Source organism: Pseudomonas sp. R19M, assembly GCF_050312585.1.
In the GTDB taxonomy this organism is placed as follows: domain Bacteria; phylum Pseudomonadota; class Gammaproteobacteria; order Pseudomonadales; family Pseudomonadaceae; genus Aquipseudomonas; species Aquipseudomonas palleroniana.
Genome location: NZ_JBNPJV010000107.1, coordinates 171,370 through 229,040, shown reverse-complemented (window position 1 = coordinate 229,040; position 57,671 = coordinate 171,370). Strand labels below are relative to the sequence as shown.

The following is a 57,671-nucleotide window of genomic DNA, read 5'->3' as shown; positions in this document are numbered from 1 at the left end:
GAGTCGTTACTGGTGCCGGTCTTGCCCGCCAGCGTCAGGTTGGACGGCAACACGCTATAGACCGAGCGCCCCGTACCTTCACGCATTACGCGCTGCATGGCGTTCTGAATCAGGTAGATGGAGCCCGCGTCGAAACGCTGCTGGATCTGGAACGGATAACGTTTGAGCGGCTCACCGTCGGCGGTCAGTACGCTGCGAATGCCGCGCATCGGCGTATTGAACCCCCCGTTGGCGAGGGTCTGGTACATCGTGGCCACTTCCATCGGGGTCATCGCACCGGCGCCCAGCAGCATCGATGGGAACGCCGGGAACTCACGGTTGATGCCCAGGCGCCCCAAGGTTTTCAGCACGTTCGGCACGCCCACTTCAAGCCCGAGGCGCGAGGTGGAAATGTTGTAGGAATGCGCCAGGCCTTGATACAGGAACACCGTGCCGTGGGAGCGGCGATCGAAGTTCTGCGGCGTCCATACCTGGCCATCGGCACCCTTGACCGACAGCGGTTCATCCGACAGCCAACTGGTCAGGGTGTATTTGCTTGGTTTCTCCAAGGCCGTCAGGTAGACCGCAGGCTTGACCAGCGAACCGATCGGCCGCACGGCATCCAGCGCACGGTTGAAACCGGCGAAACTGGCTTGGCGACTGCCGATCATGGCCTGGACTTCACCGGTTTCCGGGTTGGTCACAACCATGGCCGCTTCCACTTCATCCGAGCCCTTGCGACCGGTCAGGCGCTTGAAGGTGTCATTGACGGACGCTTCGGCCTTCATCTGCAGAATCGGGTCGAAACTGGTGAAAATCCGCAAGCCTTCTTCGGTCAAGTCTTCGTCGCGGTAATCTTCACGCAATTGGCGTTTGACCAGGTCGATAAAGCCTGGGAAGGAACTGTCGGCAAGCTTGCCGCGAGTAGTCACACCCAGTGGCATTTTCTTCGCCGCAGCCACCTGCTCGGCGGTAGCGACGCCCTGCTGTTCCAACACATCGAGCACCAGGTTGCGGCGCTCAAGGGCGCGCTCCGGGTTACGACGCGGGTTGTAATAGGAAGGCCCTTTGACCATCCCCACCAGCAACGCGACTTGATGCAGCTTCAATTCGGACAACGGCTGGCCAAAGAAGAACTGGCTGGCCAAGCCAAACCCGTGCACAGCACGCTGACCATCCTGGCCGACGAATACTTCGTTGAGGTACGCCTCAAGGATTTCCTGCTTGCTGTAGTGCAGCTCCAGCAACATCGCCATCATGGCTTCGGTGAGTTTGCGGGTCAGGCTGCGCTCGTTGGTCAGGTAGAAGTTCTTGACCAATTGTTGCGTGAGCGTACTGCCGCCCTGAGTCATCTTGCCGCCGGACGTGTTGACCCAGATGGCACGGGCAATCGACTTGGGCGACACGCCCCAGTGGCTGTAGAAGTCGCGGTCTTCTACCGCAACCAGGGTTTCCAGCAGATACGGTGGCACCTGATCGAGCTTGATCAGGATGCGATCTTCAAGGTTTTTCGGGTAAATACCGCCGATCAACAGCGGTTCCAGGCGGACTACAGGCAGTTTCGAGCCATTGAGCGACGAAAGCTCGGCCACATAATCGCCGGAGAAGCGCACGCGCACCGGCTGGGCTTTTTCCAGGCCCTCATAGAACTGGAAGCCACGGGTATTCAAGTCGACGGTATTGCCACTGACGGCAGCCGCACCCGGGCCATTGCTTACGGGTTCGCGACGATAGCCCAGCGCATCGAGCTCAGTGAGGAAGTCATCCTTGCTCAGCTTCTGGCCGGTGAACAACTCCAGCGGGCGAGCGTATACCTTGGCCGGGATGGTCCAGCGCTTGCCGGAGAACTTCTCCTGAACCACAGCGTCGAGGTACACCGCGAAGCCGGCAAGCACCACAAGGCCTACCAGGCTGAGCTTGAGCGCCCAGCCCAACCAGGGACGCAGGCCGCGGGAAGGAGGTTTTTTACGGGAACGGGGAGATCGGGTTCGAGTCATGGCGGCGGATTATACGCACTTTATTGATGATCAACATGAGCCGGACAGCGGTTTGCACGACCGGCTGTAGCCGCCATAATGCCTGCCATGATTTCTCCCAGACTTTGAAGGATCGCCCGTGAGCCAGTCCCTGATCGCTGCCCTGCAAAACCCGGCTTTATACCCTCACCCGGTTGAAGCGTTTCAAGTCATCGAGACCCATATTTCCTGGGTGATACTGACCGGCGCTTATGCTTATAAGCTGAAGAAACCGATGAACTTCGGTTTTCTGGATTTCACCAACCTGGCTGATCGCGGCCACTTCTGTCGTGAAGAACTGCGCCTCAACCAGCGTCTGACCAAAGATTTGTATCTTGAAGTGTTGCCTATCACCGGTACCGCTGACGCCCCGCAAATCGGCGGCGACGGCCCGGTGATCGAATACGCGCTGAAAATGCGCCAATTCCCGCAAAGCCAGATGCTCAGCACGTTGCAGGCGAACGGCGAGCTGACCAGCGCGCACATCGATGAAATGGCCCGGCAAATCGCGCACTTCCACCTCAACGCGCCGAAAGTACCGCAAGACCACCCTGCCGGCACCCCGGATGAGGTAATGGCACCGGTACGCCAAAACTTCGAACAGATCCGCCCGTTCCTCAGTGACAAGGCCGACCTGGTTCAACTGCAAGCGCTGCAAGCCTGGGCCGAAAGCAGCTTCGAACGCCTCAAACCATTGCTGGCACAACGCAAGCTTGATGGCTTCACCCGCGAATGCCACGGTGACATCCACCTGGGCAACGCCACCTTGATCGATGGCAACGTGGTGATCTTCGACTGCATCGAATTCAATGAACCGTTCCGCTTCACCGATGTGTACGCCGACACCGGCTTCCTGGCCATGGACCTGGAAGACCGCGGCCTCAAATCCCTGGCCCGACGTTTTATCAGCCAGTATCTGGAATTGACCGGCGATTATCAGGGCCTTGAAGTCCTGAACTTCTACAAAGCCTACCGGGCCCTGGTACGCGCCAAGGTTGCGCTGTTCAGCATGCCGAGCGAAGCCGACCCGGTGCAACGCGCTACCACCCTGCGCCAGTACCGTAACTACGCCAACCTGGCGGAAAGCTACAGCACTATTCCGTCGCGCTTCCTGGCAATTACCCATGGCGTTTCGGCCGTCGGCAAAAGCCACGTCGCCATGCGTCTTGTTGAAGCCCTGGGTGCCGTGCGCCTGCGTTCGGACGTCGAGCGCAAGCGCCTGTTTGGTGAGCAGCAGATTGAAAACACGCCGCAGGCCGGAATCTATAGCCAGGACGCCAGTGCTGCGACTTACGCGCGCCTGAACGAAATCGCCAACACTATATTGCGCGCGGGCTTCCCGGTGGTGCTCGATGCCACTTTCCTGAAGCGAGAACAGCGTGACGCAGCCGCCAAGATAGCCGAAGCCACGGGCGCGCCTTTCCTGATTCTGGACTGCAATGCACCACAGGCCGTTATCGCCAACTGGTTGGCGCAACGTCAGGCAGATAAAAACGACCCGTCTGACGCAACACTCAGCGTTATTGAAGAACAGCAAGCCCACCGCGAACCGCTGACTGCCGAAGAACTGCTCCTGAGCAAACGCGTAGAAACCAATGAGAGCGGAACGCTCGACGCACTCGTGGCGCACATTCGCCAGCGCCTGCCCGGCCTGTAAGAAATATTTCTTGGTCGTGTCACCGACCTACGGTGCACGGCCAAGCAATAGTGGCACTATAATGGCAATATAAATCTAATCGGAGTCGCCATCATGAGTCAGCCCAAGCTTCTTGATACTCCGCTCTTCGCTCTCCTGCATAAAGACGATATCCGCGGCTTTAACCAGGAGCGCCCCAAAGAGGGTGTCATCAACCTGCGCGGTGGCGACTTCCGAGGGCTGGACCTGCGCGACCTGAACGCCACCGACGTGGACTTCACCGATGCCTACTTCCGCTCGGCCGACCTGCGCGGCCTGGATCTACGCGACTGCTCGCTGGAAGGTGCCAGCCTGGCGCATGCGCAGATCTCCGGCACCTACTTTCCAGCCGAATTGACCGCTGATGAAATCCTGATGTCCGTCAACTTCGGCACCCGGCTGCGCTACCGCACCAAGTAACAGCGCCTGCCCCCCTCCCCCCCCCGGCACGCCCTCAAGCGCGCCGGTAGTCCTCGCCTGCTTGTGGCTGAAGCGTGTTCGTCACTCTTATAGCTTTTCAGCCGTTTCTGCCCAATGAACTACGCTTTTCCTACTGAGCGCTACACTCCTTTCAGGCTTGCCTGGTCACGATACCCACCGCACCATTCGGCCGTCGCAAGGAGGCTTGATGAACGATGAGCTGCAACACCTGAAAAACCTCGGCAAGACCTCCGCGCAATGGCTGCATGCAGTGGGTATCCACAGTGCGTCGGATTTGCGCCGCCTGGGAGCGGTTGATGCCTACCGCGCCGTGCGGACTCGTGGCTTCCGGGCCTCGAAAGTACTGCTGTATGCAATCGAAGGTGCATTGATGGATGTGCACTGGAACGACATCCCCGCGGAGCGCAAGGAAGCGTTGAACCGTCAGTTGGATGCGATTTCAGCGCGCCAGAAAAATTAGATCGGCCACAAACCCCAAGGTTTACAAGCGTTCCAAACAGCTGTTTGAGAAAATTCGATAGGCAGCCAAAACAACTGTTGACTCACAAATGAGAATCGTTATGATTATCACAACTGGTCGCGAGATCAGCCGATAACTGAAAGACCCTTGGTTCGGACTCTCAGATTATCTCCTCATCAGGCTAATCACGGTTATTTGACCCGGCTCTTGCCGGGTCTTTTTTTGCCTGATAAAAGCCGCCTGTGAGAAGCTGCTTTCAGCGCGCAATTATCAACGGATGCCCAAGCTCCGGATGCGGCTGAACCAGCACATCCAAGCCAAACACAGCCTTGAGCAATTCCGGCCGCAACACGTTTGATGGCGTGTCCAAGGCCTGTGGGCAGCCGTTTTCCAGCAACAGGATACGATCGCAGTAGCGAGCCGCCAGGTTCAGATCGTGCAGAATCACCAATACGGCCGCCCCTCGATCGGCAAAGCGGCGGATGGCCTGCAGCGTCGTGTGTTGATGCAGAGGGTCCAGCATCGATGTCGGCTCATCCAGCAGCAAGGTTTGACCCGCTTCGCCCGGCCATAACTGCGCCAGCACTCGTGCCAGGTGCACACGTTGACGCTCGCCGCCGGACAACGCCAAATAGCTGCGACCACTCAAATGCCCGACGTCCGCCGCGTGCAAGGCTGCGGCGATGATTTCATCATCGCGCACCCGTCCGGTCTGATGGGGCAAGCGCCCCATGCCGACGACCTCTTCGACACGGAAAGCGAAGTCCAGGCTCGACGTCTGCGGTAACACTGCCAAACGCTGCGCACGCTGTGGGCCACTCCAATGCGTCAACGCCTGCTCAGCCAGCCAGACGCTGCCTTGGTCCGGATGCAGCTCCCCGCACAACGCACCGAGCAAGGTACTTTTACCGGCGCCGTTGGGCCCCAGCACACCGAGCACTTCACCCGGCAAAAGATCCAGCGTGATATCCGTCAGCACCACCTTGCGCCCGCGCCGAATCTGCAACCCTTCCACACGTAGCATCAGGCGCGCCCCCGCAACAACAGATATAAAAAGAACGGTGCGCCAATGAACGCGGTCACGATGCCGATCGGCAGCTCTGCAGGTGCCAGGGCCAGGCGCGCCACCAAGTCCGCAAACAGCAGCAAACTTGCGCCTGCCAGTACCGAGGCCGGCAACAACACCCGATGGTCCGGGCCCGCCAGCAACCGCACCAGATGCGGCACTACCAGGCCGACAAAACCAATCATCCCCGCCGCCGCTACCGCAGAGCCCACACCCAGCGCGGTGCAGAACACCAATTCGCGCTTGAGCCTTTCAACATCAACCCCAAGGTGACTGGCCTCTGACTCACCCAGCAATAATGCATTCAATGCTTTCGCCCGGCGCGGCAACCACAGCGCGACACCGACACTCACCAACAGCACCGGCCACAACCGTGAATAGCTCGCGCCATTGAGACTGCCCAAGTTCCAGAACGTCAAGGTGCGCAAGGTGGCGTCATCCGCCAGGTAGGTAAACAGCCCCACTGTCGCAGTGGCCAAGGCAGTCAACGCGATACCTGCCAACAGCATTGTTGCGACGTTTGTTTGACCGTTGCGCCGCCCCAGGCGGTAGACAATAGCGGTCACTCCCAAACCACCAAGAAACGCAAAAAGCGACAGTAAATAAGGTCCGAGAGCCTCGGGCAACGAGCCGAAAAAAGCACTCCCGACAATCGCGATCGCCGCGCCCAGTGCAGCGCCACTGGAGACTCCGACCAAGCCAGGATCGGCCAGCGGATTACGAAACAGCCCTTGCATGGCGACACCCGACAGCGCCAACACGCCGCCCACGGCGAGACCAAGAAGCGTACGCGGCAAACGAATTTGCCCGAGGATCAATTCAGCCTGTTCCAGACCTTGCCCATCGATGGGCAAGCCGAGCAGACGCAATGCCGCCCTCAACGTATCCATCAAAGGCAAGCTGACCGGCCCAAGCGCCAAAGACAACCAGAACGCCACTACACACAGCAAACCAAGAAGGATAAATAAAGCACGGGGCTTGACTAATACAGTCATGGAGCTGGTTCGGCCTGGGCAGGATAGAATCCTGCGGATAGCAACATCAGACTATGCGGCAAACGCGGCCCCAAACCGCCCACCAACAATGTCGGATCCAGTTCGATCACTCGTCCATGCATGGCCGCCGGGGTCGATCTCAGGATTGGATTCTCTTTGAATAATGCTGCTTGCGCCTCCTCACCGGTCAATGCGCGGTCGGCAAACACCAAGACGTCAGGGCTCAATCCTGCCAAGGACTCCACCGAAAATGGCTTGTAGCCGGTATGCGTAGCCAAATTGTTGCCACCGGCATGCTGCAATATCCAATCGGCCGCTGTATGTTTGCCCGCGATAAGCAGTTTACCGCCCGAATGTCCGAGCAGCAGCAGCACCCCAGGTGCACTCACTGCGGTTTGCGCCTTGGCCACCCAGGATTTCTGACGATCCAACTGCTGTTGGAAATCTGCAAACAGCAACGTAGCCTTGGCTTCGCTGCCTAACAAGTTGCCCAAGCGCTTCAAATTGGCCTGCAAAGCCAGGAGATCCGGCTCGGCGGAAAACAACTCCACCCTCACACCAGCACCACGCAGTTGCGCCAATACGGGCGGCGGCCCCATCTCCTCGGTACCGACGAGGATCTGCGGGCGCAGGCTGAGAATGCCTTCAGCCGACAGCTGCCGCTGGTACCCGATACTCGGCAACGCCTTGAGCGACTCCGGATGCTGGCTGGTGGTGTCGACACCCACTAATTTGGATTCAGCCCCCAGAGCTACGACCCACTCGGACAATGCGCCGCCCACGCTCACCAAGCGTAGAGGCACTTGCCCAGCCTGCGCCAAAGGGTTGAGCAGCAATCCCACGACAAGTGCAATAGCGCTGGCGCTTAGGCGCATAACAGGGTTTCCTTAATGGCAGTGCGGATGATTCGCTCGACAACGTGGCAATTGAGTCATACCCGTCACGGTGAAACGTAGAATGACTAACGCCAACGCATACATTTGATAATTGTTTGCATTTAAGGTCAAGCGGCACGCTTAGGGGCGAGCAGCTTTAAGGCAAAGGCCGAGCGGTCGTACCAGAGGATAACTATGAGGTTCGTTTGCCCATCCGATGTGCTCGCGCAAAACGCCAGCCTCGGCTTCGATATAGATGGCCAAAAGCTGTTTGGGGTGCGCCGGGAGGGTACCGCCTACTTTTACGTCAATCGCTGCCCACATCGCCGCGTGCCACTGGAATGGAAGCCCGACCATTTTCTAGACCAAAGTACCAGTTTAATCCAGTGTGCCACCCACGGTGCGCTGTTCCTGATAGAAACCGGAGAATGTGTCTCCGGCCCTTGTGTTGGTCAAAGTCTAATCGTCCTGCCCAGCAGGGAGGACGAAAAGGGCTTATGGGTGCAGATATAACTTGATCGGATAAGCTTAAACAAACTACTCAACCAGGCTGATAATTTATTTTATTTCACTGAAGTACTCTGCCAACATTTCAATTTTCTCGTCATCAATATCTTTCATGATTCGGTTCATCACCGTACCGGACAAGACCTTTTGCTTGTAACCTTGCATCGTAGTACGAAGAAACTCTTTCGAGCGCCCTTGCAATGGGGGAATATTACCAGCCACCCCGCCTCGCCCTTCAAACCCATGACAGTTAACGCAACCATTACTCGTCATGACACCGGCGAAATTTTCATCTGCCACTATTGTATTGGCACAAAGAAAAAACGGCAAAATCATTAATCTGCTGTTGAATATCAATCTATTACATCCTTGTACAGTGATTAAACTATCAAGACCTCACCAAGCAAACGTCATACCTGCCTGAACAACCCCCTATATCAATCGCACAAAACAAAAACCAGAAAATCGAGCCGATTATAAAACCAAAACACGAACTGCAGTCTAAACAACAGCGCACGACCAAAACAAGACGCTCCATATAAACAATGTTTAATTTATCGTGCCAAATCTCATAACGTCAAGGGCAGCAACCACCACAGAAGCGTCGGCCAGAAGTGTATCAATAGCGAATTATACGCATTGATAGTCACCGCAAATGATCACCAGATCTATACACACAAAATGAATTTGCACAGATACACATTCTGAAACACCTTAAAACTTGCCGACCATAAACGCGTTAGCTTTAACTAGCGACCAGCCTAAAAATTTTGCAATGATTAAGACAAAGCAATTTAATTAGGCCGCACATCACCATCGAATAATGCAAGAACGCGGAAAGGGAATTTCATGAAACGACGCATGACGCTGTCTTTAATATCAATCGCACTCAGCCTCGGTGCCACTCAAACCATCGCCGAAAATAGTCTGGAAAACTTAGCGCCTCAAAAAGCTGTGGTCATAGTGTTCACTCCCCCTACAGGCATGGAAAAAGAATTCCTTGAATCTTTTACAAAAGAGCAAGCCGCGAATTTTTCAGCGCACGGCAGTCGCGACAAGAAAACGACTGAGTCCATCAACCTCATTCCGACAAAATTAGGTGAGCCGTTAATTCATATCACAATCCTCAAAGATAAAGCGACCTACGAAAAAACCTACCAAGCATTTGGCCCAAAAGAAAACAGGGGCGCTTATGTGGGCAAGCATTCGGAAAAATACGGCGACCTGAACATCCCTAAAGTATACTTGCAAAACTCGCAATCTTACTTTGCAGATGTCGTCAGATAAGCTCCTCTTCTTTTCCCCATATAAAGATTCGCTGCCTTGTTCAATCAAGAATGCTTAAACCGGCCTTTAACCCGATTAGCGTTATGTAAGCTTGGCCTAGACAAGCACGCACTATGTAGAATGCGCGAATTCGGAAAATACAATGATAGATGATCGACGAACCCTTCTTAAATGGCTGATCACAGGTGCCGGAATAGCTGCATTGGATGCGGTGGCAGGCCCCTCGACAAAGATTGCACATACAAAAACTTTTAACGTTGTCGTAGTAGGTGGTGGGTTTGCAGGTGCCACATTCGCTCGCACGTTAAAACGACTAATGCCCAATACTGCAATAACGTTGATTGAGGAGTATCCGGAATACTTCTCGGGCCCCCTCAGCGCAGAGTACCTAGTAGGAAAACGTAGTGAAGAGACATTAACGTTTGACTATACAAAACTTATATCCGAAGGAATAAACGTCGTACATGAGCGCGCGCTGACAATTGATTCCGCTAAACGAGTAGTAGAAACAGAGCAGTCCACCTACCGGTACGACAGATGCATCGTCGCTGCTGGTATCAGCTTTGATTTTGAATATATAAAAGGTTATAGCAAAGCGCTCGCCGATGTCTTTCCACATGCATGGAAAGGCAAAGAACAGTTGAGTAACCTAAAGAACCAACTGGATGAAATGCCAAACGGCGGCACGGTTCTGATGTCTTCCCCTAACACAGAGTACAGGTGCCCGCCGGGCCCGTATGAACGGGTGAGTCAGATTGCGGAATACCTGAAAGCGCACAAACCAAACTCGAAAATTATCTTCCTTGACTCCAAAGAGAGATTTCCCAAGCAAGCACAGTTCGAATTGGCCTGGAAGCAGTTATATGGATATGGCACCGCGAAAAGTATTATTACTTGGATTGGCGCACAACAAGGTGGAACGGTTACAGAACTGAGGGCGGACACTCGAGAGCTTGTTTGCCAAGCCGGCATATTCAAAGGAGACGTCATCAATATTATTCCCAGACAAAAAGCCGATCTTTTCACTGATGCAAACGGCCTGACTGGCGATAACGGCTGGTGCCCGGTAAATACGCAGACATTTGAATCATTGAAGATCCCGAACGTTCACGTCATTGGTGATGCCGCAGATGCTCACAGCTTGCCAAAATCGGCATTTGCGGCCACGTGTCAAGCACGGGTCTGTGCCCTGGCGGTGTACTCGCTATTCAATAAGTTGCCTCCTATGACACCAGAATACATGAATGTTTGCTTCAGCCTCTGCGCCACTCATTACGCCATTTCGGTGACAGTAAGCTATCGCCAAAATCCACAAACAAATAAAATCGATGTCATCTCGACAAATATCACACCACTCGACGCCCCGAAAACTCAATACATAAGTGAAGTACAGTCGGCCTATGCAATGTTTAACAGCATGGTAATCGGCGCCTTTGGCTAATTCATGAAGTGTGAAGTGACGATAAATGGATTTTCAAAAATACGGATATTAATTCATGGTCTCTATCAAGGAAACAGACTTTTTAGCGACCCTAACAAGTATGGGAATCGCTTACACACTTGCAGTAACGGGCTCAACAGCCAGAGGGGAGGTACGCAAGAATACATCTCGGTACGACTACGTATCGGACATTGATGTACTTTGCCTCGTAGCCCCTAAAGATATACAGCAAACCCTGCTCTGCAAATGCCTCTGCGAGCAAGGAAGCTCGCTCATATTAATGAGCAGTGAAGCTCTAAAATCCCCCTCGAACGCGGTTCTTTGCATGGAGCCTGATTGGCTTGGGAAAAATGGTCTTTTTTTAAGCAGACCTGACTTTGCCGGATTCCGCACAGCTGAGTTCCTGGCCTACCAGACGCAGCCTTTGGCGTATTATAAAGCCCAATTGAATAATTCAAAAACACAGATCGAGCGTAGACTTTATAGCAAAATTTGCATTACCTGCTTAAAACTACTTTATCTTTCTGAAAACTTAGAAAAACGCAGTTTCGTATTCGAACATGAACTTAAACTTTACAACTTCCCCAAAATAAATGCCACGCTTGTGAAGAACATTATCAACAGAGAACTTCCAGACGATCTGTTGCAGTCTGCCGCACAGCACTTAGAAAACCTAGTTTCACAGTGCTCGCTCATTACTGAAAGTGCAGTTTCCCTTGACTCAACGGCTCTCTACTTCTCAGATAAAAATCAGAATGCCGACAAAATAATCGAAGCCGTGTTCGTCGAAAACAACAAGCTGAGCAGAGCAGAAAGCTTATTTTTAAAGGCCAATTGAATGATAGATATAATAGCGACCCTTGGCCCTGTCGGAACCGACTCACACATCCAAGCTGCGCGCGTTGGATCTACTGTCTCACTTCACTCTACCTTTCATGCTGCAATTGAGCATGCGAAAAAATTTAGAACTGGATTATTGGTACCTGCGGGTTTTAGAGAAGACCGTGACGGAAAACAATTTTCATGGGTGGACTTTCACTTTGAGTATTTAGATTCTTTTGAACTCCAAAGTGTATGGTTTGAAAAAACATTACCCATGGGGTTACTGCACAAATCTTATGATTCGATTGCACTCCATCCTTCGACGTGCTCACTGATAACCGACCTGGACGCCTACAAGGAAATCAAATACACCCGATCAAAAGTTGATGCTTACCAACGTTACAGCCAAGGAGAGGTTGCCTCGGTGTTGGCAAGCACTTCGATGTTTAATCAAATATTTGATCAACCTTATATTAAATCCCGGTTCAATCCAACAATGGTCTGGTGTCTTTACAGAACGCTGACTTGTTTGACGTGAGCACTGTTTAACAGGCAGCCAACTCTCTGCATACTCGAGGACGGTGCAATCCCTGCGAAAACTTCAGCTCCGGACACAATTAAAAGGAAAGGCAGTGAGGCGTACTAAAAACCAAATCATCATACTTCTATGCTTTGTTATATCGCTCACAGAACGATTCACACAGGCATCGATACCGCTCATTGTAAACCATTTGAGTCTGTCGGAATTTGAAATGTCTTTATTTTTAAGCGCCATGTCCGCCTCTACTGTTTTTGTAGGTTTGGCCATAGCACCATCAATTGACAACTATGACCAAAGACGTTTTCTCTGCCTGATAGGCTTATTTACGATAGTTGCATCTTTATCATTTTTTCTATTCAATCAAAACCAAGCACTTTTGTGGGGCTGCCTTCTGACATTCAATATCGGCGCCATACTGCGTATAATAAATTTTCGCCGACTTTCAGCCATAAACCACGAAGTAGATAAATCCAAACTTTCCCAAGCCCACACTCGCATGCAGCTATCGATAACTTTAGCGATGGCTCTGGCGCCCATACTCCTCGCAGTAACGGCTACTGACAACTATTTGCACCTCGCTTTTGGCCTACTTGTAAGTTCCATAATTTTAAGCAGTTGCACGTCATCGATCCCGCCCCGCCCCAAAGACTTAACATCAATAAAGTCAGACCGCATCGCTTCTCAAATGCTTACATCAGCCCATCATTTTATATTTATAGGCATGTTATTGTCCGGCCTTTTTCTCAGCACCTTGCTCAAATACTGTCAAAGCATATCGGCAAACCCAATACAACTTTACTCAAACATTTTACTCTCACAAGTTATAGGCCTAATTATTGCCAATAGTATTTTCGAGCGTTTCTTCGCCGGCCAATTCAACCGATATGGCCTTTTAATAATTACCATAGCTATCGCTGAACTGGCTTTTATTTACACTACGTCAGATGTCGTGATAATTGCCCTTGCCTTTGTCGTTGGCGTGTCTTTTCAAATTATGTTTCTGAGATCCCACAACCAATTTCAGCGCACAATCCCACATGGCTTGACAGCTAAAGCAAATGGTACCCGTGGACTGTACACTTTCATCGGAATCACCATCGGTTACTTCGCAGGCCCTCTACTATATAAATATGGCGGAGCCCCTTTGGTTTTCACGACATGCTGCGCCGTGGCGTTGCTTTTTTTCTGCGTACTCAATCATCTAACCCCCTCTAATTCACACGCTTGCGCCGGTGACCGCTAGGGACAGATCAATGTCAGCTCGACTAATAGCCAAGTGGAGAGATAAATAATGATAGCGCCTTGGAAGTTTCAATGTGAAAACCTCCACATTCAGTTTGAAGCGGAATTTTCTTCGAGGGTTCCAAAGCCTGCACTCGCGCAAGCGCTACAGTTCTTGCCGAATGATGCTGTAATTGGAAACACTGTACTTCTGACCATTTCCAGAATGCGGTCAACTTGCTTTACCGAAGATGATTTTATTACAAGCCATGAAGCCATTTTAAAAATCGCGATTACATTAAACTCCGTTCGCTATTACTTCCCGGTACTTGCTGTTGTCGACGCACCGCACTCCATTGCACGCGGAGCCTTACTGGGCTATTTGAAAGACATTGGCACCGTAGAAACCAAAAACAATTTTAGTCAATTTGAGTGGAAAAATACTAAAAACTTTATAAGCTTAAAGTCCACACATGACGAGATTGAAGATATCTTACTGCTTCCGCACCTCACCTTTCGAAACTATCGCACACCTGATGTAGAGGTAAAAGGCCTGTCAACACTGGATATCAGTGACTACACATGTACGCCGACTCTACGATGCACCTCGATAGCCGCTGAACTTCCCGTTCTGAAAACTCTGGGAATATCACCCATCACGACGTACAAGCTCGGCATGTTATCAGACTCATTTACGCTCAATGGGTGCACCTATGTATAATATCCTTTTTATTGGAAAAGGTTTGATTACTACGTCTTTGGCCGAACATCTCAGCAAAACCGAGTGGAAAATTGACTACTTCTCTCGGACAATGACAAGATTGAACTTAATTGATTTCTCAGAATATGACTATGTAGTTTCTTGCCTTCCCAGCGCAGAAATTGCCACAAAAGTCTGGAACAATATCTTATCAGCTGCTCTGACCAACCAGGCCTTCCAGACAATATTCATTGAACTTTCAACACTCACCTGCAGCGCCATCGCGCAAATAGGCAACTCCTTTAATGATGAGCAGTTGACTTTTATTGAAGCTCCTTTTACAGGCAGCAAAACGGGAGCATTGAAAGGTAGCCTGATCTATTTCGTGCACTCGGAAAGCGCAGACACTCAACATGACCCATTCCTCAAAGCTACTTCTTCGAAAATTTACACGTTCGACCTTATCAGCACAGCAACACAATTCAAATTATTCTATAACCTTTGGGGACTGACTACGCTTGGACTTCTTGGCCAAATGCTACACCTGATGGAGACACTGCCCCAAAGCGAATTGGCCGTAAAAATAATAACCTCACATGATGACTTCTGGATGAATTCAATCGTCCGACAAAAGCTCAACCAAAGCCTGGCACGAAACCATCAGGACATTCATTGCAAGTTAAAGTATGCAAAAAAAGATATAGAGTACGCCCTAGATGAATTTAGCGGTTATAGGTTGGATTTATCTCGATGCCTACTTTCTATTTTAGAGGCGGATCAAAGTAGGTGTTATGACGATCTAGACTTCACCGCAATGAGTGAGTTTTTCCAGTGACGGAATTACGCCCGATCACTCGCCAAGCGGAAAACACACTAGCACTAGCCAAGTATCCTGAAGCACAACCTCACTGGGTAGCGGATATGGCTTTTGCAACGCCAGACGCCATAATTTCCGCTGTCAGAAAAAGGATTGAAGAGGGACACTTCTCTTATCCTAACATCCCGTATTCCGTTTACGAGTCTATCCAGCACTGGTGCAAAAATCAGTATGATTGGAGCATACAGAAAGAATGGATAGTTATAGTTCCGAATACGATATCGGGTGTCAGGACAGCTATCAAAAGCACGTGTCCTCAGGGAACTGTCATGCTACAGTCACCCAATTACAACAAACTGCTTAATTTAAGCAAGGGTTTTCATTTAACACCTTACACAATTGAGTTGACCGATAACGGCAGGCCTTTTACCCTTAGCGATCTACGTCATATAAAACAGACCAATCCGTCTGCAATTGTTCTATGCAACCCTACTAACCCGACTGGCATTGTTTCAATTCAAGAGGAGCTTGAAAGCCTAGCGTTGAGCATTAAAGACCTTGACACAATCGTCATCTCCGATGAAGCTCACGCAGATATAATTCTGGGGCAGCGCCGCCATCTACCAGCGGGCTCGATAAAAGGATTGGAGAATAAATCCATTACCCTTTTATCCCCAAGCAAAACCTTTAACTTAGCCGGTATATCCATCGCCTACGCTGTTATCCCATGCCCAAAAATTCGCGATAAGTTTAAAGAAACCCAGACATTTTATGCCTCGGGCATAAACGCATTGGGGCTTGTGGCGCTTGAAAGTGCTTACTTCAATTGTTCAGATTGGCTCCAAGCACTTCTGCAACAGCTCAAGAGCAACCAAAAAGTCCTCCACACTACATTACGCCATACGTCCCTTAAGTATAAGCCTTCAGAAGCGACCTACCTCGCCTGGATTGATACCCGCGAGACCGACGGCCATGTTTTCGACAAGCTTCTGCAAGCAGGAATTGCAGTATCCAACGGTGAAGAGTTCGGTTCTCCCGGTTGGATCAGGTTTAATTTTGCATGCCCGCAAGATCAGCTGACAACTGCGACATGCACCTTTTTAGATTTATTCAGGAATATCAAATGAAAATTCTCATTACTGGTGGCGCCGGCTACATTGGTAGCACTATCTGCTTGGCACTCGCCGATGCCGGGCATCAGCCGGTTATTCTTGATGAGCAAGCCCTCCCTGCTAATGAAACCTATAATAAATTCTCATACTATCAAGGGGACATTGCTGACAAACATCTTTTGACACAAATCATCGGCGCCCACCCTGACCTATCCTTGGTCATTCATTGCGCTGCCAAAATTGACGTAGCAGAGTCGATTTCACACCCAAGTATTTATTATGAAAACAATTTTTCAAAGTCGATAAGCATGGTTAGCCACCTGCTTGACCTTGGCGTAAAAAAGTTAATTCTAAGCGGAACGGCAGCGCTTTATAGTGCAGACAATGCGCATAGTTTCGATGAGCATGCCCCCCCTACCCCGATGAGCCCATATGCCAGATCCAAGTACTTTCTTGAACTGGCGCTCAAAGATATCTCTAACACCAAGGACTTTCAGTTTCTCATCTTCCGATATTTCAACCCCATTGGCAGTGATCACACATTCAGAACGGGCTTCAGAGGCAGCAACAAAAGCAGCCTATTAAATTCTCTGATCCAATGCGCCACATTGAGGCAGCCGTTTCAAATCAACGGAACTGACTGGAATACCCGAGATGGCTCTACTGTTCGGGACTTTGTGGACGTCGCAGACCTCGCAGCCGCCCACGTGCTGGCCGCACTCGCCTTTGACAACAATAGCTTAGCGGTGCCATTGAATCAGTTTGAGATGCCGGTCATCAATCTGGGCTCCCAGCGGGGCGTTACGGTTCAGGAGTTTGTGTCAGCGTTCATGAGCGCCACTAAATCTGATTTGGTCGTAAACAGGGCTGAGCGCCGTCCGGGTGATATTGTTGGTGGCTATGCCTCCAGTAGGTTGGCCCGTGAACTATTGGGATGGGCACCTTCAACTTCACTTCAGACATCTATTCTTAATTCGATCCGTTGGGCGTCCACCTTATGAAAACAGGTGGGACGCCACTTCTGCAGAGCGCATCAATGCATCGCCGTCTATCGTGGTGATAATCAGGAAATCCGCAATGACCTTCAATCACCCAAAACTATTTGGACCGACCGATCAATCCGGATTTCGTCGTACGTCACTCGTACACCATACGCCAATATTTCAACGCCGGCCGCTTTGGCTTCGAGCAACGCGGCAGCATAGATTGCGTCGATTTCCTTGGCCGGCCGCACCGCATCAACCCCCGATAGACACACGCAGTACAACTGCACCGCCCGCACACCTTCACGCGCCAAGTGCGCCAGCTCACGCAAATGCTTGGCACCGCGCTGGGTCACGGCATCAGGAAAGGCCGCCACGGAAGAATCGTCAAACCCCAGCGTCACGCTTTTCACCTCCACATAAGCTGCGCCCTGGGGATATTCCAGGCGAAAGTCGATACGGCTTTTCTCCTGCCCGTAAGGCACCTCGCGCTTCAGCGCGGTAAAGCCGTTGAGCTCAGTGATTACCCCAGCACGCAACGCTTCTTCGACCAGCTGATTGGCGCGCGCCGTGTTGATGCATGCCAATCGGCCCTGAGGCGTTTCGGCGATTTCCCAAGTGCCTGGCAGCTTGCGCTTTGGGTCATCGGAACGGCTGAACCAGACCTGCCCACCCTCTAGCATGCAATTGAGCATCGAGCCGGTGTTCGGACAGTGAATAGTCAGCAACTCGCCGGCATCCGTTTCGATATCGGTGAGAAAACGCTTGTAACGGCGAATCAGCCGCCCTTGTTCCAGAGGAGGATGAAAGCGCATCAGCCTTGCCAACTCTGCAAGCCGCGAGCAATGCGCTCCACAGCCTCTTCTAGCCGTTCAAGGTTTTGCGTGTAGGCAAAACGCACATGGTGACCGGCTTGATGGCGGCCGAAATCCAGCCCCGGTGTAAAAGCGACATGTTCGGTTTCGAGGAAGTGGCGACAGAACGCGAAGGCATCACCGCCGAACGCGCTGATATCGGCATACAAATAGAAAGCGCCCTCAGGTTCTACGGCAATACCGAAGCCCAAGTCGCGCAATGCCGGCAGCAGAAAGTCCCGACGGCGACCGAACTCAGCGCGGCGCGCCTCCAGGATCTCCAGGGTTTGTGGGGTAAAGCAGGCCAGCGCCGCGTGCTGGGCCATACTTGGCGCACTGATGTAGAGGTTTTGCGCCAGTTTCTCCAGCTCCCCGACAGCGGCGGGAGGCGCTACCAGCCATCCCAGGCGCCAGCCGGTCATACCGAAATACTTCGAAAAACTATTGAGCACAAAGGCATCATCGTCGACTTCCAGTACGCTCGCAGCCTCAGTGCCGTAGGTGAGGCCGTGATAGATCTCGTCTACGACCAAGTGGCCCTTGCGCGCCTTGATTGCCCTCGACAACCCGGCCAATTCGTCACGCGTAAGAATCGTACCGGTCGGGTTGGCAGGCGAAGCCACCAGCGCGCCGACGCTGTCGTGATCCCAATACCGCTCCACCAGATCGGCATTCAATTGGTAACGCACCTCCGGACCTACCGGCACCAGCTGCGCAGCCCCCTCCACCAACCGCAGGAAATGCCGGTTACAGGGGTAGCCGGGGTCCGCCAGCAGCCAGTGCTTGCCGGGGTCCACCAACAGGCTGCTCGCCAATAACAAGGCGCCGGAGCCACCGGGCGTAATCAGAATGCGCTCAGGATCGACATCCAGCCCGTAGCGCTGCTGATAGAACCCGCTGATGGCCTCACGTAGCTCAGGCAACCCACGAGCCGCGGTATAGCGGGTCTTGCCGTTGACCAAGGCCGCCTGCCCCGCCTGGATGATCGGCTCGGCCGTGGTGAAGTCCGGCTCACCGATTTCCAGATGGATCACATCATGACCCGCCGCCTGCAGCTCATTGGCGCGCGCCAGCAACGCCATGACATGAAAAGGTTCGATGGCGCGACTGCGCGCACTATAGGGCTGAGCCATTAGCCTTCCTTAACCGTGAGGACAAAATTTGGATTCTACCGAACCCACGCCGTAAAACATGTTCTATTGCCTGCTCGGCCACTTGAACGGTGCGGGCACACACGCGCAAAACGACTAAAATCAGTATTCGAGACGATTCATACCCAGCCACGACGGGCCGCTGCTATTTACGCCCCCGTGCGATGGGCCTCGACAACCGGGAGTGGCGCACCCCGAATCTATCTGGTAAGTTCGCCCGCTTGCAGCCGCAGGGCCGGCAGGTGTCGGTGACGTTGCAATCCTGCGCAATGGATTAGAAGAGTGAGAGGCGGTCTATTCATGTCCACCCAAGCAAAGCAACAACAATCCTCAGCCCTCAGCGGCTTCACACCTTATGTCGAGACAAAAGGTGAGGAGTACATGGGTGAGCCCATGCGCAAACACTTCTCCAATATCCTGAAGAAGTGGAAGCAGGACTTGATGCAGGAAGTCGACCGTACGGTTGACCACATGAAGGACGAAGCCGCCAACTTCCCGGACCCGGCCGACCGTGCCAGCCAGGAAGAGGAATTCGCCCTCGAGCTGCGCGCCCGTGATCGCGAACGCAAGCTCATCAAGAAAATCGACAAGACCCTGCAACTGATCGAAGACGAGGAATACGGCTGGTGCGAATCCTGCGGCGTCGAGATCGGTATTCGCCGCCTGGAAGCTCGTCCTACCGCAGACCTCTGCGTAGACTGCAAGACCTTGGCTGAAATCAAGGAAAAACAGGTCGGCAAGTAATTCCTGCCGAGCTGAACGAATGGGGCGTGCGAACGCCCCATTTTGGTTTCTGGGATTTACCGAATTCCAGTAGTATCCGGCCCATGACAGCCTCTACCTATATCGGGCGCTTCGCCCCCACGCCCAGCGGCCACCTGCATTTTGGCTCGCTGGTTGCAGCCCTCGCCTCCTACCTCGATGCTCGCGCCAACCATGGCCGCTGGCTGATGCGCATGGAAGATCTCGACCCTCCGCGTGAAGAACCCGGCGCCCAGGCGGCTATTCTGCATGCCCTGGAAAGCTACGGCTTTGAATGGGATGGCGAACTGGTCCGACAAAGCGAGCGGCATGATGCCTACGCCAAAGTGCTGAATGACCTGTTCAGCCACGGCTTGGCATACGCCTGCACCTGCTCACGCAAACAGCTGGAAACCTACAACGGGATTTACCCGGGCCTGTGCCGCAATGCCGGTCACGATCAGCAGGACGCCGCCATCCGTTTGCGCGTTCCAGAGTTGGAGTACCACTTTACCGATCGTGTACAGGGCGAATTCCGACAACACCTGGGCCGCGACGTGGGCGACTTCATCATCCGGCGTCGAGACGGCCTGTATGCCTACCAATTGGCCGTGGTGCTCGACGATGCCTGGCAAGGGGTGACCGATATCGTGCGCGGGGCCGACCTGCTCGACTCCACACCGCGCCAACTGTATCTGCAAGAGTTGTTGGGGCTGCGCCAGCCGCGCTATCTGCACGTGCCGCTGATCATCCAGCCGGACGGTAACAAACTGGGCAAATCCTACCGTTCCCCACCGCTGGCACCCGACCAGGCCACGCCGTTGCTATTGAGAGCATTGCGTGCCCTTGGCCAGCAACCGGGCGACGAACTGCTCCACGCCAGCCCACGGGAGCTGCTCGATTGGGGCATTGCGCACTGGGATGCCGCAAAGATCCCGCGCACACTCACGTTGGCGGAAGCGCAATTAAGCTGAAGGCGCTTGCAGCTTGCCAGCCATCCGTTACCATCGCCGCACGTTTTCACACAGAGGCCAACATGTACATCTATCGATTGGTCCTGCTGCTGGTCGTCGGGATCTACCTGTTTTCCCCCGCCATCATGGATTGGTGGATCGACGCCACGGGCGCCTGGTACCGCCCTTATCTGCTGTGGCTGATCCTGATCGTCGTGACTTTCATCCTGCAGAGCCAAAAAGATGCCGATGAGCTTTAGCCTCACCCAGATGCTGCTGATCAGCGCCGCCTACCTGGCCGCGTTGTTCGGCGTCGCCTGGATCAGTGAGCGCGGAATGATTCCGCGGGCGATCATTCGCCATCCGCTGACCTACACCTTGTCCCTGGGCGTCTACGCCAGTGCCTGGGCGTTCTACGGCACCGTGGGCCTGGCCTATCAATACGGCTATGGCTTTCTCTCCAGCTACCTCGGGGTCTCCGGCGCATTCCTGCTGGCGCCCGTGTTGCTGTATCCGATCCTGAAAATCACCCGCACCTATCAGTTGTCGTCCCTGGCAGACCTGTTTGCCTTTCGCTTTCGCAGCACCTGGGCCGGCGCACTGACCACCGTATTCATGCTGATTGGCGTCCTGCCCTTGCTGGCCCTGCAGATCCAGGCGGTGGCCGACTCCATCAGCATCCTGACCCGCGAGCCGGTGCAGCATCGCGTTGCCCTGGCCTTCTGTGCGTTGATCACCCTGTTCACGATTTTCTTCGGCTCGCGCCATATTGCCGCCCGTGAAAAACACGAAGGCCTGGTATTCGCGATAGCCTTCGAGTCGGTCATCAAGCTGATCGCCATCGGTGGCGTCGGCCTCTACGCGCTGTATGGCGTGTTCGACGGCCCGCAACAGTTGGAGCTGTGGTTGCTGCAAAACCAGACCGCCCTCGCCGCCCTGCACACCCCCTTGCAGGAGGGCCCGTGGCGCACGCTGCTGCTGGTGTTCTTCGCCTCGGCGATCGTGATGCCGCACATGTACCACATGACCTTCACCGAGAACCTCAACCCGCGCTCACTGGTCAGCGCCAGTTGGGGCTTGCCGCTGTTCCTGTTGCTGATGAGCCTGGCGGTGCCGCTGATTCTGTGGGCCGGCTTGAAGCTGGGGGCCACCACCAACCCGGAATACTTCACCCTCGGCGTCGGTATCGCCGCGAATAACCCGGCCCTGGCGCTACTCGCCTACGTGGGCGGTTTATCGGCGGCCAGTGGCTTGATCATCGTGACCACCCTGGCCCTGTCGGGGATGGCGCTCAACCATCTGGTCCTGCCGCTCTACCAGCCGCCCGCCGAAGGCAATATCTACCGCTGGCTGAAATGGACGCGCCGCGCACTGATCGTCGCCATCATCATGGCCGGCTATGGTTTCTACCTGCTGCTGGGCGCCGGGCAAGACCTGGCCAACCTCGGGATCGTCGCGTTCGTCGCCACCTTGCAGTTCCTGCCGGGCGTGTTGTCGGTACTGTACTGGCCCACCGCCAACCGCCGTGGTTTTGTCGCCGGGCTGCTGGCCGGCATCCTGGTGTGGATCGTCACCATGTTGTTGCCGTTGGTCGGCAACCTCCAGGGTTTCTACATCCCGTTGCTGAACATGATTTACGTGCTGGATGACACCAGCTGGCACATGGCGGCGATCGCGTCCCTGGCCGCCAACGTGCTGATGTTCACCCTGATCTCGCTGTTCACCAACGCCAGCCCCGAAGAAACCAGCGCCGCTGAAGCCTGCGCGGTGGATAACGTACGTCGCCCACAACGCCGCGAGCTGCACGCCGCCTCACCCCAGGAGTTCGCCACGCAACTGGCCAAGCCACTGGGTGCCAAGGCGGCCCAGAAAGAAGTCGAACAGGCATTGCGCGATCTCTACCTGCCGTTCGACGAGCGCCGCCCCTATGCGCTGCGCCGCCTGCGTGATCGTATCGAAGCCAACCTTTCCGGCCTCATGGGGCCGAGCGTGTCCCAGGACATGGTCGAAACGTTCTTGCCCTACAAGGCCGGCGGTGAAAACTACGTCACCGAAGACATCCACTTCATTGAGAGCCGGCTGGAGGACTACCACTCACGCCTTACCGGCCTCGCCGCCGAACTCGATGCGCTACGCCGCTACCACCGCCAGACGCTGCAAGAGCTGCCGATGGGCGTGTGCTCCCTGGCCAAGGATCAAGAGATCCTGATGTGGAACAAAGCCATGGAAGAACTCACCGGCATCGCCGCCCAGCGGGTAGTAGGTTCACGCTTGAATACCCTGGGCGAGCCGTGGAAAGAACTGCTGCAAGGCTTCATCAACCTGCCCGACGAACACTTGCACAAGCAGCATCTGGCCCTCGACGGCCAGACCCGCTGGCTCAACCTGCACAAGGCGGCGATTGACGAACCCCTCGCCCCCGGCAACAGCGGCCTGGTGCTACTGGTGGAAGACCTGACCGAAACCCAGATGCTCGAAGACAAACTGGTGCACTCTGAGCGCCTGGCCAGCATCGGCCGACTGGCGGCGGGTGTCGCCCACGAAATCGGCAACCCGATCACCGGTATCGCCTGCCTGGCGCAGAACCTGCGCGAAGAACGCGAAGAAGACGGCGAGATCACCGAGATCAGCGGGCAAATCCTTGAGCAGACCAAACGTGTTTCGCGCATCGTGCAATCGCTGATGAGTTTCGCCCACTCAGGGGCTCATCAGAACCAGGATGAAGCCGTGTGCCTGGCCGAGGTGGCGCAGGATGCCATTGGGCTGCTGGCCTTGAACCGGCGCAATTTCGAAGTACAGTTTTTCAATCTGTGCGACCCGGATCACTGGGTCGACGGCGACTCCCAACGTCTGGCGCAGGTGTTGATCAACCTGCTGTCCAATGCCCGTGACGCATCACCGGCCGGCAGCGCGGTACGTGTCAAGAGCGAGGCTTTCGAGCACACGATCGACCTGATCGTGGAAGACGAAGGCAGCGGCATTCCACAGAACATCATGGACCGATTGTTCGAACCTTTCTTCACCACCAAGGATCCAGGTGAAGGTACCGGTCTGGGCCTTGCACTGGTCTATTCCATCGTTGAAGAGCATTATGGACAAATCACCATCGACAGCCCGGCTGACACCGAAAGCCAACGCGGCACCCGTATCCGGGTGACCTTGCCGCGTCATGTCGAAGCGACGTCCGCTGTGAACTGAGACCGTCGAGAGAATTGAATCAATGCCGCACATTTTGATCGTCGAAGACGAAACCATTATCCGCTCTGCCTTGCGTCGCCTGCTTGAACGTAATCAGTATCAGGTCAGCGAAGCCGGCTCGGTGCAGGAAGCCCAAGAGCGATTCAGCATCCCCACGTTCGACCTGATTGTCAGTGACCTGCGCCTGCCGGGCGCACCGGGCACCGAGCTGATCAAGCTGGGCCAGGGCACCCCGGTGCTGATCATGACCAGCTATGCCAGCCTGCGCTCGGCGGTGGACTCCATGAAGATGGGCGCGGTGGACTACATCGCCAAGCCCTTCGACCACGACGAGATGCTCCAGGCCGTGGCCCGCATCCTGCGCGACCGGCAGTCGGCCGGCAGTGCACAGGCCGAACCGCGCCCCGCCGGCAAGGCCGCCAACGGCGCGGACAAGCCTGGGGTCGACAACAGCAATGGCGAGATCGGCATCATCGGCTCGTGCCCACCGATGCAGGACCTTTACAGCAAGATCCGCAAGGTCGCGCCGACCGACTCCAATGTATTGATCCAGGGTGAATCGGGCACCGGTAAAGAACTGGTGGCCCGTGCACTGCACAACCTGTCCAAGCGCGCCAAGGCACCGATGATTTCGGTGAACTGCGCGGCGATCCCCGAGTCGCTGATCGAGTCCGAACTGTTCGGCCACGAGAAAGGCGCGTTCACTGGCGCCAGCGCCGGGCGTGCGGGCCTGGTGGAAGCGGCGGACGGCGGCACCTTGTTCCTCGACGAAATCGGCGAACTGCCCCTGGAAGCCCAGGCGCGATTGCTGCGGGTACTGCAGGAAGGCGAGATTCGTCGCGTCGGCTCGGTGCAGTCACAGAAGGTCGACGTGCGATTGATCGCCGCGACCCACCGTGACCTCAAGAGCCTGGCCAAGATCGGCCAGTTCCGGGAAGACTTGTATTACCGCCTGCACGTCATCGCCCTCAAGCTGCCGGCGCTGCGCGAGCGTGGTGCCGACGTCAACGAAATCGCCAACGCGTTCCTGCTGCGTCAAAGTGCGCGCATCAACCGCACCGACCTGAAATTCGCCGCGGACGCCGAGCAGGCGATTCGGCATTACTCGTGGCCGGGTAACGTGCGAGAGCTGGAAAACGCTGTCGAGCGTGCGGTGATCCTGTCGGAAAGCCCGGAAATTTCCGCTGAACTGCTGGGCATCGATATCGAACTCAGCGATCTGGAAGATGATGACTTCCTCGACCTGGCTCCACAGGCGGGCGGCGGTAGCAATACCAGCCATGAACCGACGGAAGATTTGTCACTGGAAGACTACTTCCAGCATTTCGTCCTGGAGCATCAGGACCACATGACCGAGACCGAACTGGCCCGCAAGCTTGGCGTGAGCCGCAAGTGCTTGTGGGAACGGCGCCAACGCCTGGGTATTCCACGGCGCAAGACCGGGGTAGCCAGCGAAAGCTGAGTGCGCGCGCCTGCGGGTAACACCCTCAGATGTGAAAAAACTGTTACCGCAGAATTTTTACGTAACAAAAGCCGGGGCTTACGGTAACGAAGCCCCGGCTTTTTTTCGTCCGAAAAAACCTCGAAAACCCACCAACCCCCCGTTTTTGCTGGGCGGTGCAAAAGTTGGCACGCACCCTGCTATATGCTTAGTACAAAAACAATAACAAGCTTTGTACAAGACAATAAAAATAAGACGAATCGACTCACGCATAACAAAAACAACACGGCGGAGGCGCAGCTAACTGATTCTTTTGGAGAGGCGTTGCATTTGGGGCTTGCCCCGCAACCAGGCCGAGAACAACAAAAAACTGCCCTAAGGCAGAGCCTGAACTGGTTGGATCGTAGATCAGCAACACAGCGACCAAAGCAATCCGTTTGCTCTTGACTCCCGATTGGGAGTGTCATGAAGGTAAAGCTTCCTGACGAGGGCGATCAATAAAAACAAGAAGCCCGCAATCAATAATAAAAATAGAGCACGCAACTACTTCTGGGGGAGCTTCGGCTCCCCTTGTAGTTTCCGGCGTTTCGCTTGAGCGCTCTGAAGATTTAAGGCTTATGGCGCAAGGCCGCAGCTTGTTCCTACACCATCCCCCGACTAAATGCTAGAATCCCCGCCCATCATGCGGTCATTCTTCGTTATGGCCGAACATTCCTTCAAACAGTGCATCCCATGCTGAAGAAGTTGTTCCAGTCATTCCGTTCTCCCTTGCGTCGTACGCAACACAAACGCAGCACGCCTGAAGTGCTCAACAGCAGCCAGCATTCGCTGCAACGCGCTCAATTCAGCCGTTATGCGGTGAATATCGTCGAACGGCTGCAGAACGCCGGCTACCAGGCTTATCTGGTGGGCGGGTGCGTACGCGACATGCTGCTCAATATCACGCCCAAGGACTTCGACGTCGCCACCAGCGCCACGCCTGAGCAAGTGCGCGCCGAGTTTCGCAATGCGCGAATCATCGGCCGACGCTTCAAGCTGGTGCACATCCACTTTGGTCGCGAGATCATCGAGGTCGCGACGTTCCGTGCCAATCACCCGCAAAACGACGAGGAGGAAGACACCAACCAGTCTTCCCGCAACGAGAGCGGGCGCATTCTGCGGGACAACGTCTATGGCACCCTGGAAGAAGACGCGCAACGTCGCGACTTCACCATCAACGCCCTGTATTACGACCCGGTCAGCGAGCGCATTCTCGATTACGCCAATGGCGTCCATGACATTCGCAATAACCTGATTCGCCTGATCGGCGATCCGGTCCAGCGCTACCAGGAAGACCCGGTCCGTATGCTGCGCGCGGTGCGCTTTGCCGCCAAGCTGAACTTCGGTATCGAGAAGCACACGGCCGCGCCGATTCGTGAACTGGCGCCAATGTTGCGCGAGATTCCTTCCGCGCGCCTGTTCGAAGAAGTGCTCAAGCTGTTCCTCTCGGGCTACGCCGCCGACACGTTCGAAATGCTGGTCGACCTGCAGTTGTTCGACCCTCTGTTCCCGGCCAGCGCCGAGGCCCTGGAATACAACCCGACCTACACCCACACGTTGATCAGCGAAGCGCTGATCAACACCGACCTGCGCATCAAGCAGAACAAGCCGGTAACCCCGGCGTTCCTGTTTGCCGCCCTGTTGTGGCCTGCCCTGCCCAAGCGTGTACTGCGCCTGCAAGAGCGCGGCATGCCGCCGATTCCTGCCATGCAGGAAGCCGCTCACGAGCTGATCGCCGAGCAGTGCCAGCGCATCGCCATCCCGAAACGCTTCACCATGCCGATCCGCGAGATCTGGGACATGCAGGAACGCCTGCCACGCCGCAGCGGCAAACGCGCCGACCTGCTGCTGGACAACCCGCGTTTCCGCGCCGGCTACGACTTCCTGTTGCTGCGCGAAAGTGCTGGGGAACAGACCGACGGTCTGGGCGAATGGTGGACTGACTATCAGGACGCCAATGACAGCCAGCGCCGCGACATGATTCGCGACCTCGGCAGCAAAGGTGACACAGAAGGCCCGAAAAAACGTCGCCGCAGCGGTGCCAAACGCAAGCGCAGCGGCGCCGATGCCGCAGGCGAATAACCGTGGAACGCATCTACATCGGCATGGGCAGCAACCTCGCTGCCCCGCAGCAGCAATTGCGCAACGCCTTGCAGGCGTTGGCGCTATTGCCCGGCACCACCCTCGCGGCCGTATCGGCGTTCTATCAAAGTGACTCCCTGCTCCCAGGCCAGCCGCGCTACACCAATGCCGTTGCGGCCCTGGACAGCAGCCTGGCGCCACTGGAGCTGCTGGATGCGCTGCAAGCCATCGAGCATGACCAGGGCCGCGAACGCCTGGAACGCTGGGGGCCGCGCACGCTGGACCTGGACATCGTGCTGTTTGGCGATCGCCTGATCGACGAGCCCCGCCTGAAAGTGCCTCACTACCAGATGCACGTTCGACCGTTCGTGCTGTACCCATTGGCCGAATTGGCCCCTGCCGATCTGCAACTGCCGGATGGCCAGCGACTCAGCGCGCTGCTTGAAGCTTGCCCGTTTGTCGGCCTGGAACGCCTGCCTGATTGAATCCAGGAGCAGGCCCACCTTGCTCGCGAAATACGTCAAAACACCGCGTTTATCCAGGCACGGCGTATTGTCGTTAACGATCTTCGCGAGCAAGCTCGCTCCTACAATCGCATCAGTAACACAGGTAACACCCCGCTCGTAACAATGCGGTAACACATCCAATTGACTTCCCGTGTCCTCCTCACGACTATAGGCGTCCCGCCGCCGCCAACCCGGCGCTGAAGGGCGCAATCCAGGCCATATAAGCACTGCTTTCAAGACAGTGCGCCTGTATAAACGAAGACTCACGCGCGTTACTCGCTGTTTCCAAGCGCCTGAACGAGGACCCTTTTCATGCCAAGCATTACCCTGACCACCTTGCAGAGCCTCAAGCTCAAGGGTGAAAAAATCACCATGCTGACCTGCTACGACGCCACCTTCGCCCACGTCAGTTGCCAGGCCGGGGTCGAGGTGCTCCTGGTGGGCGACTCCCTGGGCATGGTTCTTCAAGGGAATGACAGCACCCTGCCGGTGACCACCGAGGAACTGGCCTACCACACCGCCAGCGTCAAGCGCGGTAACGACGGCGCGTTCATCATCGCCGACCTGCCATTCATGGCTTACGCCACCCCCGAGCAGACATTCCAGAACGCCGGCAAACTCATGCAAGCTGGCGCGCACATGGTCAAGATCGAGGGCGCCGTATGGCTCGCCGACTCGATTCGCCTGCTGGCTGAACGCGGAGTTCCGGTGTGTGTGCACATGGGCCTGACGCCGCAGTCGGTGAACATCCTCGGCGGCTACAAGGTTCAAGGCCGCAATGAAGCCCAGGCACGCCAGATGCGCGCCGATGCCATTGCCCTGGAACAGGCCGGCGCCGCGATGATCGTGCTGGAGTGCGTACCGAGCGAACTCGCCGCTGAAATCACCCAAGCCGTCAAAGTGCCGGTGATCGGCATTGGTGCCGGGTCCGCGACCGATGGTCAGGTACTGGTGGTGCACGACATGCTTGGCCTGTCCATAAGCGGCCATGTGCCCAAGTTCGTAAAGAACTTCATGGACGGCCAGGACAGCATTCAGGCAGCACTGAGCGCATACGTTCGCGAAGTCAAAGCGGTCACTTTCCCAGGCGCCGAACACGGGTTCTCTGCATGAACACTGTCAAGACCGTACGTGAACTGCGGGCCGCCGTGACCCACGCGCGCAGCGCCGGCAAGCGCATCGGCTTCGTGCCGACCATGGGGAACCTGCACAGCGGCCATGCCACCCTGGTCACCAAGGCGGCTCAGCAGTCGGACTTCGTGGTCGCGAGTATCTTCGTCAACCCGCTGCAATTTGGCGCCGGCGAAGATTTGGACAAATACCCTCGCACCCTCGCCGCCGACCAGGAAAAACTGCTGCAAGCCGGCTGCAACCTGCTGTTTGCACCGACCGTCGAGGAAATGTACCCAGGCGGCATGACGGGCCAGACCCGCGTCAGCGTCCCGCAGTTGTCCGAAGGCCTGTGCGGGGCCAGCCGCCCCGGGCACTTCGAAGGCGTGGCGACGGTGGTCAGCAAGCTGTTCAACATGGTCCAGCCGGACATGGCCGTATTTGGCCAGAAGGATTACCAGCAGTTGGCGGTGATCCGTGCCATGGTCCATGACCTGAACATGCCGATCCAGATCATCGGCGAGCCCACCGTGCGTGCCGAAGACGGCCTCGCGCTGTCTTCGCGCAACGGCTACCTCACCGAGGAGCAGCGTGCCATTGCCCCGGTGCTCTATCGCAGCCTCAGCCAGATTGCCGCGTCGATCAAAGCCGGTGACAAAGACTTCGCCACGTTGCGTGCCGAACAGGTGCAGCAGATCGAAGCTGCCGGCCTGCGCGTCGACTACCTTGAAGTGCGCCAGGGCGTGCATCTGCGTCCAGCCACGGCCGAGGACCGCGATGTGGTGATTCTGGTAGCCGCCTATCTGGGCGCCACTCGCCTCATCGACAACCTGCATTTGACCCTCAACTGAACACCTTCATTTGCCCTCCTCGCTGGGCCGGTATAAAAAAGTACCGGCTACAGCGCAGACAAAGCCAAGACATATCGACACGCTAGGTTTAATGTAATCGCCCTGCGCTCTTGGTTAGCGCTGTCCGGCATCGGCCGCTTGATCAAAGACAGGACGTTCCGGACTTTGAAGTGTCCTAAAGGCAGTCCCCGTAATAAAAAGGAAACCCGCAGCGATGGCGTACTACCGCACTCCTCATGACGTTACCGCTCTGCCCGCCTGGCAAGCGCTCAATCAACATCGCCAAGCCATGCAGGATTTCAGCATGCGCGAGGCATTCAATGCCGATCCCCAGCGCTTTTCCCAATTCACCTTGAGCAGCTGCGGGCTTTTCCTCGATTACTCGAAAAACCTCATCACCCGCGAAACCCGTGACCTGCTGGTGGGCCTGGCCAACGAAGTCGGCCTCAAGGACGCGATCAACTCGCTGTTCGCCGGTGAGCCGGTCAACTCGTCCGAAGGCCGACCTGCCCTGCACACCGCCCTGCGCCGCCCGGTGGGCGACAAATTGTCGGTCAACGGCGTGAACATCATGCCGGACGTGCACAAGGTGCTGAACCAGATCACGGACCTGGTCGGCCGCATCCACGACGGCCTTTGGCGGGGTTACACCGAGAAGCCGATTACCGACGTGGTGAACATCGGCATCGGTGGCTCGTTCCTCGGCCCGGAGCTGGTCTCCGAAGCGCTGTTGTCCTACGCCCATAAAGGCGTGCGCTGCCATTACCTGGCGAACATCGACGGCAGCGAGTTCCATGAGCTGACCATGAAACTGCGCGCCGAGACCACGCTGTTCATCGTCTCGTCGAAATCCTTCAACACCCTCGAAACCCTGAAAAACGCCCAGGCCGCCCGCGCCTGGTACCTGGCCCAGGGTGGCTCGGAAGCGGAGCTGTACCGCCACTTCATCGCCGTGTCGAGCAACAACGCAGCGGCGGTAGCTTTCGGTATCCGCGAAGAAAACATCTTCCCGATGTGGGACTGGGTCGGCGGCCGTTACTCGCTGTGGTCGGCCATCGGCTTGCCAATCGCCCTGGCCATCGGCATGTCCAATTTCAAGGAACTGCTGTCCGGTGCCTACACCATGGACCAGCACTTCCAGAACGCGCCATTCGAAGCCAACATGCCGGTACTGCTGGGCTTGCTGGGTGTGTGGTACGGCAACTTCTGGGGTGCGCAGAGCCATGCGATCCTGCCGTACGACCACTATCTGCGTAACATCACCAAGCACTTGCAACAGCTGGACATGGAATCCAACGGCAAGAGCGTGCGCCAGGACGGTACACCGGTGTCCACCGATACCGGCCCGGTGATCTGGGGTGGCGTAGGCTGCAACGGTCAACACGCTTACCACCAGTTGCTGCACCAAGGGACCCAACTGATCCCGGCCGACTTCATCGTGCCGATCGTCAGCTTCAACCCGGTGTCCGACCACCATCAGTGGCTGTACGCCAACTGCCTGTCCCAGAGCCAGGCATTGATGCTGGGCAAAACCCGCAGCGAAGCCGAAGCCGAACTGCGCGACAAGGGCCTCCCGGAAGCCGAAGTACAGAAACTGGCTCCGCACAAGGTGATCCCGGGCAACCGCCCAAGCAACACCCTCGTGGTTGAACGCATCAGCCCGCGCCGCCTGGGCGCCCTGGTGGCGATGTATGAACACAAAGTGTTCGTGCAGAGCGTGATCTGGGGCATCAACGCCTTCGACCAATGGGGCGTGGAGCTGGGTAAAGAGCTGGGCAAAGGCGTCTACAACCGCCTGACCGGCACCGAAGAGACCTCCGCCGAGGACGCTTCGACCCAGGGCCTGATCAACTACTTCCGTGGTCGTCACCGCGGCTGATAGCGGTAATACAGGGCCAACGTCCGCTTGGACGTTGGCCTTGAACCCTCCCCCCACAGGGCGCATCTTTATGACTTGTCGCAAAACAAGAATAAGGAGCGCTCATGTTCGATATCAGCCAGTATCCCAACGCCGATGCCGTCCGCCGGGCTGCGCAACTCAGTCAAGAGGACTACCAGCGCCTCTATCGTCAATCCATCGAGCAACCCGATGCCTTCTGGGCTGAACAAGCCAAGGGCTTTCTCGACTGGATCACCCCCTGGCATACCGTGCACAGCGCCGATATCCGCAGCGGCGCCGCCCAATGGTTCGCCGGCGGCCAACTGAACGTCAGTTACAACTGTATCGACCGTCACCTGGCACAACGTGCCGATCGACCGGCCTTCATCTGGGAAGGCGATGATCCTGCCCATGCTTGCAGCATTACCTACCGCCAACTCCACCAGAAGGTCAGCCGCCTGGCCAACGTACTGAAAAGCCGTGGCGTGAAGAAAGGCGACCGGGTGTGCATCTACATGCCGATGATTCCCGAGGCCGCCTACGCCATGCTGGCCTGCACGCGAATCGGGGCCGTGCACTCGGTAGTGTTTGGCGGGTTCTCGCCGGATGCCCTGCGCGACCGCATTCTCGACGCCGACTGCCGCACCGTGATAACCGCCGATGAAGGCGTACGCGGCGGCAAGCCGGTCGCACTGAAGAAGAATGTCGACAAAGCCCTGGCCAGTTGCCCGAACGTCAGCACGGTGCTGGTGGTACAACGCACGGGCGCTGCCGTGAACTGGAGCGAGGGCCGTGACCTTGCGTACCAGCAAGCCCTGGATACCGCCAACGAGCACTGCCCGCCCGAGCCGATGGATGCCGAAGACCCATTGTTCATCCTCTACACCTCCGGCAGCACCGGCAAACCCAAGGGCGTCCTGCACACCACCGGAGGCTACCTGCTGCAGGCGGCGATGACCTTCAAATACGTGCTCGATTACCGCGACGGCGAAGTGTTCTGGTGCACGGCCGACGTGGGCTGGGTCACCGGGCACAGTTACATCGTGTACGGTCCGCTGGCCAACGGCGCCACCTCGCTGATGTTCGAAGGCGTGCCGAGCTACCCCGACAGTTCGCGTTTCTGGCAGGTGATCGACAAACATCAAGTCAATATCTTCTATACCGCGCCCACCGCGCTGCGCGCCCTGATGCGTGAAGGCCACGGCCCGCTGGAGCACACCTCACGCGCCAGCCTGCGCCTGCTGGGCAGCGTCGGCGAGCCGATCAACCCGGAAGCCTGGGATTGGTATTTCAACGCGGTGGGCGAGCAGCGCTGCCCGATTGTAGATACCTGGTGGCAGACAGAAACCGGCGGCATCATGCTCAGCCCACTGGTCAGCGCTCAGCGCATCAAACCCGGCTGTGCGACCCGGCCAATGTTTGGCGTACAGCCCGTGCTGCTGGACGAGCACGGCAAGGAACTCAGCGGCGCCGGCAGCGGCATTCTCGCGATCAAAGCCAGCTGGCCGGGGCAGATCCGCAGCGTCTACGGCGACCCGCAGCGCATGATCGACACCTATTTCAAACCTTACCCCGGCTACTACTTCACCGGCGACGGCGCACGCCGCGATGAAGATGGCGACTATTGGATCACTGGGCGCATCGACGACGTGATCAATGTCTCCGGGCATCGTATCGGTACCGCCGAAGTGGAAAGCGCCCTGGTGCTGCATGACCAGGTGGCCGAGGCCGCAGTGGTGGGCTACCCCCATGATGTCAAAGGCCAGGGCATCTACGCGTTCGTTACGCCGATGAATGGCGTGGAACCCAGCGACGCCTTGAAGCAACACCTGCTGGACCTGGTAAGCCAGGAAATCGGCAGCTTTGCCAAGCCGGAACTGATCCAATGGGCGCCGGCCTTGCCGAAAACCCGCTCGGGCAAGATCATGCGACGCATATTGCGCAAGATCGCCTGCAACGAACTGGACAGCCTCGGTGATACCTCGACCCTGGCCGACCCCAGCGTCGTGGACGGCCTGATCGACAAACGCCTGAACCGATAGGAAACCCCGAGTCGCCATGGAATTTATCCGCAGCCGCATCGAAACCCAACTGATGAGCCTGACCGGCCTGTCGCTGGGCCAACTGGATCTGGAAAACCCCAAGGGCGATCCGGGCCTGTTCGGGCCGAACTCGGTAAGCTGGCAAGTGCATGGCGACTTCAGCAGCATGCTCATCGGCGGCATCAGTGCATTGATGCTGCAAGCCTTGCATCCCCTGGCGCTGGCCGGCGTGTGGGACCACTCGAATTTCCGCCAGGACATGCTCGGGCGCCTGCGCCGAACCTCGCAGTTTATTTCCGGCACCACCTTCGGCTCGCGTAAAGATGCCGAATGGCTGATCGAAAAAGTCCGCACCATTCACCTGCAAGTGGTCGGGCATGCCCCGGACGGGCGGCCCTATGCGGCCAGTGACCCGGAGCTGTTGACCTGGGTGCATGTGGCTGAGGTCAGCAACTTCCTGGCCGCGCACCTGCGTTATTGCAACCCGCATCTGTCGGGGCGTGATCAGGATCGTTACTACAGCGAAATCGCCTTGGTCGCCGAACGGCTGGGCGCCAGGCATGTGCCGCGTTCACGGCAGGACGTTTCGGATTATCTGGCACGCATCCGTCCGCAGTTGCTGTGCGACGAACGCAGCCGTGAAGTGCTGCGCCTGCTGCTCAACGCTCCCGCCCCAAGCACCCTGGCCAAACCCTTCGGCAGCCTGATGATGCAAGCCGGGATCGACCTGCTACCGGACTGGGCCAGTACCCTGCTTGAACAACACCAGAGCCCGCTGCAGCGTCAGATGATCCGCGCGGGGGTCAAGCGCAGCGCGCCGCTGCTGCGTTGGGCAATGCGCAATGGTTCGGTGCAACGCGCCCATCGACGGATGGGGCTGATGTAGGCCGGCGCCTATAGCTGTTAAACTCCGCGCCCACCTTTACCCCATTGACCCAGCACGCAAGGCGCGTTCCATGTATTCCCTGAATCAGGCGCTGCGCGCCGCCCTCGATCAACGCCAAGACCTGATCCATGAGCTGCACGCCCAAGGCACTGACTGCTACCGGTTGTTCCACGGCAGCCAGGAAGGCGCCGGCGGCCTGACCATCGACCGCTATGGCCCGCAATTGCTGGTGCAGAGTTTTCACCAGCCGTTGGAAACGGCCGAGTTGCTGGACATGCATCAACTGATCAATCAGTTCATGGGGTTGGAATTGCTGCTGGTGTACAACGACCGCTCCCGGGGCAATTCACGGATCGACCGCGAAGACACGGTGTATCGCGCCGAACCTGCGGCACTGGAAGACTTGGTCGGCCATGAGTGGGGCCTCAACTACCGCGTGCGCGGGCGCCATGCCGGGCAAGACCCGCTGCTGTTCCTCGACTTGCGCAATACCCGCGGTTGGGTCAAGGACCACAGCGCCGGCAAGAGCGTGCTGAACCTGTTCGCCTACACCTGCGGCGTGGGCTTGAGCGCCGCCGCCGGTGGCGCACGCGAGGTGTGCAACCTGGACTTCGCCGAGGGCAACCTGGCAGTCGGTCGTGAAAACGGCCTGCTGAACCCGCAGCTGCCGAGCATGCAGTTCGTGCAGTCCGATTACTTCCCGGCCATCCGCCAACTGGCGGGTTTGCCGATTACCCAGCGGCGTGGGCAAAAACTGCCGAGTTATCCACGCCTTGAGCCGCGCCAATATGACCTGGTATTGCTCGACCCACCGGCCTGGGCCAAGAGCGCATTCGGCACCGTCGACCTGTTGCGCGACTATCAAAGCCTGCTCAAGCCTGCACTGCTGGCCACCGCCGACAACGGCGTGCTGATCTGCTGCAATAACCTGGCAAAAGTCAGCATGGACGATTGGCGCGAGCAGGTGCTGCGCTGCGCCGAAAAAGCCGGCCGCCCGGTACGCGACTGGCAGATCATGACACCGGGGGCGGATTTTCCCTCACAGGACCAACAGCCACCGCTGAAGACCCTGATCCTACAACTGTAGGCCTTATCCCAATAGCCCCGGTTCTTCGGAACCGAAATCCCGTGCCATACTCCAAGGCACTCTCGTTCGATATAGATGCCGCCACCCATGCCCAAAGGATTGATTCGCGCCATCGGCGCCGTGTTGACTGCTCTTGCTCTGTACAGCTTGCTGGGCTTCCTGATTTTGCCGGGCATCGCCCTTCGGATCGCCAATCAACAGCTGGCCAATTACGCCACGGTGCCGGCACGCCTCGAGCGTCTCGAACTCAACCCGTTCAGCCTGGAAGTCACGGCATGGGGCCTGCAGATCGGCGAACCGGGCAAGGAACAGGTCGGTTTCGAACGCCTTTACGCCAACCTGCAGATCGACAGTCTCTGGACCCGCGCCCTGCACCTGGCCGACGTCCAGTTGGACAAGCCCAAGACCGAGTTGCTGTTCGACAAGTCCGGCCAACTGAACCTCGCGCAGTTGTTCAAACTGCCGCCGAGCGAACCCACTCCGGCCGACCCCAACGCCAAACCATTCCCTTTGCGCATCGACAGCATCAAGCTGGCGAGCGGTTATGTGCACTTCCAAGACCTGCGCCCCAGCGAGGCCATCGAGTTTCTCTACGACAAACTCGACTTCGAGCTGAAAAACCTCAGCACCTTGCCCGAAGACAACGCGGACATGACCTTGGTGGCCGCAGGGCCTCAAGGCGGGCAGATCGACTGGAAAGGCAACTTCAGCCTGGTACCGATCACGTCCGAGGGCACGCTGAAAGTCACCGATGGCAAGATGAAAGCCTGGTGGCCCTATGTCCGTGAAGCCTTGCCGCTGGTGCTGGAAGACGGCGTGCTGAACTTCAGCACCGAGTACACGTTCAGCCTGGCCAAGGAAACCGAACTGAAACTGACCAATACTGCGGCCAGCATCGCGCCCTTTGCGATCAAGGCCCCGGACGGACGCCCATTGGCACGCCTGGAGCGCCTGGACGTCAGCGAGACCACGGTAGACCTGGCCAAGCAGCAAGTGGTGGTTGGCAAGATCCGCAGTAACAAGCTGGAAACCTGGGCGGCCCGCGAGGCTGACGGGCAATTGGACTGGCAGAAACTGTTCGCCAGCCAACCGAGCAAACCGGCCAAGGCCCCGGAGCCGGCAGCCGCGCCGGCCACTGCCGACTCGCCAAAAGCTGAACCCGCAGCCCCAAGCAAACCCTGGCAAGTGCTGCTCAAGGACGTGCAACTGCGTAATTACCAGGTGCACCTGGCTGACCGCGCGGCCAAGCCTGCGGTAGCGCTGGAGCTGGGCCCGTTGAACGTCGACATGCAGAACTTCGACAGCCTCAACCAGAGTCCCTTTACCCTGAAGGTCGACAGCGGCCTGGGCAAGCAAGGCAAGATCCAGGCAACCGGCGAGGTCAACCTCAACCCGGTCAGCGCCAAGCTGAAAGTGAATACCCAGGACATCGACCTGCGGGTCGCCCAGGCCTATATCAGCCCATTCATTCGTTTGGAACTGCGCAGCGGCATGCTGGGCAGCAACCTGGATGTAAACCTCAAAAGCACCGCACCGCTGGCGTTGCAAGTTACCGGTCGCGCGCAAGTCGACCAGTTGCATACGCTGGACACCCTCAAGACCCGCGACTTCGTCAAATGGCAGCGCCTGATACTGGAAGGCGTGAACTATCAGCACGGCGAGAGCCTTTCAATCGACAAGGTCAACCTGCTGCAGCCGTATGCACGCTTCATGATCAACGATGACCGTACCACCAACATCGACGACCTGCTGATACCACAACCGGCCGACAGCGGCGCCAAGTCTGGTGCCAAACCTGCAGCAAGCAACGAGAAGCCGTTGGGCATTCATATCGGGCAAATTGCGATCAACGATGGCTCGGCCAACTTTGCCGACTTCAGCCTCACACCCAATTTCGCCACGGCCATTCAACAGCTCAACGGGCAGATCGGCACCATCGACAGTCGCCAGGCCAAACCGGCCAGTGTCGACATCAACGGCAAGGTCGATCGCTACGCGCCCGTGACCATCAAAGGCAGCGTGAACCCGTTTGATCCCATGGCGGCATTGGATATCGCCACCAGTTTCAAACGGGTCGAACTGACGACATTGACGCCCTACTCAGGCAAGTTCGCCGGTTTCCGCATCCGTAAGGGTCGCCTGAACCTGGACCTGCACTATGTGATTACCAAAGGCCAATTGAAGGCCGAAAACAAAGTGGTGGTTGAACAGCTGCAACTGGGCGAGAAAGTCGACAGTGCCGACGCCGTGGATTTGCCGATTCGCCTGGCGATCGCGTTGCTCAAAGACAGCGACGGCAAAATCTCTATCGAACTGCCGGTGAGCGGTGATTTGAACAACCCGCAATTCAGCGTAATGCCGATTGTGTGGCAGACCCTGCGCAACCTGGTGGTACGCGCGGCAACAGCACCATTCAAATTCATTGGTGGGCTGATCACCGGCAGCGGCTCGGAAGACCTCGGCAGTGTGTCCTTTGCCGCAGGTTCCAGTGAGTTGAGCAAAGATGCAGAAGGCGCCCTGAACACGTTGGCCAAGGCACTCAAAGAGCGCCCTAGCCTGCGCCTGGAAATCGAAGGCACGGCAGCGGCCAGCAGCGACGGCCCGTTCCTTGCCGCCGAGCGTCTGGAGCGTGAATACCAATACAACTACTACAAGATGCTGCAACGCCGTGGCGACAAAGTCCCGGCCCAAGCCTCGTTGCTGGTTGTACCGGAGAAGGAAAAAGCGCCTTTGCTGGAAGGCATCTACCGCACGCGCCTGAAACAACAACCACCAGCCGAATGGAAAGACCTGAGCAGCGATGAGCGTACCGCCAAGCTCAAAGACGGCGTGATCAAGTTCTGGAGCGCCAGTGATGTGCTGCTGCGCCAACTGGGGCAGGACCGGGCCAGCACCATCAAGGACTATCTGGTGGATAAGGCGAAACTGGAAGATGACCGGGTGTATTTCATTGATGCCAACCTGGGGCAGGCCGAGAAAGACGGCCGCGTAGTGACGCCGATGCATCTGGATGCCGAATAATCTCCCCAAATAGAACAGGCCCCGACACAAGTGTCGGGGCCTGTAATGACCACATCCGTGTGGTCGGTCGCATGAACCTCGGAGGTGCATTGAGTGGATATCTAACTCACGCGCCGCCGCCGCCTAGTTCAGACGATTCCTCAAGCGTTACTGAACGGTAAGACCATCAGCCGATACAGATTTAACGCCTTTGATTTTCTTGGTAATCGCTACTGCAGTCTCTTTCTGCGCTTGGGTCAGAGCGGCAGTGGACGACAGCGATACTACGCCGTGGTTGGTTTCGACTTTGATGTCGGTACCAGGAATACCTTTTTCGGTAACCAGGTCGGATTTAACTTTGGTAGTAATCCAGGTATCCGAGGTGCTGGTCTTGGCTTTGTCGATGTTGTCAGCTTTAACTGCGCCGCCTGCCAGCAGGCCATCAGCAGAAACAGCGGTTACACCTTTGATTTTCTTGGTAATGGCTACAGCGGTCGCTTTCTGCGAGTCCGAGATAGCGACTTCGGAGGACAGGGAAACCACGCCTTTGTTGGTTTCAACCTTGATATCCGAACCAGGAATACCTTTCTCGGTCAGCAGATCAGCTTTCACTTTGGTGGTGATCCAGGTGTCCGAAGTAGACTCTTTAGCCTTGGTCATTTCACCGGCCGCCAAAGTCATAGGGGCTTGGGAAGTCTGAGCAAAGGCTACGTTAGCACCCATGGCCAGGGTCAGAGCGGTAGCAGTAGCGAGAGCGAACTTCTTCATACGAGTAACTCCTGTTTTATTGAAAGTCTGCAGCGCATAAACCTTGATGCTGCAGTGTTAACAGGGTTATTGCAGGCAGTATGCCAATTCTTGATGCCAGATTAATTCTTTATAAAACAATAACTTATGAAATCAGGCTTTTTTCGAAATCGTGCAACTTGCATGAAGTCACTCAGGCCTGCATGCAAGTTGCGGGTTTCAGGATTTACTAAGCGCCTGATTTCCTGACCTTTTCCCACGCGCATAAAAAAGGACTCCTGAGAGTCCTTTTTTCAGCTTAGCGCTAAGGCTGGGTGGTTAAACGCCCGACGCCTTGGCTGCTGCTACGTCCTTGATGGACAGCTTGATACGGCCGCGGTTGTCCACGTCCAGTACCAGCACTTCCACTTCCTGGCCTTCTTTCAGAATGTCGGTCACTTTCTCGACACGAGCATCGCTCAGCATGGAGATGTGTACCAGACCGTCTTTGCCCGGCAGGATGTTGACGAATGCGCCGAAGTCGACGATGCGCTCAACTTTACCGACGTAGATCTTGCCGATCTCGGCCTCGGCGGTGATGCCCAGAACGCGCTGACGTGCAGCTTCAGCCGCTTCCTTGGTTTCGCCGAAGATCTTGATCGAGCCGTCGTCTTCGATGTCGATCGAAGCCTTGGTTTCTTCACAGATCGCACGAATAGTCGCGCCGCCTTTACCGATGACATCACGGATTTTGTCGGTGTCGATTTTCATCGCGATCATGGTCGGAGCGTTTTCCGACAGTTCGGTACGCGACTGACCAATGATCTGGTTCATCTGGCCGAGGATATTCAGGCGCGCTTCCAGGGCTTGGCCCAGGGCGATTTCCATGATCTCTTCGGTGATGCCTTTGATCTTGATGTCCATCTGCAACGCGGTCACACCTTTGGCGGTACCGGCTACTTTGAAGTCCATGTCGCCCAGGTGGTCTTCGTCACCCAGGATGTCGGTCAGGATGGCGAACTTCTCGCCTTCTTTGACCAGGCCCATGGCGATACCGGCAACCGGCGCCTTCATCGGCACACCAGCGTCCATCAATGCCAGGGAAGCACCGCAAACGGAAGCCATCGAGCTGGAACCGTTGGATTCAGTGATTTCCGACACAACACGGATGGTGTACGGGAACACGTCAGCAGCAGGCAGCATGGCCTGAACCGAACGGCGCGCCAGGCGGCCGTGACCGATTTCGCGACGACCAGCACCACCCATGCGACCGCACTCGCCCACCGAGAACGGAGGGAAGTTGTAGTGCAGCATGAACGGGTCTTTTTTCTCGCCTTCCAGGGTGTCCAGCAGCTGTGCGTCACGGGCAGTACCCAGAGTCGCGACTACCAGGGCCTGGGTTTCACCACGGGTGAACAGAGCCGAACCGTGGGTTTTAGGCAGAACGCCGACTTCGATGTTCAGCGGACGTACGGTGCGAGTGTCACGGCCGTCGATACGTGGCTTGCCGTTAACGATGTTTTCGCGAACGGTACGGTATTCGATTTCACCGAATGCAGCTTTGACGTCGCTGGCGGAAGGCTGGCCTTCTTCACCGGACAGCTTGGCCACAACCTGGTCCTTCAGTTCGCCCAGGCGAGCGTAACGGTCGGCCTTGACGGTGATGGTGTAGGCATCGGAGATCGCAGCACCGAACTCGGAGCGGATAGCGCTCAGCAGTTCAGTCGCTTCAGCTTGTGGAGCCCAGGTCCAGGTTGGCTTGGCAGCTTCGGCAGCCAGCTCGGTGACGGCCTTGATGACAGCCTGGAACTCGTCGTGGGCAAACAGTACAGCGCCCAGCATCTGGTCTTCGGTCAGCTCTTTGGCTTCCGATTCAACCATCAACACGGCTTCCGAAGTACCGGCAACGACCATGTCCAGGCTCGAAGCTTTCAGTTGTTCGTAAGTCGGGTTCAGCAGGTAGCCGGTGCTTTCGTGGAATGCAACGCGGGCAGCGCCGATCGGACCATCGAAAGGAATGCCGGAGATGGCCAGGGCCGCCGAGGTACCGATCATCGCAGCGATGTCCGGATCGGTCTTCTTGCTGGTGGAAACGACGGTGCAGACAACCTGCACTTCGTTCATGAAGCCTTCTGGGAACAGCGGACGGATCGGACGGTCGATCAGTCGGGAAGTCAGGGTTTCTTTCTCGGAAGGACGGCCTTCACGCTTGAAGAAACCGCCAGGAATCTTACCGGCAGCGTAAGTCTTTTCCTGGTAGTGAACGGACAGAGGGAAAAAGCCTTTGCTCGGGTCAGCGGTCTTGGCACCTACAACGGTCACCAATACGGTGACGTCGTCGTCAACGGTAACCAGCACTGCGCCGGAGGCTTGACGGGCGATACGGCCTGTCTCGAGGGTAACGGTCGACTGACCGAACTGGAATTTTTTGATAACCGGGTTCACGGTGTCCTACCTTCTTTGTGGCTCTTGGGGGAACGTGTCTTCTTGCGAAATTCTTGGGCAATGCCGGGAATCGGCCCGACTCTAGTCCAGGGTAAAACGTGTATCCAGATAAAACTTGAGGCTGGGAGCCTGCCATGGGCCAGCGGGAAACCCACTGGCACACGGCAGACAACCAACCTCTAGCGCAATCGCTTATTAGCGACGCAGACCCAGGCGACCGATCAGAGTCTGATAACGACCCAGATCCTTGCCTTTCAGGTAGTCCAGCAGCTTACGGCGCTGGTTTACCATGCGGATCAGACCACGACGGGAGTGGTGATCTTTACCGTTGGCCTTGAAGTGACCTTGCAGCTTGTTGATGTTGTGGGTCAGCAGTGCAACTTGCACTTCTGGCGAACCAGTGTCACCAACAGCTTGCTGATAGTCAGCTACGATTTGTGCTTTTTCTTGAACGTCGAGAGCCATGAGGCAATCCTTTTTTTCAGGAAACCACCCAAAGGTGATCTCAACAGGCCAGGGACAAATCCCTGTATCTAAAAATGAGAAGTGACCGTGCCTGTTAACAGCCACCCTCGTCCGGTCATTCTGACCGAATCAGTCGACGTGGCGCGATGCGCCCGTCTTCGCTCACTTCACCGATACCGATAAAGCGACCGTTATGATCCTGTACCCGCACCATACCGAACTTCGGAGCGTCCGGGGCACGTACCGGCTGGCCGTTGAGCCAGTAGAACGCGCTGTGCTCCGAAAAGTGCAGCAATGGCCAATCCTGCAAACCGCTGTCCGATGGCATGAGGAAGCGATCAACCGCTTCGTTGCCGCCTTCGGCGTGTACGGCTTCCAACTCCTCCAGCGTTACGGTCTGCGCCAGGCTGAAAGGTCCGGCCTGCGTGCGTCGCAGTTCTGCAACGTACGCGCCGCAACCGAGCTTTTCACCAATATCTTCCACCAGGGTACGGATATAGGTGCCTTTGCTGCAGTCCACCGCCAAACGAGCGGTATCGCCTTCGCAGGCGAGCAATTCCAAGCGGCTAATAGTAACAGAACGCGGTTCGCGCTCCACTACTTCACCGGCACGTGCCAACTTGTAAAGAGGCTGCCCATCACGCTTGAGCGCCGAGTACATCGGCGGTATCTGACTGATTTCCCCACGAAAAGCGGGTAAAGCGGCCTCGATATCAGCACGACCAACGGTCACGTCACGAACCTGCAAGACATCACCTTCGGCATCGGCCGTGGTGGTGGTCTTGCCCAGTTGCATCAGGGTTTCGTAACCCTTGTCGGAGTCGAGCAAGTATTGCGAGAACTTGGTGGCCTCGCCAAAGCACAACGGCAGCACGCCGGTGGCCAGGGGATCGAGGCTGCCGGTGTGCCCGGCCTTCTCGGCATTGAGCAGCCAGCGGACCTTCTGCAACGCGGCATTGGAAGTAAAGCCAATGGGCTTGTCGAGCAGAATGATGCCGCTGACGTTGCGACGGATACGTTTGACCTGAGCCACCCGCTTACTCCTTGGCGTCTTCAGGTGTGGACGAATGCTGGCTGTCTTCAGCCACGGCACGTTCGATCAGGGCCGACAGGTGCGCACCACGCACGACGCTTTCGTCGTAGTGGAAGTGCAACTGAGGAACGCTGCGCAGCTTCATTTCACGGGCCAACTGCATGCGCAGGAACCCTGCGGCGGAGTTGAGCACCTTGATGCTTTGCGCAATTTCTTCGCTGCTGTCTTGGCCCATCACGGTGATGAAGATCTTGGCGTGCCCGACGTCACGGCTCACTTCAACTGCGGTGATGGTAACCAGGCCAACGCGTGGGTCTTTGACTTCGCGACGGATCAGTTGGGCCAGCTCGCGCTGCATCTGATCGCCGATACGCTGGGTACGGCTGTATTCTTTTGCCATGTCTTGTTACCTGTTACTGCCACACGGTGAAACCCGTGGGGTCTGAAAGCGGCAAACGCCCGGCCTGACAAAAGCCAGACCGGGCGTTGCGTTTAGAGTCCGTACGCGGTGTTGGGCATCTGCATGCCCACACGCTGCGTGGCTCCTGAAGTGCGCGAGTTAGAGGCTGCGAGCAACCTGAACCTTCTCGAAGACTTCGATCTTGTCGCCAACCTTGACGTCGTTGTAGCTCTTGACGCCGATACCGCACTCCATGCCGGCACGTACTTCGGAAGCGTCATCCTTGAAGCGGCGCAGGGATTCCAGCTCCCCTTCGAAGATAACGATGTCTTCACGCAGTACACGGATCGGACGGTTACGGTACACGGTGCCTTCGACAACCATGCAGCCAGCGACCGCGCCGAATTTAGGCGAGCGGAACACATCACGCACTTCGGCGATACCCAGGATGTTCTCGCGGACGTCACTGCCAAGCATGCCGGTGAGGGCTTTCTTGACGTCTTCGATGATGTCGTAGATGACGTTGTAGTAACGCATGTCCAGGCCTTCCTGCTCGACGATCTTGCGAGCGCCGGCATCGGCACGCACGTTGAAGCCGAACAGTACAGCGTTGGAAGCCAGTGCCAGGTTGGCGTCGGACTCGGTGATACCACCGACACCGCCACCGACGACACGCACTTGCACTTCGTCGTTACCCAGGCCGTTCAAGGCGCCGTTCAACGCTTCGAGGGAACCACGTACGTCAGACTTGAGGACGATGTTAAGCGTCTTCTTCTCTTCCTGGCCCATGTTCTCGAAGATGTTTTCGAGCTTGCCGGCGTGAGCGCGAGCCAGTTTGACTTCGCGGAACTTGCCTTGACGGAACAGAGCCACTTCACGGGCTTTCTTCTCGTCGGCAACCACGCTCATCTCGTCGCCAGCGTCCGGAGTACCGTCCAAGCCGAGGATTTCGACCGGGATAGCCGGGCCGGCTTCCTTGATTGGCTTGCCGTTCTCGTCGAGCATGGCACGTACACGGCCGTAGTTCGAACCGACCAGCACCATGTCGCCTTGGCGCAGGGTACCGTCTTGAACCAGAACGGTGGCAACCGGGCCACGGCCCTTGTCGAGACGCGATTCAACCACCACACCACGGCCTGGGGCCGAAGGCGTAGCGGTCAGTTCCAGAACCTCGGCTTGCAACAGAACGGCTTCGAGCAGTTCGTCAACGCCAGTACCCATCTTCGCGGAAACTGGTACGAATGGAGTGTCGCCACCCCACTCTTCGGACGTCACGCCATGAACCGACAATTCGCTACGGATGCGATCGAGATCAGCGCCCGGCTTGTCGATTTTGTTCACGGCAACCACCAGTGGCACGCCAGCCGCCTGAGCGTGCTGAACAGCCTCGATGGTTTGTGGCATCACGCCGTCATCGGCTGCAACCACCAGGATCACGATGTCAGTCGCCTTGGCACCACGGGCACGCATCGCGGTAAACGCGGCGTGGCCAGGGGTGTCGAGGAAGGTCACCATGCCACGGTCGGTTTCAACGTGGTACGCACCGATGTGCTGGGTGATACCGCCGGCTTCGCCAGCAGCCACCTTGGCACGACGGATGTAGTCGAGCAGGGAAGTCTTACCGTGGTCAACGTGGCCCATTACGGTCACAACCGGCGCACGGGAAACCGCCTCACCTTCAAACTTCAGGGACTCGGCCAGGGAATCTTCCAGGGCAGTGTCGCTGACCAGGGTCACCTTGTGGCCCAGCTCTTCAGCAACCAGTTGGGCAGTTTCCTGATCCAGTACCTGGTTGATGGTGGCCGGAGTACCCAGCTTGAACATGAACTTGATGATTTCAGCAGCCTTGACCGACATCTGTTGGGCGAGATCGCCCACAGTGATGGTCTCGCCGATCTTCACTTCACGCACGACAGGGCCGGTTGGGCTCTGGAAACCGTGGGCGTTGCGTTTTTTCAGCTTGGCCTTGCCGCGGCCACCACGACGGAAGCCATCGCTTTCTTCGTCAGTGGTACGCGGGGCAACGCGTGGAGCAGGGGCTTTCTCTTTGACCGAAGCGCGATGTGGAGCGTTTTTACGCTCACCATCGCCGCCGCCACCGCGACGATTGTTATCGTCGGCACGTGGCTTGTCCGGACGACGAGGTTCGTCACGCTTGCGCTCTGCTGCAGGCGCAGGTGCAGCGGCAACCGGAGCGGTCTCACGTACAGCCTCAACAGGCGCGCTAGGTGCGGCAACCGCTTCGGCGGCAGGTTGCACAGCCGCAGGCTGGCGACGCGCTTCTTCTTCGGCGCGACGCTTGGCTTCTTCTTCAGCCTTCTGGCGAGCAGCATTTTCTACTGCGCGACGTTCTTCCAGCTCGCGTTTGCGCTCGGCTTCGATTTCTTCCGGGCTGCGCTGTACGAAGACTTTCTTCTTGCGTACTTCAACGCTGATGCTTTTGCTACCAGCAACACGCAAGGTGCTGGTGGTTTTGCGCTGCAATGTAATCTTGCGCGGTTCTTCCACTTTCGCCTTGTGGCTGCTCTTCAAGTGAGTCAGCAAAGACTGCTTCTCACTGTCGCTCACACCTTCATCGGCGGCGGTGTGCGGCAGACCTGCCTCACGCATCTGCTGCAACAGGCGCTCTACCGGTGTTTTGACCTCATCGGCCAGTTGTTTCACCGTGACTTGCGTCATGCACTTCTCTCCTCAGGCCGCGCCTATTACTCGAACCAATGGGCTCGGGCGGCCATGATCAACTTGCCGGCACGATCATCGTCAATGCCGTCGATGTCGAGCAGATCGTCAATAGACTGCTCGGCCAGGTCTTCGCGGGTAATTACGCCGCGCACCGCCAGTTCCATCGCCAAATCCTTGTCCATACCCTCAAGCGAGAGCAGGTCTTCGGCCGGATGGGCGTCTGCCAGCTTTTCCTCAGTAGCGATGGCTTTAGTCAACAAACGATCCTTGGCCCGAGCGCGAAGCTCGTTGACGATGTCCTCGTCAAAGCCGTCGATGTTGAGCATTTCTTCCAACGGTACGTAGGCAATCTCTTCCAGGCTGGTGAAACCTTCATCTACCAGCACCTGAGCCAGTTCTTCATCGACTTCAAGCTCTTCGATGAAGTTGCGCAGGATGTCACCGGTTTCAGCTTGCTGCTTAGCCTGGATGTCCGATTCGGTCATCACGTTCAGGGTCCAACCGGTCAGTTGGCTCGCCAGACGCACGTTCTGACCACCACGACCAATGGCCTGAGCCAGATTGTCTGCGCCGACAGCGATGTCCATTGCATGGGCATCTTCGTCAACGATAATTGCCGCCACTTCAGCCGGCGACATGGCATTGATCACGAACTGCGCCGGGTTATCGTCCCACAGAACGATATCCACACGCTCACCGCCCAATTCGCCCGACACTGCCTGGACACGCGAACCGCGCATACCAATGCAAGCGCCTTGCGGGTCGATGCGTTTGTCCTTGGAACGGACCGCGATCTTGGCGCGCGAACCCGGGTCTCGGGACGCAGCCATGACTTCGATCAGGCCTTCGGCAATTTCCGGCACTTCGATACGGAACAGCTCGATCAGCATTTCCGGCGCGGTACGCGACAGGATCAACTGAGGGCCGCGGTTCTCGGTGCGGATTTCCTTGAGCAGCGCACGCAGACGCACGCCGACACGGAAGGTTTCGCGAGAGATGATGTCTTCGCGGGCCAGCAACGCTTCGGCGTTGTTGCCCAGGTCAACGATCACGTTGTCACGAGTCACTTTTTTCACGGTGCCGGAGATGATTTCACCCAGGCGCTCGCGATAAGCGTCAACGACTTGAGCGCGCTCGGCTTCGCGAACCTTCTGCACGATGACCTGCTTGGCGGTCTGTGCAGCAATACGGCCGAATTCGATCGATTCGATCTTTTCTTCGACGACATCACCGACCTTGGCACCAGGATGCGTTTCGGCAACCTTGCTTGGCCAGGTTTCGATGGCCGGATCATCAAGATCGGCCTCTTCGACGACCGTCCAACGACGGAAAGTCTCATAGGCACCGGTGTGGCGGTTGATTTCCACACGCAGATCAACTTCGTCTTCAAAACGCTTTTTGGTCGCAGTGGCCAGGGCCAGCTCCAGCGCTTCAAAAATCACGTTTGCCGGTACGCCCTTTTCATTGGATACCGACTCAACAACCAGCAGTACTTCTTTGCTCATCGTACGCCTCGCCTTTCGCAAGCCATTGGATCCGCGGGATCCGCGTCTCAGTCAAAACTGGGAATAATGTTGGCCTTGTCGATCATATCGATCGGCAACAGGAACTCATGGTCTTCTACCTGCACCACGACATCCTGCTCTTCTACACCGCGCAGAAGGCCCTGAAAGTTGCGTCGCCCTTCAAAGGGAGATCGCAGCCTGATCTTCACTTGTTCACCGGCAAATTTTGCAAACTGCTCAATAGTGAACAGTGGGCGTTCCATGCCTGGCGAGGAAACTTCGAGGGTGTATTCAACGGAGATCGGATCTTCAACATCCAGCACACCGCTGAGCTGACGGCTGACAATGGCACAATCGTCCACCAGCACGCCGCCCTCTTTATCGATATAAACGCGCAACATTGAGTGGCGACCTTGAGCCGAAAACTCAATACCCCAGCATTCATAGCCTAGGGCCACGACCACCGGGGCCAACAAGGCCTGCAACTCTTCTAGCTTGCTCGACACCTGAACCCCCTCGTGCATGTATGTGCATGCTGTGCAAAATAAAAAAATGGGCGAAACGCCCATCCTTGAAACGCCGTCGAACAGCGGCGTTGAAAGTGTCCAGCTAACAAAAAGCCCCTTAAAAGGGGCTCCGCTAAAACTGGTTGCGGGGGCCGGATTTGAACCGACGACCTTCGGGTTATGAGCCCGACGAGCTACCAGACTGCTCCACCCCGCGACAAAGCTGGGGCGGAAGTATACGACCGATCCCTTACAGGGTCAATGTAACCTTCCACCTACAAGAAAGCCCGCAACAGCGGGCTCTCCTGATAATTGGTACCGAGAAGGGGACTCGAACCCCTACACCCTATGGGCACAACCACCTCAAGGTTGCGTGTCTACCAATTCCACCACCTCGGCAATACAGCGTTTACAACCCTTCTTACTTCTGCTCTTGAGCTGGAGGTACGTCAGTCGCTGGAGTAGCCGACTTTTGCTCTTGAAGCACCGGGACATCATCAGAAGCCGGTTTTGCTTTTGGTACTTCCAACACTGCCGGATTTGGGAGACCTACTTGAGTCAGCACATGAGCTTTCTCTTTAGCAAAGTAACCTAACCCTAAGCTGGTTATGAAGAAACCTGCGGCAAGTATAGCAGTAAACTTACTAAGAAAGGTAGAGGAACCTTGGCTTCCGAACACAGTATTTGAAGCACCTGCACCGAAAGACGCACCAGCATCCGCACCTTTACCCTGTTGCAACAAAACCAGGGCAACTACGCCCAGGGCAGCCAACAGATGAAAAACGACTACGACTGTTTCCAGCATTTTTTCAGTTTCCCGCGGCGCGACAAATCGCACCGAACTCATCTGCATTCAGGGAAGCTCCACCAATGAGCCCCCCATCGATATCCGGCATGCCGAACAGTTCGACCGCATTGGCCGCCTTCACGCTGCCGCCGTATAGAAGACGCACACCTTGTGCAACTTCAGAATTCTCTGCCGCCAACTGTGCGCGAATGGCTGCGTGCACATCCTGCGCTTGTTGCGGCGTAGCAGTCAGCCCGGTGCCAATGGCCCAGACCGGCTCGTAAGCAATTACCGCCTTTGCAAATGCACCAACACCCAGCTCCTCGATGATGCTGCCCAGCTGACGCGAGACAACCTCAAGAGTCTTGCCCGATTCGCGCTGCTCAAGGGTCTCCCCTATGCACAACACCGGAACCAAGCCACAAGCCTGTGCGGCGGCGAACTTGCGATTGAGTGTCCCATCACGCTCGCCCATCATCTGACGACGCTCGGAGTGCCCGACAAGCACATAGGAACAACCCGCATCAACCAGCTGACTCGGCGATATCTCGCCGGTCAACGCACCTTGCATGGGCTCCACCGCAGAGTTCTGCGCGCCGACCTGAATCGACTTGCCCTTCAAGCCTTCAATCACTTGATTGATATGCAAGCAAGGCGGGAAAACCGCAACATCAACACCGCTAGGCAAGGCCAGGTGACGAAGGCCATTGATCAGCTCAGCGACACTGGCGCGGGTACCGTGCATCTTCCAGTTACCAGCTACCATAGTGCGACGCATGCTGTACCCCGTCGGTCAAAGTGGGCGCAGATGTTACCCAACCACACCCTCACTGGCAAGCCGAATTCAGCCGCAAACTTCAGTTACCAGTTTTGCCAGGTCTTCGGCATGGCCGCGGACCTGATTTTCATCGTCACCCTCGACCATAACGCGCACCAGAGGCTCTGTGCCGGACTTACGCAGCAGCACACGGCCACGCCCCGCCATCGCCAGGGTCACGCGCTCGCAAGCCTCCTTGACAGAAGGGTGTTCGATTGGGTTTTCACCCCCAGCGAAACGCACATTGAGCAAAACCTGCGGGCACTTGCGCAGAGCCTGACGCGCTTGAGCCAGGCTCTCATCACGACGGCGCAGGGACAGCAAAACCTGCAAGGCCGCAATAATCGCATCACCCGTGGTGGTGTGATGGAAGCAGACCACGTGCCCGGAGTTCTCACCACCCACCTGCCAGTTGCGCTCAAGCAACTCGGCGATGACATAGCGATCCCCCACGTTGGCCCGCACGAAGGGAATTCCCAGATCCGCCAGTGCCAATTCCAAGCCAAGGTTGCTCATCAGCGTACCGACGACCCCCCCTTGCAGCTTATTACGCTCATGCAGGTCGCGAGCAATGATGAACAACAGGTCATCACCATCGACCACCGCACCGGTGTGGTCCACCATCAGAACCCGGTCGCCATCACCGTCAAAAGCGATCCCCAGGTCAGCATGCTCCGCAAGAACTGCGGCCTGCAGCTGTCCCATGTGGGTGGAGCCACAGTTTTCATTGATGTTCAAACCGTTGGGCTGGGCCGACAGCACCGTCACATCAGCGCCCAACTCCTTGAACACGCTTGGCGCTACCTTATAGGTAGCCCCATGAGCGCAGTCCACAACAATCTTCAGCCCAGCGAAATTGGTACTGGTGGGTACGCTGCTCTTGCAAAACTCGATGTAACGGCCGGAGGCGTCGTTGATACGCGATACCTTACCCAGCTTGCTGGATTCGACCACCGTCATTGGCGCGTCCAGCAACTCTTCAATCATCAACTCGATCTCGTCCGGCAGCTTCGTGCCCTGCCCCGAGAAAAACTTGATGCCATTGTCATCATGAGGATTGTGCGAGGCGCTGATCACGATACCGGCTTCAGCGTGAAATGTACGCGTCAGGTAAGCGATTGCCGGTGTCGGCATAGGCCCCAGCAACATCACATCGGCACCTGCGGCGGACAAACCGGCCTCCAGTGCAGACTCAAACATGTAGCCCGAAATACGGGTGTCCTTGCCTACCAAGATGCGGCACGCGCCCATGCTACGGAACGCCATACCTGCCGCCCAACCTAGCTTCAGCATAAAGTCAGGAGTAATAGGGAATTCGCCGACACGACCACGAATGCCGTCGGTGCCAAAATACTTTTTAGTCATAAATACTCCATCATTCTTATTTGGCGGACTCTACAGCCTCGATCATGCGCACCACATCGACAGTCTCTGCGACGTCATGCACACGCAAAATACGCGCGCCCTTGGCCACTGCGAGCGCTGCAAGCGCAAGACCGCCATATAGCCGCTCGCCCACCGGGCGATTCAAGGCCAGCCCTATCATGCTCTTACGCGAAACACCGACCAACAAAGGCCGACCCAGCACATGCAAGGATTCCATGTGCTTAAACAGACTCAAATTGTGCTGTAACGTTTTGGCAAAACCAAAACCGGGGTCAAGGATGATCTTCTCGGCTGCAATGCCCACAGTGGCACATTGAGCAATACGCTCAGCAAGAAACCCACTGACCTCACCGACCAAGTCATTGTAATGAGGACTGTCCTGCATATTGCCGGGCTCCCCCAGCATATGCATCAAGCAGACCGGCAAACCGGTCGCCGCTGCCGCATCCAGTGCGCCATCCCGCTGAAGAGATCGCACATCATTGATCAGCCCCGCCCCTAAACGCGCCGTTTCGCGCATCACAGCCGGGGTCGATGTATCGACCGAGATGATCACATCCAGCTCACGTGCAATACGCTCGACGATCGGCGCCACCCGCTCCAACTCCTCCAATGGAGAAACCACGCGAGCACCAGGCCGAGTCGACTCACCGCCGACATCGATCAGCGTCGCCCCCGCAACCACCATTGCCTCAGCGTGACGCAATGCAGCATCCGACTGGCAGAAGCGGCCGCCATCGGAAAAGGAGTCGGGGGTTACGTTAAGAATACCCATCACATGAGTATGGGCCAAATCAAGAACCCGGCTGCCGCAAGGCAACCGGGTGGTAGAGGACAACGCAGAAGTCATTTCAAACCTTAGTGGTCAGCTGCCGGGCCGCCGATCGGGGTTTCAGGGCGCTCATTCTGTACCACTGGCGGGGTGCCCGAGGTACCCGAACCACCCTCCCAATCACGAGGCTCACGCGGTGCGCGCCCGGCCATGATGTCGTCGATCTGGTCGGCATCAATGGTTTCATACTTCATCAGCGCATCAGCCATCGCATCCAGCTTGTCGCGATTGTCGGTCAGGATCTGCTTGGCCGTGCCATAGCACTGGTCGATGATGCTGCGCACTTCGGAGTCGATCAGCTTGGCTGTCTCGCCGGAGAAGCTGGCATTCTGACCACCACCGCCACGTCCCAGGAACACTTCGCCTTCTTCCTCGGCGTACATCAATGGGCCGAGTTTTTCCGACAAGCCCCACTTGGTCACCATGTTCCGCGCAATCTGGCTGGCACGCATGATGTCGTTGGAGGCGCCGGTGGTTACACCATCGAAACCAAGGGTCATTTCCTCAGCGATCCGACCACCGTACAGCGAGCAGATCTGGCTGATCAACGCACGCTTGGAGAGGCTGTAACGATCCTCTTCCGGCAGGAACATGGTGACACCCAGCGCTCGGCCACGAGGAATGATCGATACCTTGTAGACCGGGTCGTGCTCAGGCACAACGCGACCGACAATGGCGTGACCGGCTTCGTGATAGGCCGTGTTCTGCTTCTCTTTTTCGGACATGACCATGGTTTTGCGCTCTGCGCCCATCATGATCTTGTCTTTCGCCAGTTCGAACTCTTTCATTTCGACGATGCGCTTGCCGGTACGAGCCGCGAACAACGACGCCTCGTTCACCAGGTTGGCCAAGTCAGCACCGGAGAAGCCTGGAGTACCACGGGCAATCACCGCCGGAGCGACGTCATCGCCCATCGGTACTTTGCGCATGTGCACTTTAAGGATCTGCTCGCGGCCACGGATATCCGGCAGACCGACGACAACCTGACGGTCGAAACGCCCCGGACGCAACAGCGCAGGGTCCAGCACGTCCGGACGGTTGGTCGCGGCAATGACGATGATGCCGTCATTCATCTCAAAGCCATCCATCTCAACCAGCAACTGGTTGAGTGTCTGCTCACGCTCATCATGACCGCCGCCCATGCCGGCACCACGATGGCGACCAACGGCGTCGATTTCGTCGATAAAGATGATGCATGGCGCGTGCTTCTTAGCCTGCTCGAACATATCGCGAACACGGCTGGCACCGACACCGACGAACATTTCGACGAAGTCGGAACCGGAAATGGTGAAGAACGGCACCTTCGCCTCGCCGGCAATCGCCTTGGCGAGCAAGGTTTTACCGGTACCTGGAGGACCTACCATCAGCACGCCACGAGGGATGCGACCACCCAGGCGCTGGAACTTGCCCGGATCACGCAGGAACTCGACCAGCTCACCGACTTCTTCCTTGGCTTCATCGCAACCGGCAACGTCAGCCAGCGTGGTTTTCACTTGGTCCTCGGAGAGCAGGCGCGCCTTGCTCTTGCCGAAGCTCATCGGCCCGCCCTTGCCTCCCGCGCCACCTTGCATCTGGCGCATGAAGAACATGAACACGGCGATAATCACCAGGATCGGGAAGCTCGCCACCAGGAGTTGAGTCCAGATGCTCTGCTGTTCAGGCTGCTTGCCTTCGACAACCACGTGGTTATCCACCAGGTCGCCGATCAGACCGTTATCCTGAATGGCCGGACGAATGGTCTTGAAGCTGTCGCCATCGTTGCGCTTGCCGGTGATCACGTAGCCATCAACCGCCACGCGCTCGACCTTGCCATCCTTAACTTGCTGGATGAAGTCGGAATAGTTGAGGGTCTGCGGCTCGTTAGGGCTGGAGAAGTTGTTCATCACCGTCACCAGGACAGCCGCGATGATCAACCACAGGATCAGATTCTTTGCCATATCGTTCAATTAACTACCCTCTGAAGCAAGCTCCGCTACTGGCGCGCGCTTCGCATGATATTCACCGGCCTAACTTACTACATTACCTACAACTCTGGCAGGCGCCGTCTGTAACCCTTTGTGAAACTTTGACTACACAATATTCGTAAAGCTTCGTGACGAAAGCGATATAAAAAAACCTATCGGCTCTCTTAAAAACCTCAAAGACGCTCATCACTGGCGGCGCCTTCGATACCGCGGAACCCCCGCGCCAACAGATACTGCTCGCGAGATCGGTCCCGGGAGGAGTCTGGTTTGCGCATCTGCACCTTGTCGAACAGCTTGCGGATGTTCTTGTGGTACTCGTCGAAACCTTCACCCTGGAAAACCTTGACCAGGAAATCACCACCCGGACGCAATACCCGCCCCGCCAGGTCCAGTGCCAACTCGCAGAGAAACATGGCTCGCGGCATATCAACAGCCGGTAATCCACTCATATTGGGGGCCATGTCGGAAATCACAAGGTCTACCTGCGAATTTCCCACAGCCTCCAATATCTCGGCCAGCACGGCATCCTGGGTAAAGTCGCCATGCACGAAGGTCACATCCGGGATGCTGTCCATCTCAAGGATGTCGGAAGCGATCAACCGGCCTTGCCCACCAATCAGACGACTGGCCACCTGGGACCAGCCACCCGGGGCAGCCCCGAGGTCGATCACGCTCATGCCGGGGCGAAACAATTTGTCCTTGTCCTGGAGCTCCAGCAGCTTGTAACTGGCCCGGGAACGATAGCCATCCTTTTGCGCCTTTTTGACGTAAGGATCGTTGAAATGCTCTTGCAGCCACTTAAGGCTAGTTTTGGAACGGGCCACGGGCCACCTCGAAAAATAAAACGGGTCGTGATTAACTGGGCGGTCCCGGACTCGCTCGGGTAAACTGGCCGCCGCTTTTTTACAAGATCAGACGCAGGGGTCAGATTATGCCGCTCACTCAAGAGCAGAAGAAACAGTACAAATCCATTGGCCACCATCTGAAACCAGTTCTGATTGTGGCAGACAACGGTTTGACTGAAGGTGTGTTAGCCGAATTTGAACGCGCACTGAACGATCATGAACTGATCAAAATCAAGGTCAACATCCTTGATCGCGAAGCACGCCTGGCCGCCATTGCAGAACTGTGCAAGGTCGGTAAAGCGGACCTGGTTCAGGTCATCGGCAAGATGGCGCTGCTGTATCGCAAGAATTTCAGCGTCAACAAGCAATTGTCGAACGTTCATCGCTTCAAGTAACAAGGGTCACGGGCGCGCTTCGCGCGCCCCGCCACTCCACCCTGGCGCCGGCTGTAAAACCAGCACCAACCCGCAGAACCCTAGCACAAGATAGCTGAATAGCTGCCAGCGCAACGCTTCCGGCAACCATACATGCACCACGCAAAACATTGCGCATGCATACAGCGCCACCAACAGTAGTTGGCCGCGAATATCCCGCCATAAACTCCCCAAGCCTTCGGCCTTGATCAGCACCAGCACCTGGAGCGTCACGCACGCCGCCGCAAAATCCACCAGCAGCGCACTGAGCAATCCGTCGATCTCATCGATCAGCAACGGCGCCAGGCCAATCAGGCCCAGCACCGGTAACACGCCAACATGAAACAGCCACAGGCCACCCACCCAAAGCATCTGGGCGAGCTGCCAAAGCATGGCGCCCACACTAAATGGGCGCCGTCTTTCAGATGTGACGAACTTCAACAATCTCGTACTCGATCACGCCACTTGGCGTTTTCACAGCCACCACATCACCCTCTTCCTTGGCAATCAAGGCACGGGCAATCGGCGAACCTACAGAGATCTTGCCCTGCTTGATGTCAGCTTCGTCCTCACCCACGATGTGGTAAGTCACGCTTTCATCGGTCTCGACGTTGGCGATTTCAACGGTGGTGCCGAAGATCACCTTACCCGTATGGGGAATGGTCGTCACATCGATAACCACCGAGTTCTGAAGACGGCCTTCGATATCGCGAATACGCGCCTCGACCATACCCTGCTGCTCACGAGCAGCGTGGTATTCGGCGTTCTCTTTCAAGTCACCCAGCTCACGGGCCGTACCGATGTCCTGGCTCAGCTTCGGACGGACGACCTTGGTCAGATGGGCGTGCTCCTCTTCCAGGGCCTTGAAACCCTGGACAGTCATGGGGTATTTGGTCATGCCTTCAATCCTGCGTGTAGATCCTGCAAGCGACGCACGGTCTTTTCCGGACCGAACTTGAGCGCTTCGCAGATGGCTTCGCCAGCAGCAATAGTCGTGGTGCAGTAGATCTTGTGCTGCAAGGCGTTACGACGGATGGAGTAAGAGTCCGCGATCGACTGGCGACCTTCGGTGGTGTTGATGATCAGAGTGACTTCGTCATTCTTGATCATGTCGACTACGTGCGGACGGCCTTCCGTCACCTTGTTCACGCGACGCACTTTCAGGCCCGCAGCCTCGATCAGCTTGGCGGTCCCGGCAGTGGCCACGACTTCGAAGCCCAAGTTGATCAGATCACGGGCCACGCCTGCAACCAGTGGCTTGTCATCATCACGCACGCTGATAAACGCAGTACCGCCGGTCGGCAGCACTTCGCTGGCACCCATCTGGGCCTTGGCGAACGCCTCACCGAAGGTATCGCCCACACCCATCACTTCACCGGTGGACTTCATCTCTGGGCCCAGGATCGGGTCCACACCAGGGAATTTGGCGAATGGGAACACCGCCTCTTTCACGCTGTAGAAGTTCGGAATGATTTCCTGGGTGAAGCCGATTTCCTTCAGGGTCTTACCCGCCATCACGCGGGCAGCGATCATGGCCAGAGACACACCGATGCACTTGGAAACAAACGGTACGGTACGCGAAGCACGCGGGTTGACTTCGATGACGTAGATGTCCTCGCCTTGCAGCGCCAACTGTACGTTCATCAAGCCGACTACACCCAGCTCCAGGGCCATTTTCTTGACCTGTTCACGCATCACGTCCTGGATGTGTACCGGCAGCGAATAAGGCGGCAGCGAGCAAGCGGAGTCACCGGAGTGAACACCAGCCTGTTCGATGTGCTGCATGATCGCGCCGATCACCACGTCGGTGCCGTCGCAAACAGCGTCCACGTCCATTTCGATGGCGCAGTTGAGGAAGTGGTCCAGCAGCACCGGGCTGTCGTTGGACACTTTCACCGCATCACGCAGGTAACGCTTGAGTTCTTCTTCTTCGTAGACGATTTCCATCGCACGACCGCCCAATACGTAGGACGGACGCACCACCAGCGGGTAGCCGATCTTGCTGGCTGCACGGATCGCTTCGTCTTCGCTGCGCACAGTAGCGTTGGGTGGCTGACGCAGGTTCAGGCGCTCAACCATCTGCTGGAAGCGCTCACGGTCTTCAGCGC

General features: G+C 56.7%; 52 protein-coding genes and 2 tRNA genes (2 of these 54 only partly in view). 28 read left to right on the top strand and 26 right to left on the bottom strand.

The window, feature by feature from the left end; translation table 11 throughout:
- Positions 1-1,976, bottom strand: the 5' portion of a protein-coding gene (gene mrcB, locus ACQRBT_RS28185; protein ID WP_104995984.1) for a penicillin-binding protein 1B. The gene continues 349 nt to the left of window position 1, outside the view; only the first 1,976 of its 2,325 coding nucleotides appear in the window; its start codon is at positions 1,974-1,976; the stop codon falls past the left edge of the window.
- A gap of 118 nt (positions 1,977-2,094) precedes the next feature.
- On the opposite strand from mrcB, the gene ACQRBT_RS28180 reads away from it, so the two are divergent.
- The 3 genes from ACQRBT_RS28180 to ACQRBT_RS28170 all read left to right on the top strand — a co-directional run bounded on the left by ACQRBT_RS28180 (position 2,095) and on the right by ACQRBT_RS28170 (position 4,570).
- Positions 2,095-3,651 (top strand): AAA family ATPase, encoded by a 1,557-nt coding sequence (locus ACQRBT_RS28180; RefSeq protein ID WP_161548356.1) that lies wholly within the window; start codon positions 2,095-2,097, stop codon positions 3,649-3,651.
- Positions 3,652-3,744: 93 nt separating this feature from the next.
- Positions 3,745-4,089 (top strand): pentapeptide repeat-containing protein, encoded by a 345-nt coding sequence (locus ACQRBT_RS28175; protein ID WP_161548357.1) that lies wholly within the window; start codon positions 3,745-3,747, stop codon positions 4,087-4,089.
- A gap of 208 nt (positions 4,090-4,297) precedes the next feature.
- A complete protein-coding gene (locus ACQRBT_RS28170; protein WP_010562703.1) occupies positions 4,298-4,570 on the top strand; it encodes a TfoX/Sxy family protein in 273 nt (90 codons plus the stop codon).
- A gap of 256 nt (positions 4,571-4,826) precedes the next feature.
- On the opposite strand, the gene ACQRBT_RS28165 is transcribed toward ACQRBT_RS28170, so the two are convergent.
- From ACQRBT_RS28165 to ACQRBT_RS28155, 3 genes are read right to left on the bottom strand one after another with little or no spacing between them, the layout of a single operon-like run.
- On the bottom strand, positions 4,827-5,549 hold the full coding sequence (locus tag ACQRBT_RS28165) for a heme ABC transporter ATP-binding protein (RefSeq protein ID WP_427851692.1): 723 nt from the start codon (positions 5,547-5,549) through the stop codon (positions 4,827-4,829).
- Between the two features lie 44 nt (positions 5,550-5,593).
- The gene (locus tag ACQRBT_RS28160) at positions 5,594-6,631 is read right to left on the bottom strand and encodes a FecCD family ABC transporter permease (protein WP_161548359.1); all 1,038 of its coding nucleotides are present in this window, start codon (positions 6,629-6,631) and stop codon (positions 5,594-5,596) included.
- The gene (locus tag ACQRBT_RS28155; protein ID WP_090365822.1) at positions 6,628-7,506 is read right to left on the bottom strand and encodes a heme/hemin ABC transporter substrate-binding protein; all 879 of its coding nucleotides are present in this window, start codon (positions 7,504-7,506) and stop codon (positions 6,628-6,630) included. Before ACQRBT_RS28155 ends, ACQRBT_RS28160 begins: the two co-directional genes overlap by 4 nt.
- A 195-nt stretch (positions 7,507-7,701) precedes the next feature.
- Between ACQRBT_RS28155 and ACQRBT_RS28150 the strand changes: the two genes are divergently transcribed.
- Entirely contained in the window at positions 7,702-8,019 is a 318-nt protein-coding gene (locus ACQRBT_RS28150; protein WP_090365820.1) for a Rieske (2Fe-2S) protein, read from the top strand.
- A 45-nt stretch (positions 8,020-8,064) separates the two neighbouring features.
- On the opposite strand, the gene ACQRBT_RS28145 is transcribed toward ACQRBT_RS28150, so the two are convergent.
- Positions 8,065-8,370: a c-type cytochrome gene (locus tag ACQRBT_RS28145; protein ID WP_143038179.1), complete on the bottom strand. Its 306-nt coding sequence runs from the start codon at positions 8,368-8,370 to the stop codon at positions 8,065-8,067.
- A 492-nt stretch (positions 8,371-8,862) separates the two neighbouring features.
- Between ACQRBT_RS28145 and ACQRBT_RS28140 the strand changes: the two genes are divergently transcribed.
- From ACQRBT_RS28140 to galE, 9 genes are all read left to right on the top strand, one after another.
- Positions 8,863-9,300 carry a hypothetical protein gene (locus ACQRBT_RS28140; RefSeq protein WP_161548360.1) on the top strand — a complete coding sequence of 146 codons (438 nt, stop codon included), beginning with the start codon at positions 8,863-8,865 and terminating at the stop codon, positions 9,298-9,300.
- A 142-nt stretch (positions 9,301-9,442) separates the two neighbouring features.
- Positions 9,443-10,741 (top strand): FAD-dependent oxidoreductase, encoded by a 1,299-nt coding sequence (locus ACQRBT_RS28135; protein ID WP_090365815.1) that lies wholly within the window; start codon positions 9,443-9,445, stop codon positions 10,739-10,741.
- Positions 10,742-10,796: 55 nt separating this feature from the next.
- Positions 10,797-11,579, top strand: a complete 783-nt coding sequence (locus tag ACQRBT_RS28130) for a hypothetical protein (protein WP_412047026.1) — start codon at positions 10,797-10,799, stop codon at positions 11,577-11,579.
- Positions 11,580-12,101, top strand: a complete 522-nt coding sequence (locus tag ACQRBT_RS28125) for a hypothetical protein (protein WP_143038177.1) — start codon at positions 11,580-11,582, stop codon at positions 12,099-12,101.
- Positions 12,102-12,144: 43 nt separating this feature from the next.
- The gene (locus ACQRBT_RS28120; protein WP_427851691.1) at positions 12,145-13,347 is read left to right on the top strand and encodes an MFS transporter; all 1,203 of its coding nucleotides are present in this window, start codon (positions 12,145-12,147) and stop codon (positions 13,345-13,347) included.
- A gap of 48 nt (positions 13,348-13,395) precedes the next feature.
- Positions 13,396-14,046, top strand: a complete 651-nt coding sequence (locus tag ACQRBT_RS28115) for a hypothetical protein (protein WP_090365812.1) — start codon at positions 13,396-13,398, stop codon at positions 14,044-14,046.
- Positions 14,039-14,860, top strand: coding sequence for an NAD(P)-binding domain-containing protein (locus tag ACQRBT_RS28110; RefSeq protein ID WP_412047027.1), 822 nt, complete (start codon positions 14,039-14,041; stop codon positions 14,858-14,860). Before ACQRBT_RS28115 ends, ACQRBT_RS28110 begins: the two co-directional genes overlap by 8 nt.
- A complete protein-coding gene (locus tag ACQRBT_RS28105) occupies positions 14,857-15,969 on the top strand; it encodes a MalY/PatB family protein (RefSeq protein ID WP_412047028.1) in 1,113 nt (370 codons plus the stop codon). The genes ACQRBT_RS28110 and ACQRBT_RS28105 overlap by 4 nt, the downstream gene beginning before the upstream one ends.
- Positions 15,966-16,955 (top strand): UDP-glucose 4-epimerase GalE, encoded by a 990-nt coding sequence (galE, locus tag ACQRBT_RS28100; RefSeq protein WP_161548365.1) that lies wholly within the window; start codon positions 15,966-15,968, stop codon positions 16,953-16,955. The genes ACQRBT_RS28105 and galE overlap by 4 nt, the downstream gene beginning before the upstream one ends.
- An 83-nt stretch (positions 16,956-17,038) precedes the next feature.
- Here the strand turns inward: galE and sfsA are convergent, their stop codons facing one another.
- Both sfsA and ACQRBT_RS28090 read right to left on the bottom strand, forming a co-directional pair.
- Entirely contained in the window at positions 17,039-17,752 is a 714-nt protein-coding gene (sfsA, locus tag ACQRBT_RS28095) for a DNA/RNA nuclease SfsA (protein WP_090365807.1), read from the bottom strand.
- Complete coding sequence (locus ACQRBT_RS28090) at positions 17,752-18,924, bottom strand: pyridoxal phosphate-dependent aminotransferase (protein ID WP_412047029.1); 1,173 nt, start codon at positions 18,922-18,924, stop codon at positions 17,752-17,754. The genes sfsA and ACQRBT_RS28090 overlap by 1 nt, the downstream gene beginning before the upstream one ends.
- Positions 18,925-19,242: 318 nt before the next feature.
- On the opposite strand from ACQRBT_RS28090, the gene dksA reads away from it, so the two are divergent.
- From dksA to ACQRBT_RS28020, 14 genes are all read left to right on the top strand, one after another.
- Positions 19,243-19,686: an RNA polymerase-binding protein DksA gene (gene dksA / locus ACQRBT_RS28085; protein WP_060752245.1), complete on the top strand. Its 444-nt coding sequence runs from the start codon at positions 19,243-19,245 to the stop codon at positions 19,684-19,686.
- Positions 19,687-19,769: 83 nt separating this feature from the next.
- Positions 19,770-20,657 (top strand): tRNA glutamyl-Q(34) synthetase GluQRS, encoded by an 888-nt coding sequence (gene gluQRS / locus ACQRBT_RS28080; protein ID WP_104995992.1) that lies wholly within the window; start codon positions 19,770-19,772, stop codon positions 20,655-20,657.
- A gap of 62 nt (positions 20,658-20,719) precedes the next feature.
- Positions 20,720-20,896: a hypothetical protein gene (locus ACQRBT_RS28075; protein ID WP_003176118.1), complete on the top strand. Its 177-nt coding sequence runs from the start codon at positions 20,720-20,722 to the stop codon at positions 20,894-20,896.
- On the top strand, positions 20,880-23,834 hold the full coding sequence (locus tag ACQRBT_RS28070) for a sensor histidine kinase (protein WP_161548368.1): 2,955 nt from the start codon (positions 20,880-20,882) through the stop codon (positions 23,832-23,834). Before ACQRBT_RS28075 ends, ACQRBT_RS28070 begins: the two co-directional genes overlap by 17 nt.
- A 22-nt stretch (positions 23,835-23,856) precedes the next feature.
- Positions 23,857-25,296, top strand: coding sequence for a sigma-54-dependent transcriptional regulator (locus ACQRBT_RS28065; protein ID WP_161548369.1), 1,440 nt, complete (start codon positions 23,857-23,859; stop codon positions 25,294-25,296).
- A gap of 711 nt (positions 25,297-26,007) precedes the next feature.
- Positions 26,008-27,396, top strand: coding sequence for a polynucleotide adenylyltransferase PcnB (locus ACQRBT_RS28060; protein WP_060752249.1), 1,389 nt, complete (start codon positions 26,008-26,010; stop codon positions 27,394-27,396).
- Between the two features lie 2 nt (positions 27,397-27,398).
- A complete protein-coding gene (gene folK / locus ACQRBT_RS28055; RefSeq protein ID WP_104995994.1) occupies positions 27,399-27,881 on the top strand; it encodes a 2-amino-4-hydroxy-6-hydroxymethyldihydropteridine diphosphokinase in 483 nt (160 codons plus the stop codon).
- A gap of 333 nt (positions 27,882-28,214) precedes the next feature.
- Positions 28,215-29,015 carry a 3-methyl-2-oxobutanoate hydroxymethyltransferase gene (gene panB / locus ACQRBT_RS28050; RefSeq protein WP_161548371.1) on the top strand — a complete coding sequence of 267 codons (801 nt, stop codon included), beginning with the start codon at positions 28,215-28,217 and terminating at the stop codon, positions 29,013-29,015.
- A complete protein-coding gene (gene panC / locus ACQRBT_RS28045) occupies positions 29,012-29,863 on the top strand; it encodes a pantoate--beta-alanine ligase (RefSeq protein WP_060752252.1) in 852 nt (283 codons plus the stop codon). Before panB ends, panC begins: the two co-directional genes overlap by 4 nt.
- A 214-nt stretch (positions 29,864-30,077) precedes the next feature.
- Entirely contained in the window at positions 30,078-31,742 is a 1,665-nt protein-coding gene (gene pgi / locus ACQRBT_RS28040) for a glucose-6-phosphate isomerase (protein ID WP_060752253.1), read from the top strand.
- Positions 31,743-31,846: 104 nt separating this feature from the next.
- Positions 31,847-33,784, top strand: coding sequence for an acetate--CoA ligase (acs, locus tag ACQRBT_RS28035; protein ID WP_412047030.1), 1,938 nt, complete (start codon positions 31,847-31,849; stop codon positions 33,782-33,784).
- 16 nt (positions 33,785-33,800) lie between these two features.
- Positions 33,801-34,670 (top strand): oxygenase MpaB family protein, encoded by an 870-nt coding sequence (locus ACQRBT_RS28030; RefSeq protein WP_104995998.1) that lies wholly within the window; start codon positions 33,801-33,803, stop codon positions 34,668-34,670.
- Between the two features lie 70 nt (positions 34,671-34,740).
- Positions 34,741-35,757, top strand: coding sequence for a class I SAM-dependent rRNA methyltransferase (locus tag ACQRBT_RS28025; protein ID WP_090365792.1), 1,017 nt, complete (start codon positions 34,741-34,743; stop codon positions 35,755-35,757).
- 87 nt (positions 35,758-35,844) lie between these two features.
- Positions 35,845-38,778, top strand: a complete 2,934-nt coding sequence (locus ACQRBT_RS28020; protein ID WP_412047031.1) for a DUF748 domain-containing protein — start codon at positions 35,845-35,847, stop codon at positions 38,776-38,778.
- Between the two features lie 147 nt (positions 38,779-38,925).
- Here ACQRBT_RS28020 and ACQRBT_RS28015 read toward each other — a convergent pair whose 3' ends face one another.
- The 16 genes from ACQRBT_RS28015 to rlmE all read right to left on the bottom strand — a co-directional run bounded on the left by ACQRBT_RS28015 (position 38,926) and on the right by rlmE (position 55,129).
- A complete protein-coding gene (locus ACQRBT_RS28015) occupies positions 38,926-39,525 on the bottom strand; it encodes a BON domain-containing protein (RefSeq protein ID WP_060752258.1) in 600 nt (199 codons plus the stop codon).
- A 297-nt stretch (positions 39,526-39,822) separates the two neighbouring features.
- Positions 39,823-41,928 carry a polyribonucleotide nucleotidyltransferase gene (gene pnp / locus ACQRBT_RS28010; RefSeq protein ID WP_060752259.1) on the bottom strand — a complete coding sequence of 702 codons (2,106 nt, stop codon included), beginning with the start codon at positions 41,926-41,928 and terminating at the stop codon, positions 39,823-39,825.
- A 195-nt stretch (positions 41,929-42,123) separates the two neighbouring features.
- Positions 42,124-42,393 carry a 30S ribosomal protein S15 gene (gene rpsO, locus ACQRBT_RS28005; RefSeq protein WP_003177875.1) on the bottom strand — a complete coding sequence of 90 codons (270 nt, stop codon included), beginning with the start codon at positions 42,391-42,393 and terminating at the stop codon, positions 42,124-42,126.
- A 115-nt stretch (positions 42,394-42,508) separates the two neighbouring features.
- Complete coding sequence (truB, locus tag ACQRBT_RS28000; protein WP_060752260.1) at positions 42,509-43,426, bottom strand: tRNA pseudouridine(55) synthase TruB; 918 nt, start codon at positions 43,424-43,426, stop codon at positions 42,509-42,511.
- A 4-nt stretch (positions 43,427-43,430) separates the two neighbouring features.
- Complete coding sequence (gene rbfA, locus ACQRBT_RS27995; protein ID WP_060752261.1) at positions 43,431-43,826, bottom strand: 30S ribosome-binding factor RbfA; 396 nt, start codon at positions 43,824-43,826, stop codon at positions 43,431-43,433.
- Positions 43,827-43,985: 159 nt separating this feature from the next.
- Positions 43,986-46,505, bottom strand: coding sequence for a translation initiation factor IF-2 (infB, locus tag ACQRBT_RS27990; protein WP_090365789.1), 2,520 nt, complete (start codon positions 46,503-46,505; stop codon positions 43,986-43,988).
- A gap of 26 nt (positions 46,506-46,531) precedes the next feature.
- The gene (nusA, locus tag ACQRBT_RS27985; RefSeq protein WP_056854968.1) at positions 46,532-48,013 is read right to left on the bottom strand and encodes a transcription termination factor NusA; all 1,482 of its coding nucleotides are present in this window, start codon (positions 48,011-48,013) and stop codon (positions 46,532-46,534) included.
- A gap of 47 nt (positions 48,014-48,060) precedes the next feature.
- Positions 48,061-48,519: a ribosome maturation factor RimP gene (gene rimP / locus ACQRBT_RS27980; RefSeq protein ID WP_060752349.1), complete on the bottom strand. Its 459-nt coding sequence runs from the start codon at positions 48,517-48,519 to the stop codon at positions 48,061-48,063.
- Between the two features lie 140 nt (positions 48,520-48,659).
- Positions 48,660-48,736 (bottom strand) — tRNA-Met (locus tag ACQRBT_RS27975).
- Between the two features lie 96 nt (positions 48,737-48,832).
- Positions 48,833-48,918, bottom strand: a tRNA-Leu gene (locus ACQRBT_RS27970).
- A gap of 22 nt (positions 48,919-48,940) precedes the next feature.
- Complete coding sequence (secG, locus tag ACQRBT_RS27965; RefSeq protein ID WP_010206600.1) at positions 48,941-49,324, bottom strand: preprotein translocase subunit SecG; 384 nt, start codon at positions 49,322-49,324, stop codon at positions 48,941-48,943.
- Positions 49,325-49,328: 4 nt separating this feature from the next.
- Positions 49,329-50,084: a triose-phosphate isomerase gene (gene tpiA / locus ACQRBT_RS27960; RefSeq protein WP_090365788.1), complete on the bottom strand. Its 756-nt coding sequence runs from the start codon at positions 50,082-50,084 to the stop codon at positions 49,329-49,331.
- A gap of 66 nt (positions 50,085-50,150) precedes the next feature.
- Positions 50,151-51,488: a phosphoglucosamine mutase gene (glmM, locus tag ACQRBT_RS27955; RefSeq protein ID WP_090365786.1), complete on the bottom strand. Its 1,338-nt coding sequence runs from the start codon at positions 51,486-51,488 to the stop codon at positions 50,151-50,153.
- A gap of 16 nt (positions 51,489-51,504) precedes the next feature.
- Positions 51,505-52,359, bottom strand: a complete 855-nt coding sequence (gene folP / locus ACQRBT_RS27950) for a dihydropteroate synthase (RefSeq protein ID WP_412047032.1) — start codon at positions 52,357-52,359, stop codon at positions 51,505-51,507.
- Between the two features lie 8 nt (positions 52,360-52,367).
- On the bottom strand, positions 52,368-54,278 hold the full coding sequence (gene ftsH, locus ACQRBT_RS27945) for an ATP-dependent zinc metalloprotease FtsH (protein ID WP_060752266.1): 1,911 nt from the start codon (positions 54,276-54,278) through the stop codon (positions 52,368-52,370).
- A 200-nt stretch (positions 54,279-54,478) separates the two neighbouring features.
- The gene (gene rlmE / locus ACQRBT_RS27940; protein WP_010206606.1) at positions 54,479-55,129 is read right to left on the bottom strand and encodes a 23S rRNA (uridine(2552)-2'-O)-methyltransferase RlmE; all 651 of its coding nucleotides are present in this window, start codon (positions 55,127-55,129) and stop codon (positions 54,479-54,481) included.
- A 107-nt stretch (positions 55,130-55,236) separates the two neighbouring features.
- On the opposite strand from rlmE, the gene ACQRBT_RS27935 reads away from it, so the two are divergent.
- A complete protein-coding gene (locus tag ACQRBT_RS27935; protein ID WP_010206607.1) occupies positions 55,237-55,545 on the top strand; it encodes a YhbY family RNA-binding protein in 309 nt (102 codons plus the stop codon).
- 6 nt (positions 55,546-55,551) lie between these two features.
- Here ACQRBT_RS27935 and ACQRBT_RS27930 read toward each other — a convergent pair whose 3' ends face one another.
- The 3 genes in view from ACQRBT_RS27930 to carB are tightly spaced (at most 28 nt apart) and all read right to left on the bottom strand, a layout consistent with a single transcriptional unit that may run on beyond the window.
- Positions 55,552-55,956, bottom strand: a complete 405-nt coding sequence (locus ACQRBT_RS27930; RefSeq protein WP_060752267.1) for a hypothetical protein — start codon at positions 55,954-55,956, stop codon at positions 55,552-55,554.
- A gap of 28 nt (positions 55,957-55,984) precedes the next feature.
- A complete protein-coding gene (gene greA / locus ACQRBT_RS27925; RefSeq protein WP_060752268.1) occupies positions 55,985-56,461 on the bottom strand; it encodes a transcription elongation factor GreA in 477 nt (158 codons plus the stop codon).
- Positions 56,458-57,671, bottom strand: the 3' end of a protein-coding gene (gene carB / locus ACQRBT_RS27920) for a carbamoyl-phosphate synthase large subunit (protein WP_198762459.1). 2,008 nt of this gene lie beyond the right edge of the window; 1,214 of the gene's 3,222 nt are visible here — the last part of the coding sequence; its start codon lies beyond the right edge, outside the window; it ends in the stop codon at positions 56,458-56,460. The genes greA and carB overlap by 4 nt, the downstream gene beginning before the upstream one ends.

What these genes read in the sequence shown, in the direction of transcription:
- ACQRBT_RS28175 (WP_161548357.1), top strand. Translation starts at nt 3,745, where the DNA reads ATGAGTCAGCCCAAGCTTCTTGATACTCCGCTCTTCGCTCTCCTGCAT.
- ACQRBT_RS28170 (WP_010562703.1), top strand. Translation starts at nt 4,298, where the DNA reads ATGAACGATGAGCTGCAACACCTGAAAAACCTCGGCAAGACCTCCGCG.
- ACQRBT_RS28160 (WP_161548359.1), bottom strand. Translation starts at nt 6,631, where the DNA reads ATGACTGTATTAGTCAAGCCCCGTGCTTTATTTATCCTTCTTGGTTTG.
- ACQRBT_RS28155 (WP_090365822.1), bottom strand. Translation starts at nt 7,506, where the DNA reads ATGCGCCTAAGCGCCAGCGCTATTGCACTTGTCGTGGGATTGCTGCTC.
- ACQRBT_RS28150 (WP_090365820.1), top strand. Translation starts at nt 7,702, where the DNA reads ATGAGGTTCGTTTGCCCATCCGATGTGCTCGCGCAAAACGCCAGCCTC.
- ACQRBT_RS28140 (WP_161548360.1), top strand. Translation starts at nt 8,863, where the DNA reads ATGAAACGACGCATGACGCTGTCTTTAATATCAATCGCACTCAGCCTC.
- ACQRBT_RS28135 (WP_090365815.1), top strand. Translation starts at nt 9,443, where the DNA reads ATGATAGATGATCGACGAACCCTTCTTAAATGGCTGATCACAGGTGCC.
- ACQRBT_RS28130 (WP_412047026.1), top strand. Translation starts at nt 10,797, where the DNA reads ATGGTCTCTATCAAGGAAACAGACTTTTTAGCGACCCTAACAAGTATG.
- ACQRBT_RS28125 (WP_143038177.1), top strand. Translation starts at nt 11,580, where the DNA reads ATGATAGATATAATAGCGACCCTTGGCCCTGTCGGAACCGACTCACAC.
- ACQRBT_RS28115 (WP_090365812.1), top strand. Translation starts at nt 13,396, where the DNA reads ATGATAGCGCCTTGGAAGTTTCAATGTGAAAACCTCCACATTCAGTTT.
- ACQRBT_RS28110 (WP_412047027.1), top strand. Translation starts at nt 14,039, where the DNA reads ATGTATAATATCCTTTTTATTGGAAAAGGTTTGATTACTACGTCTTTG.
- galE (WP_161548365.1), top strand. Translation starts at nt 15,966, where the DNA reads ATGAAAATTCTCATTACTGGTGGCGCCGGCTACATTGGTAGCACTATC.
- sfsA (WP_090365807.1), bottom strand. Translation starts at nt 17,752, where the DNA reads ATGCGCTTTCATCCTCCTCTGGAACAAGGGCGGCTGATTCGCCGTTAC.
- ACQRBT_RS28090 (WP_412047029.1), bottom strand. Translation starts at nt 18,924, where the DNA reads ATGGCTCAGCCCTATAGTGCGCGCAGTCGCGCCATCGAACCTTTTCAT.
- dksA (WP_060752245.1), top strand. Translation starts at nt 19,243, where the DNA reads ATGTCCACCCAAGCAAAGCAACAACAATCCTCAGCCCTCAGCGGCTTC.
- gluQRS (WP_104995992.1), top strand. Translation starts at nt 19,770, where the DNA reads ATGACAGCCTCTACCTATATCGGGCGCTTCGCCCCCACGCCCAGCGGC.
- ACQRBT_RS28075 (WP_003176118.1), top strand. Translation starts at nt 20,720, where the DNA reads ATGTACATCTATCGATTGGTCCTGCTGCTGGTCGTCGGGATCTACCTG.
- ACQRBT_RS28070 (WP_161548368.1), top strand. Translation starts at nt 20,880, where the DNA reads ATGCCGATGAGCTTTAGCCTCACCCAGATGCTGCTGATCAGCGCCGCC.
- ACQRBT_RS28065 (WP_161548369.1), top strand. Translation starts at nt 23,857, where the DNA reads ATGCCGCACATTTTGATCGTCGAAGACGAAACCATTATCCGCTCTGCC.
- ACQRBT_RS28060 (WP_060752249.1), top strand. Translation starts at nt 26,008, where the DNA reads ATGCTGAAGAAGTTGTTCCAGTCATTCCGTTCTCCCTTGCGTCGTACG.
- panB (WP_161548371.1), top strand. Translation starts at nt 28,215, where the DNA reads ATGCCAAGCATTACCCTGACCACCTTGCAGAGCCTCAAGCTCAAGGGT.
- panC (WP_060752252.1), top strand. Translation starts at nt 29,012, where the DNA reads ATGAACACTGTCAAGACCGTACGTGAACTGCGGGCCGCCGTGACCCAC.
- pgi (WP_060752253.1), top strand. Translation starts at nt 30,078, where the DNA reads ATGGCGTACTACCGCACTCCTCATGACGTTACCGCTCTGCCCGCCTGG.
- acs (WP_412047030.1), top strand. Translation starts at nt 31,847, where the DNA reads ATGTTCGATATCAGCCAGTATCCCAACGCCGATGCCGTCCGCCGGGCT.
- ACQRBT_RS28030 (WP_104995998.1), top strand. Translation starts at nt 33,801, where the DNA reads ATGGAATTTATCCGCAGCCGCATCGAAACCCAACTGATGAGCCTGACC.
- ACQRBT_RS28025 (WP_090365792.1), top strand. Translation starts at nt 34,741, where the DNA reads ATGTATTCCCTGAATCAGGCGCTGCGCGCCGCCCTCGATCAACGCCAA.
- ACQRBT_RS28020 (WP_412047031.1), top strand. Translation starts at nt 35,845, where the DNA reads ATGCCCAAAGGATTGATTCGCGCCATCGGCGCCGTGTTGACTGCTCTT.
- ACQRBT_RS28015 (WP_060752258.1), bottom strand. Translation starts at nt 39,525, where the DNA reads ATGAAGAAGTTCGCTCTCGCTACTGCTACCGCTCTGACCCTGGCCATG.
- rpsO (WP_003177875.1), bottom strand. Translation starts at nt 42,393, where the DNA reads ATGGCTCTCGACGTTCAAGAAAAAGCACAAATCGTAGCTGACTATCAG.
- rbfA (WP_060752261.1), bottom strand. Translation starts at nt 43,826, where the DNA reads ATGGCAAAAGAATACAGCCGTACCCAGCGTATCGGCGATCAGATGCAG.
- infB (WP_090365789.1), bottom strand. Translation starts at nt 46,505, where the DNA reads ATGACGCAAGTCACGGTGAAACAACTGGCCGATGAGGTCAAAACACCG.
- nusA (WP_056854968.1), bottom strand. Translation starts at nt 48,013, where the DNA reads ATGAGCAAAGAAGTACTGCTGGTTGTTGAGTCGGTATCCAATGAAAAG.
- secG (WP_010206600.1), bottom strand. Translation starts at nt 49,324, where the DNA reads ATGCTGGAAACAGTCGTAGTCGTTTTTCATCTGTTGGCTGCCCTGGGC.
- tpiA (WP_090365788.1), bottom strand. Translation starts at nt 50,084, where the DNA reads ATGCGTCGCACTATGGTAGCTGGTAACTGGAAGATGCACGGTACCCGC.
- glmM (WP_090365786.1), bottom strand. Translation starts at nt 51,488, where the DNA reads ATGACTAAAAAGTATTTTGGCACCGACGGCATTCGTGGTCGTGTCGGC.
- folP (WP_412047032.1), bottom strand. Translation starts at nt 52,359, where the DNA reads ATGACTTCTGCGTTGTCCTCTACCACCCGGTTGCCTTGCGGCAGCCGG.
- ftsH (WP_060752266.1), bottom strand. Translation starts at nt 54,278, where the DNA reads ATGGCAAAGAATCTGATCCTGTGGTTGATCATCGCGGCTGTCCTGGTG.
- ACQRBT_RS27935 (WP_010206607.1), top strand. Translation starts at nt 55,237, where the DNA reads ATGCCGCTCACTCAAGAGCAGAAGAAACAGTACAAATCCATTGGCCAC.
- ACQRBT_RS27930 (WP_060752267.1), bottom strand. Translation starts at nt 55,956, where the DNA reads ATGCTTTGGCAGCTCGCCCAGATGCTTTGGGTGGGTGGCCTGTGGCTG.
- greA (WP_060752268.1), bottom strand. Translation starts at nt 56,461, where the DNA reads ATGACCAAATACCCCATGACTGTCCAGGGTTTCAAGGCCCTGGAAGAG.